Origin of the sequence: Porphyromonas cangingivalis (assembly GCF_900638305.1) — a bacterium.
GTDB classification, from domain to species: Bacteria; Bacteroidota; Bacteroidia; order Bacteroidales; family Porphyromonadaceae; genus Porphyromonas_A; species Porphyromonas_A cangingivalis.
The window spans coordinates 2305542-2363212 of the sequence record NZ_LR134506.1 but is presented as its reverse complement, the minus strand read 5'-3'; the positions used below and the strand labels follow the sequence as shown (position 1 = coordinate 2363212).

General features: G+C 49.3%; 45 protein-coding genes, 2 tRNA genes and 1 pseudogene (1 of these 48 only partly in view). 5 read left to right on the top strand and 43 right to left on the bottom strand.

What is annotated here, in order from left to right:
* Positions 1–678 carry the 3' portion of a DNA polymerase III subunit delta gene (gene holA, locus EL262_RS09835; RefSeq protein WP_078735927.1) on the top strand. The gene continues 345 nt to the left of window position 1, outside the view, so only the last 678 of its 1023 coding nucleotides appear in the window; its start codon lies beyond the left edge, outside the window; its stop codon occupies positions 676–678.
* A gap of 26 nt (positions 679–704) precedes the next feature.
* Positions 705–1277, top strand: coding sequence for an NUDIX hydrolase (locus tag EL262_RS09830; protein WP_025839079.1), 573 nt, complete (start codon positions 705–707; stop codon positions 1275–1277).
* 94 nt (positions 1278–1371) lie between these two features.
* Here the strand turns inward: EL262_RS09830 and EL262_RS09825 are convergent, their stop codons facing one another.
* From EL262_RS09825 to EL262_RS09790, 8 genes are all read right to left on the bottom strand, one after another.
* Complete coding sequence (locus EL262_RS09825; RefSeq protein WP_078735936.1) at positions 1372–4425, bottom strand: serine hydrolase domain-containing protein; 3054 nt, start codon at positions 4423–4425, stop codon at positions 1372–1374.
* Positions 4426–4688: 263 nt separating this feature from the next.
* A complete protein-coding gene (locus EL262_RS09820; RefSeq protein WP_025839081.1) occupies positions 4689–5720 on the bottom strand; it encodes a 2-oxoacid:ferredoxin oxidoreductase subunit beta in 1032 nt (343 codons plus the stop codon).
* Positions 5721–5738: 18 nt separating this feature from the next.
* Positions 5739–7604: a 2-oxoacid:acceptor oxidoreductase subunit alpha gene (locus EL262_RS09815; RefSeq protein WP_025839083.1), complete on the bottom strand. Its 1866-nt coding sequence runs from the start codon at positions 7602–7604 to the stop codon at positions 5739–5741.
* A 604-nt stretch (positions 7605–8208) separates the two neighbouring features.
* The gene (locus tag EL262_RS09810; protein WP_078735929.1) at positions 8209–10194 is read right to left on the bottom strand and encodes a glucosamine-6-phosphate deaminase; all 1986 of its coding nucleotides are present in this window, start codon (positions 10192–10194) and stop codon (positions 8209–8211) included.
* Positions 10195–10281: 87 nt separating this feature from the next.
* On the bottom strand, positions 10282–11160 hold the full coding sequence (locus tag EL262_RS09805; protein WP_025839085.1) for a nucleoside phosphorylase: 879 nt from the start codon (positions 11158–11160) through the stop codon (positions 10282–10284).
* Positions 11160–12146 carry a flotillin-like protein FloA gene (gene floA / locus EL262_RS09800; RefSeq protein WP_420806944.1) on the bottom strand — a complete coding sequence of 329 codons (987 nt, stop codon included), beginning with the start codon at positions 12144–12146 and terminating at the stop codon, positions 11160–11162. The genes EL262_RS09805 and floA overlap by 1 nt, the downstream gene beginning before the upstream one ends.
* 59 nt (positions 12147–12205) lie before the next feature.
* Positions 12206–12679 carry an NfeD family protein gene (locus tag EL262_RS09795; protein ID WP_025839086.1) on the bottom strand — a complete coding sequence of 158 codons (474 nt, stop codon included), beginning with the start codon at positions 12677–12679 and terminating at the stop codon, positions 12206–12208.
* A 29-nt stretch (positions 12680–12708) separates the two neighbouring features.
* On the bottom strand, positions 12709–14097 hold the full coding sequence (locus tag EL262_RS09790; RefSeq protein WP_126464430.1) for a hypothetical protein: 1389 nt from the start codon (positions 14095–14097) through the stop codon (positions 12709–12711).
* A gap of 489 nt (positions 14098–14586) precedes the next feature.
* On the opposite strand from EL262_RS09790, the gene EL262_RS09785 reads away from it, so the two are divergent.
* Positions 14587–14673, top strand: a tRNA-Ser gene (locus EL262_RS09785).
* Between the two features lie 261 nt (positions 14674–14934).
* Here EL262_RS09785 and wecB read toward each other — a convergent pair.
* The 25 genes and pseudogenes from wecB to EL262_RS09670 all read right to left on the bottom strand — a co-directional run bounded on the left by wecB (position 14935) and on the right by EL262_RS09670 (position 45439).
* Positions 14935–16098: a non-hydrolyzing UDP-N-acetylglucosamine 2-epimerase gene (gene wecB, locus EL262_RS09780; protein ID WP_025839093.1), complete on the bottom strand. Its 1164-nt coding sequence runs from the start codon at positions 16096–16098 to the stop codon at positions 14935–14937.
* 5 nt (positions 16099–16103) lie between these two features.
* The gene (locus EL262_RS09775) at positions 16104–16802 is read right to left on the bottom strand and encodes a WecB/TagA/CpsF family glycosyltransferase (RefSeq protein WP_025839094.1); all 699 of its coding nucleotides are present in this window, start codon (positions 16800–16802) and stop codon (positions 16104–16106) included.
* A 5-nt stretch (positions 16803–16807) separates the two neighbouring features.
* Entirely contained in the window at positions 16808–18004 is a 1197-nt protein-coding gene (locus tag EL262_RS09770) for a YyaL domain-containing protein (RefSeq protein ID WP_078735930.1), read from the bottom strand.
* Between the two features lie 152 nt (positions 18005–18156).
* Complete coding sequence (locus tag EL262_RS09765; RefSeq protein WP_025839095.1) at positions 18157–18600, bottom strand: serine O-acetyltransferase; 444 nt, start codon at positions 18598–18600, stop codon at positions 18157–18159.
* Positions 18601–18612: 12 nt separating this feature from the next.
* Positions 18613–19656: a polysaccharide deacetylase family protein gene (locus EL262_RS09760; protein ID WP_078735931.1), complete on the bottom strand. Its 1044-nt coding sequence runs from the start codon at positions 19654–19656 to the stop codon at positions 18613–18615.
* Complete coding sequence (locus EL262_RS09755) at positions 19653–21005, bottom strand: phenylacetate--CoA ligase family protein (protein WP_126464429.1); 1353 nt, start codon at positions 21003–21005, stop codon at positions 19653–19655. Before EL262_RS09755 ends, EL262_RS09760 begins: the two co-directional genes overlap by 4 nt.
* A 9-nt stretch (positions 21006–21014) precedes the next feature.
* Positions 21015–22079 carry a glycosyltransferase family 4 protein gene (locus EL262_RS09750; RefSeq protein ID WP_078735933.1) on the bottom strand — a complete coding sequence of 355 codons (1065 nt, stop codon included), beginning with the start codon at positions 22077–22079 and terminating at the stop codon, positions 21015–21017.
* Positions 22069–23286 (bottom strand): O-antigen ligase family protein, encoded by a 1218-nt coding sequence (locus tag EL262_RS09745; protein WP_234394774.1) that lies wholly within the window; start codon positions 23284–23286, stop codon positions 22069–22071. The genes EL262_RS09750 and EL262_RS09745 overlap by 11 nt, the downstream gene beginning before the upstream one ends.
* Positions 23287–23312: 26 nt before the next feature.
* Complete coding sequence (locus EL262_RS09740; RefSeq protein ID WP_078735934.1) at positions 23313–24566, bottom strand: oligosaccharide flippase family protein; 1254 nt, start codon at positions 24564–24566, stop codon at positions 23313–23315.
* A gap of 210 nt (positions 24567–24776) precedes the next feature.
* A complete protein-coding gene (gene wecC, locus EL262_RS09735) occupies positions 24777–25985 on the bottom strand; it encodes a UDP-N-acetyl-D-mannosamine dehydrogenase (protein ID WP_025839100.1) in 1209 nt (402 codons plus the stop codon).
* A complete protein-coding gene (locus EL262_RS09730; RefSeq protein ID WP_036850152.1) occupies positions 25978–27114 on the bottom strand; it encodes an MraY family glycosyltransferase in 1137 nt (378 codons plus the stop codon). Before EL262_RS09730 ends, wecC begins: the two co-directional genes overlap by 8 nt.
* A 12-nt stretch (positions 27115–27126) precedes the next feature.
* Positions 27127–27843, bottom strand: a complete 717-nt coding sequence (locus EL262_RS09725; RefSeq protein ID WP_025839103.1) for a tyrosine-protein phosphatase — start codon at positions 27841–27843, stop codon at positions 27127–27129.
* Positions 27844–27907: 64 nt separating this feature from the next.
* Positions 27908–30295 carry a GumC family protein gene (locus EL262_RS09720; protein WP_025839105.1) on the bottom strand — a complete coding sequence of 796 codons (2388 nt, stop codon included), beginning with the start codon at positions 30293–30295 and terminating at the stop codon, positions 27908–27910.
* Between the two features lie 13 nt (positions 30296–30308).
* A complete protein-coding gene (locus EL262_RS09715; RefSeq protein WP_036853956.1) occupies positions 30309–31100 on the bottom strand; it encodes a polysaccharide biosynthesis/export family protein in 792 nt (263 codons plus the stop codon).
* Positions 31101–31810: 710 nt separating this feature from the next.
* Positions 31811–32875 carry a winged helix DNA-binding domain-containing protein gene (locus tag EL262_RS09710; RefSeq protein ID WP_036853959.1) on the bottom strand — a complete coding sequence of 355 codons (1065 nt, stop codon included), beginning with the start codon at positions 32873–32875 and terminating at the stop codon, positions 31811–31813.
* A 657-nt stretch (positions 32876–33532) separates the two neighbouring features.
* On the bottom strand, positions 33533–33778 hold the full coding sequence (locus EL262_RS10090) for a TPR end-of-group domain-containing protein (protein ID WP_036853961.1): 246 nt from the start codon (positions 33776–33778) through the stop codon (positions 33533–33535).
* A gap of 27 nt (positions 33779–33805) precedes the next feature.
* A complete protein-coding gene (locus tag EL262_RS09705) occupies positions 33806–36445 on the bottom strand; it encodes a tetratricopeptide repeat protein (protein WP_244919653.1) in 2640 nt (879 codons plus the stop codon).
* A 270-nt stretch (positions 36446–36715) separates the two neighbouring features.
* Positions 36716–37438, bottom strand: a pseudogene (locus EL262_RS10290) (SIR2 family protein); the annotation flags it as partial.
* 229 nt (positions 37439–37667) lie between these two features.
* On the bottom strand, positions 37668–38924 hold the full coding sequence (gene nqrF, locus EL262_RS09700) for an NADH:ubiquinone reductase (Na(+)-transporting) subunit F (RefSeq protein WP_078735937.1): 1257 nt from the start codon (positions 38922–38924) through the stop codon (positions 37668–37670).
* 43 nt (positions 38925–38967) lie between these two features.
* Positions 38968–39585: an NADH:ubiquinone reductase (Na(+)-transporting) subunit E gene (nqrE, locus tag EL262_RS09695; protein WP_025839207.1), complete on the bottom strand. Its 618-nt coding sequence runs from the start codon at positions 39583–39585 to the stop codon at positions 38968–38970.
* Between the two features lie 41 nt (positions 39586–39626).
* On the bottom strand, positions 39627–40259 hold the full coding sequence (locus EL262_RS09690) for an NADH:ubiquinone reductase (Na(+)-transporting) subunit D (RefSeq protein ID WP_025839209.1): 633 nt from the start codon (positions 40257–40259) through the stop codon (positions 39627–39629).
* A gap of 11 nt (positions 40260–40270) precedes the next feature.
* Positions 40271–40975: an NADH:ubiquinone reductase (Na(+)-transporting) subunit C gene (gene nqrC / locus EL262_RS09685; RefSeq protein ID WP_025839212.1), complete on the bottom strand. Its 705-nt coding sequence runs from the start codon at positions 40973–40975 to the stop codon at positions 40271–40273.
* A gap of 24 nt (positions 40976–40999) precedes the next feature.
* Complete coding sequence (locus EL262_RS09680; RefSeq protein WP_078735938.1) at positions 41000–42205, bottom strand: NADH:ubiquinone reductase (Na(+)-transporting) subunit B; 1206 nt, start codon at positions 42203–42205, stop codon at positions 41000–41002.
* A gap of 54 nt (positions 42206–42259) precedes the next feature.
* Positions 42260–43612, bottom strand: a complete 1353-nt coding sequence (locus EL262_RS09675) for a Na(+)-translocating NADH-quinone reductase subunit A (RefSeq protein WP_025839214.1) — start codon at positions 43610–43612, stop codon at positions 42260–42262.
* Between the two features lie 150 nt (positions 43613–43762).
* Positions 43763–45439, bottom strand: a complete 1677-nt coding sequence (locus EL262_RS09670; protein ID WP_078735939.1) for a putative transporter — start codon at positions 45437–45439, stop codon at positions 43763–43765.
* A gap of 461 nt (positions 45440–45900) precedes the next feature.
* On the opposite strand from EL262_RS09670, the gene EL262_RS09665 reads away from it, so the two are divergent.
* Positions 45901–47130: an ROK family protein gene (locus EL262_RS09665; protein WP_025839217.1), complete on the top strand. Its 1230-nt coding sequence runs from the start codon at positions 45901–45903 to the stop codon at positions 47128–47130.
* A gap of 329 nt (positions 47131–47459) precedes the next feature.
* On the opposite strand, the gene EL262_RS09660 is transcribed toward EL262_RS09665, so the two are convergent.
* The 5 genes from EL262_RS09660 to EL262_RS09640 all read right to left on the bottom strand — a co-directional run bounded on the left by EL262_RS09660 (position 47460) and on the right by EL262_RS09640 (position 53685).
* A complete protein-coding gene (locus EL262_RS09660) occupies positions 47460–48245 on the bottom strand; it encodes a formate/nitrite transporter family protein (protein ID WP_025839218.1) in 786 nt (261 codons plus the stop codon).
* A gap of 354 nt (positions 48246–48599) precedes the next feature.
* Positions 48600–50006, bottom strand: coding sequence for an MFS transporter (locus EL262_RS09655; RefSeq protein ID WP_036848546.1), 1407 nt, complete (start codon positions 50004–50006; stop codon positions 48600–48602).
* A 43-nt stretch (positions 50007–50049) separates the two neighbouring features.
* Complete coding sequence (locus EL262_RS09650; protein ID WP_025839219.1) at positions 50050–50730, bottom strand: porin family protein; 681 nt, start codon at positions 50728–50730, stop codon at positions 50050–50052.
* An 8-nt stretch (positions 50731–50738) separates the two neighbouring features.
* Entirely contained in the window at positions 50739–52478 is a 1740-nt protein-coding gene (locus tag EL262_RS09645) for a LysM peptidoglycan-binding domain-containing protein (RefSeq protein WP_078735940.1), read from the bottom strand.
* A 229-nt stretch (positions 52479–52707) separates the two neighbouring features.
* Entirely contained in the window at positions 52708–53685 is a 978-nt protein-coding gene (locus EL262_RS09640; protein ID WP_025839224.1) for a hypothetical protein, read from the bottom strand.
* Between the two features lie 438 nt (positions 53686–54123).
* Between EL262_RS09640 and EL262_RS09635 the strand changes: the two genes are divergently transcribed.
* Entirely contained in the window at positions 54124–54321 is a 198-nt protein-coding gene (locus EL262_RS09635) for a hypothetical protein (RefSeq protein ID WP_126464427.1), read from the top strand.
* Positions 54322–54324: 3 nt separating this feature from the next.
* On the opposite strand, the gene EL262_RS10085 is transcribed toward EL262_RS09635, so the two are convergent.
* The 5 genes from EL262_RS10085 to EL262_RS09615 all read right to left on the bottom strand — a co-directional run bounded on the left by EL262_RS10085 (position 54325) and on the right by EL262_RS09615 (position 57616).
* Complete coding sequence (locus EL262_RS10085; protein WP_156105907.1) at positions 54325–54495, bottom strand: hypothetical protein; 171 nt, start codon at positions 54493–54495, stop codon at positions 54325–54327.
* 158 nt (positions 54496–54653) lie between these two features.
* A tRNA-Arg gene (locus tag EL262_RS09630) sits at positions 54654–54727 on the bottom strand.
* A gap of 35 nt (positions 54728–54762) precedes the next feature.
* Entirely contained in the window at positions 54763–56202 is a 1440-nt protein-coding gene (locus EL262_RS09625) for a CCA tRNA nucleotidyltransferase (RefSeq protein WP_078735941.1), read from the bottom strand.
* Positions 56192–57169, bottom strand: coding sequence for a glycosyltransferase family 2 protein (locus EL262_RS09620; RefSeq protein ID WP_036848535.1), 978 nt, complete (start codon positions 57167–57169; stop codon positions 56192–56194). Before EL262_RS09620 ends, EL262_RS09625 begins: the two co-directional genes overlap by 11 nt.
* Before the next feature lie 27 nt (positions 57170–57196).
* Positions 57197–57616 carry a GtrA family protein gene (locus tag EL262_RS09615; RefSeq protein ID WP_025839226.1) on the bottom strand — a complete coding sequence of 140 codons (420 nt, stop codon included), beginning with the start codon at positions 57614–57616 and terminating at the stop codon, positions 57197–57199.
* Positions 57617–57671: the final 55 nt, after the last annotated feature.

The following is a 57671-nucleotide window of genomic DNA, read 5'->3' as shown; positions in this document are numbered from 1 at the left end:
AAAGGAGCCAAGCCCGACAGCAGACAGAAGGCATTCAAGGCCTTGGAAAAGGCCGGCCTTGCAGTAGAGTCGAAAGAGATACGCGAGTACGAGATGCATAAGTACATCGACAACCTCGCAGACGAACACGGATTGAAACTCGACAGCTCGGCTCTGCAGATGTTGATGGAGCATCTGGGGACGGACATCGTTCAGATAGACAAGGAGCTGGAGAAGCTCGAAGTCATTGCCAAAGAGGGTGGTTCGCCTCTCGTCACGACAGAGATGATCGAGAAGTACACTTCTGTGACCAGACAGGTGAGTGTTTTTGAACTCAAGAGTGCCTTGGCCAACAAGGATCGAGGCAAGGCTACCAAACTTGGTATCATGATGTCCAATGATCCTAAGGGTTCGCCCGTACAAGCAACGGTATCGATGCTGTTCAACTACTTCAGCGACCTGCTGATCGCCTTTTATGCCCCGGACAAGACGGAAGGTGGCGTGATGAGACACTTGGGGCTCGCCAAACCTTTCCAAGTACGAGACTTCATGGCAGGTCTGCGCAACTATTCGGCTCCCAAGGTGATCAACATCATCTCTTACCTCCGTAAGTGTGATGCTCGTAGCAAAGGAATGTATGGAGGGTATACCGACCAAGGTGAGGTCATCATGGACTTGATCTACTTCATACTCCACTGACGGAGCTCCAATCCTGATTTCTTCGTATGAATACCCATCCTCTATCGCAGTTCAAATACTGTCCTCGCTGTGGCAAACACACCTTTGTCGCTCGTAATGTCAAGGCCAATCATTGTGAAGCTTGTGACTTCGTCTATTACTTCAACCCCTCGTCGGCTTGTGCTCTGCTCGTCACAGACAAACAAGATCGACTGCTCGTGGCAATAAGGGCGAACGAGCCTGCACGTGGATCTTATGACCTGCCTGGAGGATTTGTGGATCTGCATGAGACCGTGGAAGAGGCTGCCATCCGTGAGCTCTACGAAGAGACCGGCATCGACCTGAATGCTTCGGAGATCCAAGCACAAATCATCACTCCTCTGCATTATCTTTTCTCAGAACCGAATATCTACCCTTACAGTGGATTTGAGGTACACACAACAGACCTCATCTTCCACGTCAAAATGAAAGATCTGAGCCCATATGTGGGCAAAGGCAGAGACGATGTGAGCGAACTCCTTCTCATCCCGATCGCCGAACTAACCCCCAAGGACTTCGGGCTGGAGTCGATCTCAAAGGTGATTACCAAAGTTACCCGACAGCCGGACTTATTGAAATAAATTTTCTTACACTCTCACATTTTTGTCGCCCGACAGAAGGTGCTCCGGACACTGATTATGTGCGGGTTCTGTTATAGTCTCGAGGATAGAAGTGTTACTCTTCGTATTCGATATTCAAGAAAGGGAGATGTGTGCCACCTTGTCCGGTTTTGGGTAGCCCCGGAAATGGAGTTAGGAGAGCATCATAGATAGCTTCTTGGATACGAGGACGAATGTTGAGTTCGAGCAAGACGGAGTTCCAACGCTTGTAAGCCCCACGGTTGCTGAGAAAAATGAAGATGATCTTATTTTCGGGATCGACCCAGAAGCATGTGCCGGTAAACCCCGTATGCCCGTAGGTACTTATTGGAGCGACATCTGCCACCGGCCCGGATTCACCCTTACCTCGGTGTCTGTCGAAGCCCAAAGCATAAGGCGAAGTACGATGACGTGCCGTGGCGAACTTTCGAACAGTCTCAGGGCGGACGATCTGAGCACCTGCATAAGTTCCCTCATTGAGCAACATCTGCAGAAGCACCGCAAGACTTTCGGCATTGCCATACAGCCCCGCATTTCCCGAAACACCACCCCTCATCGCAGCGGACTCATCATCGACATCCCCCCTTAGTGTGGCATGACGTAAGAAGTTGTCCGTCTGACCTTGCGCTATCTCTCCTTTTCCAAATCTCTTATAAGGCTGATACAACAGACGATGCAGTCCGAGGGGCTGTGCCAACTGTTCGGCAAAGAGGATGTCGATAGGCTTCTGCTGTACTTGTTCCAAAATATCTTGAAGAAGGAGAAAGTCGATATCACTGTATCTGAATCCTTTTCGGGGGACACTGAGCTCGGCATCCCTGATGGCTGCACGGATACTATCCTTAACGCTCACATGGAGATACATCTTGGGCGCAAAGCGTATGGGATAGAGTGCCGAAGAATCTTTCGACACCATGCTGCTCAGATACCTGAACCCTCTGCGAGCAAAACTCTTACGTGCTATCTGTGTGGGGTACCCCTTCTTCTTCCGATGGGTGATCAAAGGCGCAACATAAGACTTCGGATCGATAAGGGTATGATAAAAAAGGATGCTCGCCGGCATCCCTCCTGTATGATGAAGCAGGTCCGAGACCTTGATTCCACCCTTGTTGCTGTATCTCAGATAGTCCAAGTACTTGCCTATGGGTTCGTTGATGGAGAGACGCTGTCGATCCTCGGCAATCATCACGAGAGGGGTAGTGGCAATAGCTTTGGTGACAGAAGCCAGATCGTAAAGGGTCTCCGAGGTGACACTATCCTTGTGCGCTGTATCTTTCGTACCGAAAGATTTGTTGTAGACAATCTTGCCCTCCTTGGCAATCAGGACTTGACAGCCGGGATAGGCTTTCTTACGCAGTCCTTCGAGAGCGATCTCATCGACCTTTTGCAAGCCCAAGGAAGACAAGCCCACGTTCTCAGGCTCTCCCTCTCCGAGGCGTATGACCGTTGTCTTGAATCCTGTACCGACCTTAAAAATAGGAGTAAGATCTACAGGCAACTTACCCTCAAACCCCTTGCCCCCCCAGAGGGCATCACCCATGGAGCGTTGCGCCCCCTCGGTCATCTCATAGCCTATGGCGACGGCTTTGACATGTGGGATCATACGATCAAAAGCCAGAAGCACATAAGGTGAAGTCATAGCCACAAGGATGGTATGAGTAGCCTTGGATAGTGTGATCATGCCGGCATCGGGTCTAATCTTGTCTGAGGTCAAGGCAACGATGACAGTATCGTAATTTTTGAGTTGGGCATAGACATTATTTTTCTCCTGCTGAGAGGCATTGGGGGAGAGAGCAAACGATGCGACTTCGTAGTGCTTCTTCATCGTCCGAAGCAGGGTACCACAAGACTGAGTACCGTACCTGAGCAAGGCGACCCTTGCCCCCTTGGGGAGAGATCGTATGGGGAGGATTTGGTCATCGTTCTTGACCAAAGTCATTGCCTTATCGTTCATCTGTTCGATCAAGGCTTTGTGTGCAACAGGTGCAAGGTCTTCGTAGAGGGCATTCGGAGACAGAGGTTCGGCAAGATGAGCTCCCACGGCCCATTTCATGGCAAGGAGCTCACGACAACGTCGGATGACCTCCTCTTTGGAGATTTCGCCTGATAAGAGTGCTTGGCTGAGAGCTTGCAGATCTTTGGCCGGATCTATGGAAGCCAAGAGGACATGGTTGCCTGCCTTGAAGGCTTCGACAGCGACGGAGAGTGTCTTGTCCGTGAGTACCCCTTCCATACCGAGCCCATCGGTGACTACAAGTCCCCCGAAGCCCATTTCTTGTTTCAACAGCCCTGTAACAACCCCCTTGACAATGGATGTGGGACGTGCACCCGTACCGAGAGCAGGGACTTTGAGATGTCCTACCATGACAGCTCCCAAGCCTTTATCGATGTAGGCTTTGAAGGGAGCAAGCTCGACCGCATCAAGCGTAGTCCTTGTGCCATTGATCGTAGGCAATCCCTTATGCGAGTCGACATCCGTATTACCATGCCCCGGGAAGTGCTTGGCGCAAGAGAGCACACCCTCAGACTCCAAGCCCGAAGAAAACGCCAACCCCAATGCCGACACCCTTGCAGGGATAGAGCCGAAGCTACGTACACCGATGACGGGGTTCTTGGGATTATTGTTGACATCGATCGTGGGAGCAAAGTTAATGTGGATACCCATACGTTTCATCTCATAAGCCACAGCCTTGCCGTACCGGTAGGCCAAGGCTGTATCATCCGCAGCACCCAACATGATATTTTTTGGATAACGCAAGGTGTGTGAAAGTCTCATCGACAGCCCCCACTCGGCATCGGCAGAAACGAGCATGGGGATCTTGGCACGCTTGCGCATGTGGTTGATCATGGCAAGCTGAACCTTGGGATCACCCTTCTGAAAGAGGACTCCCCCATATCGTTTTACCGCCACCATGTCATCCCAGCTCTTGAGAGACTGAGCATCAGACTTGGGCCATACCATAGGCATGATGAACTGTGCCAACATCTCCTTGTCACTCAAGCCCTTCATCACCGAGTCCGCATAGGCATAGGCTTTGGCCTCGCGCCCGGCAAGGATATTTGGCACCCTCTGTGCCATGAGGGATGAAGCAGAAACAAGCAGGGCAATCAATGTATGTATATATCGCATGATGAGAAGTATTCGGTTCGTAATCAGTCTTGCCAAAGATATAAAAAACTCCTTGGATAGTATGCCCATCCGAGGCTCTCCTTTGCTCCTAAGAAAGATACCGACCACGAGGTCTATCAAGCAAGCCTCTCTACCTGAGTCATGACAAAAAAGGTCTGGTGACAAGAAGACCCGAACAAAAAAAAGCAGAGCGCAACGAATGCCGGACTTGACGACATCGTTACGCTCTGCTGTATTTATGTATTATAGCGTAAGCTATCTGCTTACTTCACCTCCCAAGTAGAGATACGGTTGAGGTGCTGTTGGAGTGTTTCCTTACCACTCTTTGCCTGAACCTCTGCGATCTGCTGAGCAACAGCTGTTTCGTACGAAGGAGCTGCGACATCACGGATAACCCCCATAGCAAGAGGCATATCGTCCTGCATCATCGCAAGCATGGTGTGGAGGACGGGTGATGGCTCGTGTGCATCGTGCACCAAGATGTCATCCATGGTATATCCGTCCTGACCGATGGTCACAGCCTTGAGCTCAAGACCTTCGAGGACGATACCCTTATCCTTGTTCTTACCATAAATCATCTTCTCTCCGTGGCGAAGGTAGATCGTACGCTCTTCGCGGATCTCACGATCAGAGTACTCTCTGTGGATGCCGTTGTTGAAGATCACACAGTTGACGAGGACTTCGACGACAGCTGCACCTTGGTGCTTAGCCGCAGAGATCATACAGTCCTGAGTCATCTTCATGTCCACGTCGAGTGAACGTGCGAAGAACTTACCACGTGCACCGAATACGAGTTCGGCAGGGATGAACGGATCTTCGACTGTACCGAAAGGCGAACTCTTTGTCACAAATCCACGAGGAGATGTAGGAGAGTACTGACCCTTAGTAAGACCGTAGATCTTATTGTTCATCAAGACGATATTGAGGTCGATGTTACGTCTTAGGGCGTGGATGAAGTGGTTACCACCGATAGCGAGACAGTCACCGTCACCGGTGATGAGCCATACGCCGAGATCGGGGTTGGCTGTCTTGACGCCGGTAGCGATGGCAGCACCACGACCATGGATAGAGTGGAAGCCGTAAGTGTTCATGTAGTATGGAAGACGTGACGAACAACCGATACCTGATACCACGACGGTATCTTCGGGAGCGACACCAACCTCAGCCATAGCTTTGTGCAAAGAGGCCAAGACAGCGTGGTCACCACAGCCGGGACACCACTTGACGAGCGAATCATTCTTAAAGTTCTTTGCCTCGTACTTTACTCCTTCGAGAGCAGCTTTATCTATTTTCATTTCCATTGTCGATGTCCATTATGCGTTGTTATCCATGATCTTGCCAATCTCTTCAACAAGGCGTGCGACCTTGAATGGCTGTCCCTTCACGCGGTTAAATCTGAGAATATTGAGGTGTGGAAGCTCGCCACCAAGATACTTGGCGAACTGACCCATACTCTGCTCACAGACGATGACGTTCTTGAAGCGTGACAATACCTCTTCGGCATTGAGAGGGAGTGGCTTGATGAACTTGAACTGTGCAAATGCCACCTTGCGGCCCTCTTTGCGTAGCTGAGTCATAGCTGAGTGAAGGTGGCCGTAAGTACTACCCCAACCCACGATGATATTATCTGCATCTTGGTCTCCGAAGACTTCGAGCAATGGGAGATCATGAGCGATGCGACGCACCTTCTCCTCACGAAGGTTGACCATAAGCTGGTGGTTGTCAGGATCGGTAGAGATCACACTTGTGACATTATCCTTTTCAAGACCACCGACTCTGTGAGCAAATCCCTTCATGCCGGGGATACCCCAGTAACGAACCTTTGTCTCTTCGTTGCGGAAGTAAGGCTTCCAAGCCGCTTCGCCTGTATATTGATCTGCATAAGGAGGCTTGATCTCAGGGTAAGAGTCGATCTCAGGGACTCTCCATGCAGTAGCACCGTTTGCGACATAAGCATCCGAAAGCATGATAACAGGTGTCATGTGCTCAAGAGCAATCTTAGCTGCCATGAACGCTGTATCAAAACAGTCAGCAGGGCTGAGTGGAGCGACAACAGGGATAGGAGACTCACCGTTACGACCGTAAAGAGCCTGAAGGAGGTCGGACTGTTCACTCTTGGTAGGAAGACCTGTAGAAGGACCACCACGCATAACGTCTACGATGACGAGAGGGAGCTCGGTCATCATCGCAAGACCGAGGGCTTCGCTCTTGAGTGCAAGACCGGGACCTGAAGTAGTGGTGACAGCGAGGTCACCAGCGTAAGAAGCACCGATAGCGGTACAGATACCCGCGATCTCGTCTTCGGCCTGTACAGTCTTCACACCCATAGCTTTGAACTTTGAGAGCTCGTGCAAGATGTCTGTAGCAGGAGTGATAGGATAACTACCGAGGAAGAGTTCGCGACCTGACTTTTCAGATGCTGCGACAAGACCAAGAGCGGTAGCCTTGTTACCATTGATATCTACGTAGTGACCGGGGAGAGCCTTCTTTTCGTTGGCTTCGATACGGTAAGTCTTAGCCGACAAGTGAGTGTTTGCACCGTAGTTGTAACCATCTACGAGAGCTTTGATATTGGCACGGAGGATGTCCTGCTTCTTGCCGAACTTCTTCGCCAACATATCTTCGGCAGGAGTGATGTCTTTACCGAAGAGCCAGCAGATGAGCCCGAGGGCAAACATATTCTTACATCTCACGATCCCCTTCATGTCAAGACCCGAATCCTTGAGCGAATCCTTGATCATGGTTGTGACAGGGACAGAGAGCACTTCGACACCGTCGAGGCCAAGCTCTACGAACGGATCGCCGGACGTAAACAACGCCTTTTGAAGGTCATTGGCTGCAAACGAGTCTTGGTCAATCAGTACGATAGCGTTCTTCTTGATCTGCAAAGCGTTTACCTTGAGTGCAGCGGGGTTCATAGCGACGAGGACATCGGCATAGTCACCGGGAGTTAGGATACCCGATGTACCGATACGCACCTGGAAGCCTGACACACCTGAGAGCGTACCCTGTGGGGCTCTGATCTCTGCCGGATAGTCGGGGAATGTCGAAATCTCGTTACCTAGGATAGCAGACACATCCGAGAAAAGGCTCCCTGTGAGCTGCATCCCATCACCTGAGTCACCGGAAAATCGAATAACGATCTCCTCACGACTCTCGATCATTGGTTCTTGATTCATTGTCGAAAATATTAGTGTATTGTACTAGATGATTATAGTTATCTTAGCTTTGCTTGTATTCAAAATCGAGTCAAAGTTAGTCATTATAATGATATATAACTATCAATTACTAAGAATTTAATCAATTCGCAAAAAAAAGACTCTCCCACCCTTACTACTTTTACACAAATCACCCGAGAATGATGCAATTCGTCCGTCGTTTTCGTCTCATTTTCGAATACATACCACTTTTCATTGCCTAATCTCCTCCCATCATCAGCCACCTCGAAAGGTCGACCTTGAAAACACCAAGAAGATTAAAGACAAATTTCCGCTATCAGATATTTCGGTCATAGACCAGAGTACATTCTGTCAACGCACAGAAATGTCTCTGGCAAGGGACAGAACACATTCTGTCAACCGTCGGGACACATCCCATGTCCCGTCCTCAAGGCTCATGGCAAGGCTCCTCCGCTCGTTGCGTGGGAAGCTTCGGACAAAGTCCCGGAAGGTGAGAAATCAAATCTTACGACTTGATGACAAAAGTCGTACGACTTGATGATTCAAATCATACGACCTTTTTCGCAGAGACAAAAAATGTCCGCACACATTATTATATATGGGGTCATTCGATGGGGTGATAACGCACAAAGGCCTCAATGGCTTCGTAGGATGCCAGACCGAGATGATCGTAGAGCTGTGCTGTGGCACGGTTGCGGTCCTCGGCACGCTGCCAGAACAGACGTTCGTCAGAGCCCAAGAAAGGTGCACTCTCCATCTGAGACTGATGCTTGAGGATAGAATTGCGTTTGAAACGAAGTTCCTCAGGGCTCATGGGTACAGCCATCTCTATGTGATCGACTTCCCACTCTGCCCATGCTCCTCGATACATCCACACACGGCAGTCGTCGAACCACTCTTCACCCTTGACCACATCAATGGCTGCAAGAGCAGCATCGAGACAGACCTTGTGCGTACCATGAGGATCGGCAAGGTCTCCGGCAACAAAGATCTGATGCGGACGGATCTCACGAAGGATCTCAATGACAATATCAATGTCTCGGTCGGAGAGTTCTCCTTTCTTGATCATACCGGTCTCATAGAAAGGGAGGTCGAGGAAGTGGACATGATCATCCTTCAGCCCCACAAAGCGACAGGCTGTACGAGCTTCTTCTCTACGGATCGTCCCCTTCATAAATCGCACGTCAGGGGACTCTGCCACACCATCCTTCTTCTCATGAAGGAGGTAGTGCTTCATCTCTTGTGCGTGGCGCATCATCGGACTATCTTCCATACCGAGCTCGACACAGACATTGGAAAGGTAAGAGAGGTATCTCACCACTTCTTCGTCACCCACGGCGATATTGCCGGAGGTCTGATAAGCGACATGGACGTCGTGTCCCTGCACGACGAGTCTCCTGAACGTCCCTCCCATGGAGATAACATCATCGTCGGGATGAGGACTGAAGACCAAGATACGCTTGGGATAGGGCTGAGCTCGCTCTGGACGGTGGCTGTCATCGGCATCGGGCTTACCACCGGGCCAGCCGGTGATGGTGTGCTGCATATCATTGAAGACCCGGATATTCACTTCGTAAGCAGAACCATAGAGGGCGAGGAGCTCACCGAGGTGATTGTCCGAATAGTCTTTGTTGGTCAACTTCAAGATAGGCTTCCCCGTACGCATACAGAGCCACACGATGGCACGGCGGATGAGCTTGGAGTCCCACTTGCAATTGGTCACAAGCCAAGGATAGTTGATCCTTGTGAGGAGCGAAGCAGACTGTAGGTCGGCATACACATGGACATTGTCATGATGCTGGAGAAGAGAGGCCGGGAGAGCATCGGTGGCGGGCTCCTCGATGACCCGACGAAGGACATCGGCTTTGTGCTCGCCCCAAGCAAAGAGGATCACCTTGTCGGCAGCCATAACCTCTCGCATACCGATGGTGATGACTGCAGCAGGGACGTCATCGATACTGTTGAAGGTGGTGAGTGCTTCTCGTCGCGAGGCTCTGTCCATGATCATGAGACGGATGCCGGAGTTAGGCATTGTCCCTGGGAGGTTCATCGCTATCGTACCGAGCGTACCGACACCAAGGAGGACAAGGTCAAACCCTCCGAGACTGTCCAACTTCCGCTGATAAGCCAAGCATTCGTCGTGGATGTCCTCCTTACCCACTTGTCCATTGAAGCTGATGACATGCTCCTGTGGCGTATCGACATGACTGACAAACTCACTCTGCATCAAAGAGACACAACCACTGTGATCGCTGTGCAATGGGTAAAACTCGTAAGCGATGAAAAGGTAGACATTGGCAAAAGAGAGTGCTTCTTCGTGGTGCAAACGGATGAGTTCTCTCAGGATGGGAGAGGGGCTGTTGCCTCCGACCACTCCTAAGACAAATGGCTTCCCTTCGGCTTCGTGACACTTGATCTTTTCAGCCACTTCTCGAGCGATCTCGACTGAAGCCTCGGAGACATTCTCACAAATGGTCGTAGGCATCTTCTCCCTGATGGTCAGCATCTGGAGATCGAAGGCATTGTCAGGCTTATAGTAGGCTTCGGGGATGTGTGTGAGTGCTATTTTTGAACTTAAATTGTATCTCATGGATCATAAAAAGCAAAGAGGATGGACCAAAGACTCTTACTGCTCTGATACACCCTCTTTCATTGGTTCAATATCGTAATCGTTTTTTTATATACGTTCGAGGACGAGTTCGATCAGTCCGTCGAGACTGTCCTTATAGTCGGTGTTCATCTTCTTGGCCTTGCGACCGGCAATGATACAACATACAGTGAGGACCTCATGACCGAGGACGGCACCGATACCGGCGAGGGCTGAGGACTCCATCTCAAAGTTGGTGATCTTACGACCGTTATGCTCGAAGCTCTGTATCTTTTGGTTGAGCGTAGGATCGGCAAGATCCCAACGCAAACGACGACCTTGTGGGGCATAGAAGCCGTTACAAGCGATCGTCACACCTCTTAAGACATCGTCCTTACAAATACGATCGACGATACTCTGGGGCGATTTGACAACATAAGGTTTGAGACCATCGATCTTCCAGTCGAGACCCGCGATGAGAGCTTTCTCAAAGTCTCTGTCGGCAACATCCTTACCGGCTCCATAGAAGTGGAGCACACCGTCAAAACCGATGGCGTACTCAGCAGCCACGTATGTACCGATGGGAGATTCGTCCTGAAGGCCTCCCGATGTACCGATACGCACGATGGTAAGCTTCTTAGGGTCAGGCTTGATCATACGTGTCTCAAAGTCGATGTTTGCAAGAGCATCGAGTTCGTTGAGGACAATCTCGATATTGTCACACCCGATACCGTGCGAGACAATCGAAAGTCTCTTACCCTTGTACATCCCCGTGACGGTGTGGAACTCGCGACTTGTCACACTGCACTCATGAGAGTCGAGGTAACTCGCGATCTTGTCCACACGAGCGGGGTCTCCACAGACGATGATCTTATCAGCGAGTTGTTCGGGCTTGATGTGGAGGTGAAATATTGATCCGTCTGAATTGATAATGAGTTCGGATGATGGGATAGGTTCTCTGCTAATCATTACTCTTCCTTTTTAGTTGATTTGTTACTGTCTGTGGCGGGCTTGGCAATAGCCTCTCTCATGGAGGTGTCCGCCTGAATATTCTTTAATTGATAATAGTCCATGACACCGAGATTACCGGTACGGAAGGCTTCGGCAATAGCCTTAGGCACTTCGGCTTCGGCCTCGATCACCTTGGCGCGAGCTTGTTGGGCGAGGGCACGCATCTCTTGTTCGCTTGCCACTGCCATTGCACGACGCTCTTCAGCCTTGGCTTGGGCGATATTTTTGTCCGCTTGAGCCTGATCCATCTGTAGGACAGCACCGATGTTGCGACCTATGTCGATATCGGCAATGTCGATGGACAAGATCTCAAATGCAGTACCGGCATCGAGCCCCTTGCGGAGCACGAGCTTGGAGATGGAGTCGGGATTTTCGAGCACACTCTTGTGACTCTCTGAGGAACCGATAGAGGAGACAATCCCTTCACCGACACGAGCAAGTACGGTCTCTTCGCCCGCACCACCGACGAGTTGTTTGATGCTCGCTCGCACAGTGACACGCGCCTTTGCGATGAGCTGAATACCGTCCTTGGCCACTGCTGTCACGGGAGGTGTATCGATGACCTTGGGGTTGACAGACATCTGCACCGCTTGGAAGACATCACGCCCTGCAAGGTCGATGGCAGTGGCCATATTGAATGGGAGGTCGATATTCGCCTTGGATGCGGAGACAAGGGCATGCACCACCTGCTCGACATGACCGCCTGCGAGATAGTGCGCTTCGAGTTCGTCACGAGTGAGGAGCAGTCCGGCTTTGTGTGCTTCGATCATCGCACGGGTGATCTCTTGTGGAGGCACATTACGTATCCTCATGAGGAACAGCTGTAAGAGAGAGATCTTGACACCTGACACCCTCGCAGATATCCACAGCAAGATCGGGAAGTAACGCAAAAAGAGGGAGAAGAGGATCAAAGCAATGACCACAATCACTCCCACGAAAATCATTTGATCGTTGAACATAGTATTTCTTGTATTTTGAGACTATTATGTATGTTTTATATCAATTATCGGCTCTGCACAAATACCTTATCTCGCTCAATGCGAGTGACGACGATAGGTGTCTTCTCATCGATGAGCCCACTCTCGGAAGTCGCCTCGAAGATATCATTGCCGACACGCACCCTACCGGAGAGTGCGAGACGAGACTCTGCCCTGCCTTCTGCGCCGACGACAAGGCCATTAGGGAGATCCACCGCCTTGTCCTCGATCCTCTTTGAGAGCGACATCTTGTCGACCCACTTCGACTTGGAGAGGAAGAAGAACCCCAAAGCAAATGCCACTATCGACAGAATGACGAAGAGCAAAAGCGCGCCCCACTGCCCCAACGACCACAAGTAGATGATAGTCGCTACATAAACCGCAGCACTCAGTATACCGAGCAACCCTGTCCCGGGTATGAAAAACACCTCGATAAGCCCCATCAGCACGACAGCCAATGCGACAAAGGTAAAGATGAGATAAAGCGTTGTAAGTTCCATAAACCTATGAATATTTATATATATCAGACCTACTTCTGTTGCCAACCCTCACTGAGGATCAGTTCATTCGTGATGCTTCGGAGCTGGATACGCTTCTCCTCCAGCATCCTTTCGGTAGCAAGGATGTCGCTTCCGATACGATCACGTACCGCACCATCGCGAGCTTCTGCCCATCTCTGACGAAGGGTACGAAGACGCTCGGTGTCACGCTCCATCGTCTTGACGACTTCAAGGAAAGAAGCCAACAAAGCCTTTGATGCAGATTTCTTCAGATCTCCCTCATCATAGACCTTGTGTCCACCGACGACGAGATGGGGTGTCCGATCCACGTGGGCTGCCTCCCCTTGTGTCTTGGGAGCTCTGCGCAAACTTTCCATCGGCCTGAGCGTATCCTCCGACTGATGAGACAAGTTGGCCAAGGCAAGCATCTTTGTGGGCTCTTCGCTCTCGAATGTCCCGCCATCCTCCTTTGCTATGGCAAAAAGAACCAACCCCTCCGCCCCTCTATCGGTCAAGAGATAAATGACCTCCTGCTCCTCATCCAAGACATACATCCTGTCATCCGCAAGGCTGTTGAACGGCATCGGCAACTGCTGAGGCACGAGAAGTTCCTTTTTGTTGCGATCATAACGAGACACATACACATCCCATCCCCCAAGGGTCTCCGGCCCTCTGTATGAAAAATACAATGTGCTTCCGTCTGCCAAGAGATAAGGATAAGCGACCTCACCCTTCGGATCGAGCCCTTTGACCTTGACCTGCACCCCCTTTTCCCACGAGCCATCGCCCAGTCTGTGTCCCACGGCAAAGCCTGTACCCCCACCTTCGGTCGGCACCACCTGCCATCTCTGACGGCCGTCACGAGTGATGTAGCTCCTTTCGGAGACTTCACCGAGATACGCCAACCGGTCTGTGATCTCCTTCTCAGACATCATCGCAGAAAGGGAGGTCTTCGCCACGATCCGTACCGAACGCATCCCTTGAGACATACGGTCAAGGGTTGCAAATAGTTTTTTGGAACGTGCGATGTCTGCAACGAATGTGGTGTCCTTGCTGATCCTCACCTTGGCGAGCTTCGCAAAGGCCTCATCTGCGACGTCAAAGTCGAAACGCACAGTCGAAGACAGACCCTTCACGAGCAAAGCCTCAGGGCGAGTCTGTTCGTTACGCTTGAGAGCCGCCATGAGTGAGTCCGCCCTATGGGTCTTACCTTCGGCGAGATCCAGTCTGGCGTGATAGTACAAAGTCGTCCGAGTGTTCAGCATCTTGCTCAAGGTATCCCTCAGCATCTCCACCTCACCACGCACCAGCATCCTATCAAGTGCCGCTACACGAGAAATCCCTTGAGCGTTAGCCCCAAAGACCGCGAGTAGAGACACCATCACACCGACACCAATACATCCAATTATCTTGTTCATATACCTAAGTCAAAAGTTCGAAGAGGAGACCCGGAAGATTCGACCCAAATCTCCTTAATTCCAAAGATACGGATATTAAAGGAATTAAAGAACGTTAGCAAATAGTTTTTAGCCCCACATCACTCAAGGTAAACAACTATCACGACTTCACTTCCACTAAACAAGAACCTCACTCCCTGTAAAAATGAACGCACATCATGAAACAGCCTCATCCCGAAGCCCTCCGACAGAATGAATTCTGCCAAAGCACAGAATCTTTTCCGACACGGGACAGAACGTGTTCTGTCCTACTCCGGAATATACCGCTCTCGGACAAAATACCCCTCACAACTGCTACATATCAGTGAGATTGTGACAAATATCCTCTACCACTCCAAGCATTCTCAAGCGTTTAGATTTTATTCCTCTCAAAAGCCTTGCACATCTCAAAATAAGTAATTAAATTTGCACCTGTAATTCTGACAAGAAGTTAGAAAAACCACATATTAAGGAAGTGTGGGTGAGTGGCTGAAACCACCAGTTTGCTAAACTGACGTACGGGTAACCGTACCGGGGGTTCGAATCCCCCCGCTTCCGCACAACAAGGCAAAGAGGTAGATCCTGCCAAAACACAAAGCACTGTGAAGCAAAAGTTTCACAGTGCTTTTCATTTATATCACTTTCAATATTTGAGTTGGCCTCCCCACTTATTAACAAGTCTAATTTAGCTACCATCTTCCTTACGATACGGTCAAGAATTTTATAACTGAAGTAATTAAAGAGCATGACAGAATAGCAATTACCTTTATCATGCACAAGAGAAGAAGCTAAGTAATAGATATTAAAAAACTTAAACCCTCACAAATTAATATTTCCGAGGACTTCGATGATCCGTTGGCAGGCTTTACCGTCACCATAGGGGTTGTTGGCGTGACTCATCTTGGTATGCGCTTCAGTGTCGGTGAGTAGTTCGGAGACATTGTGGACGATTTTGTCATAGTCTGTGCCTACGAGCTTGACCGTACCGGCATCGACAGCCTCCGGGCGTTCGGTGGTGTCACGCATGACGAGGACGGGCTTGCCGAGACCGGGAGCTTCTTCTTGGATGCCTCCGCTGTCCGTAAGGACGATGTGTGCCAACTTCATCAAGTAGGTGAAAGAGAGGTACTCTTGAGGCTCGATGAAGAAGAGGTTGTCCGAAGGGTTGGCACTTTCGCCCAAGATCTTACGTATCGGCTCACGCACGTTGGGGTTGAGGTGCATGGGATAGACGAAGTCTACATCAGGGAAGGTCTCGCTGAGTGTCTTTATGGCACGACAGATGTTGAGAAATCCTTCGCCGAAGTTTTCTCTACGGTGTCCTGTGATGAGCACCAGCCGTTTATCGTGGGAGAGTCGAGAGACATCGTACCCTTGTTCGAGTAGCTTAAGCTCCACCCCTTGGCGTATCTCTTCGTCTGCATCGAGTCTGGCAACCACTCTGTGGAGGGCATCAATGACCGTATTGCCCGTGATGAAGATGTGTTCGGGCTTGATCCCCTCGCGAACGAGGTTGTTGTATCCCAAGCCCGTAGGGGCGAAGTGATAAGTCGCTATACGTGCTGTGAGCTGTCGATTCATCTCCTCGGGAAAAGGGCTGTATATGTCGTGTGTGCGCAGACCGGCCTCGATGTGCCCCACAGGTATCTGTCGGTAAAAGGCTGCCAATGCAGCAACGGTACTCGTCGCGGTATCACCGTGAACGAGGACGATGTCCGGCTTCACCTCGCGTAGGACCTCCCGCATCCCGAGCAACACACGACTCGTGATGTCGTAGAGGTCTTGTCCCTGCTTCATGATGGCAAGGTCGTAGTCCGGCACGATCTCGAAGAGTGCCAATACCTGCTCCAGCATCTCCTTGTGCTGTCCTGTCACGCAGACGATGGTCTCAAAGTCGTCGGGATGCGCTTTGAGCTCAAGCACAAGAGGTGCCATCTTAATGGCTTCGGGGCGTGTCCCGAAGACGAGCATAACTTTCTTCATAAGGCTTATATCTTATTGGTTATTACTTTGAACATAAAACGTACCAGATGGATCTGCCGAGTGATACGCTTCGGCTCGCGGATGAGTCGGTATGCAAACTCAAGGTTATGACGGATCCACCACTCGGGAGCCCTCTTCACCCGCCCCGTGTAGACATCGAAGCTACCGCCCAGCCCCTGATATATCGCATCGGGATGCACTTTCTGCATCCGCTCCATAAGTAACTCTTGCTTAGGTGATCCCATGGCGACAAAGACGACATCCGGCTTCTTCTCCCCAATGTCACGGATCAAAGCGTCATCCTCTCCGGGCTTGAGGTAACCATCCCGATAGCCTACGATATTGATGCCTGCAAACTCGTCTCGGAGCCTGCAGACGGTCTCCTCAATGACTTCGGGCTTACCTCCCACGAGATAAAAGCTCTTATCGTGTCCGAGCCTCTCTATGATCTTGAGCCAAAGCTCACACCCTGCGATCTTGCAAGCATCGGCATAGCCCTTCTTCTTGAGCACAAAGACCGCACCGATACCATCGGCATAACCGAGATTGCGGTTGTAGATGGCTTTGAGTTCGTCTGTGGCGTGGAGTATCTTTTCAGAGTTGATCGCCACCAATATGGCAGGATGCGCCGTCACGTGATCGACGAGTTCGCTTGCCGAAGCAAAAGGGTACACTCCCACCCCTCCCAACAGTATCTGTTGTATATCTTTCATTGTCTTTTTCTGTGTAGCATATAATACGACATGGCATAGAACATAAAGGCGTTGCTCCACCTCATGTAAGAGATCTTGGAGCTCAGTCCGGGCTTCATCTGATAGTAGAAGTACCCCTTCTTGTCCTGCATATCACTGATCGTCCGCCCCATGACTTTGTCTGCAAGGGTCTCATACACATCGTACTTACCCAGCCTTGCCAGGGTGACCAACAACTGTCCGGGACAATGGATATCAATGGGATAGGTACGATCGTGATAGTATTTCGGCGTGCCATCCTCCTCGAAGAAGTTGGCAATGTAGTAGTCAAATCCTCGCTCTATATTTTCGGCAAAAGAGGTATCGCCCGTGAATGTCTGATAGGCAATGAGGGCATCCAGATTGTATCCCGTATGAAAACTATCCTTCCATCCCTGCACAGGCAGGAGCCCATACACCCATGATCCATCCGACTCTTGTCCCTGACAACAGGCCTGCACGGTCTGACGAGCCAAATCCCGATACTCTGCCTTTCCGGTATATCGATAGGCATGACTCAGGAGAGCAGCTCCCAACAAAGAGGCATTGAAGACGGTATCGTTGCCGTGCAATGGACTGTAAGAGAATAGGAATCCGTCTTTGTAGGGGGTACGATGCAGATCCTTGGCGACAAAGTCCGCCGATGACAGAGCCACATCGAGATACCGCTGTTCCTTGGTGATCTCATAGGCCTCCATGAGTGCCGTCGCACAGAAGTAGGTCGCCACGACCGTGGGAGTGTATCTGGGGAAGAGGAAGAGACGGCGAGCCTGCCAGTCGAAGTTGTATCCCCAGCATGCCCCACTGTACTCGCCTTGCGAACGAAGTGTCAGAAGCAAGTCCGCCAGATGTCTGATCCGAATAGCCAACACCCCCTCGCTACCGAAGTGTGTCGCCAAGTGGGGTCCGACCTTCACAAGTTTGTACAAGTTGCAATAGCCTTGGAGGAAGAGCCCTATCCCCTTTGCATTGTGCTCTTTGGGGACAAGGGCCAAGGGTCTGAGATTGATGGGACAACGCTTGAACCCCTGAATGACGACAAGGCGACACAGTGCCGAGTGCTTCAAAAACGGCAAAGCCTGAAAGATCTTCGAATTCAGGCCATCATACGGATCCCAGCCTTTGAAGTCCTCTCGCTCACAGTATTGCTTCAGTTTTAGGAATGCTTGCAACATCTTTCACCTCCTTATCTTTATATCGAAGTCGAATGAGTCTGAGGGTCGAGAACAAGCCTTATGGCTTTTGTCATCAACTTAGATAACCCTCATCATCAAGTTATACAACCGTTTTCATTGCGTTCTGCTACCTTTTTTCATCAAGTCATGAGTTACCCATCAGAGGGCGTTTGCCTTATACGCACGATCCGTCCGGGATTTCCCACAACGACGGCGTTGTCGGGACAGGGGAAGTTGACGACGGCATTTGCTCCTATGACGACATTGTTTCCGATGGTGATGCCTCCGAAGACAATACTGCCTCTATTGATCGTGACATTGTCACCGATCACGGGACAACCGGGGTACTTCGAGTTGCCCCCACCGATGGTCACCACATGACCGATGTAGCAGTTCTGACCTATGACAGCATCCTGATGGATCACAACACCTATCCCCCCGTAGTCGAACATCGAACCCTTGCCGATCTTCGCTTGAGCAGGGATCTTGCTATTGTAGATCAAGAAGATAAGCAAGGTGATCAGCTTCGGAAGTATCGGGATATGATACCGATACAACCAATGAGAGAGCCTGTATAGATAGATCGCGTTGAACATGATTTCTCGGGATTATTTATGATTTTCATACCATTCGGAGACCGTCACAGCCCTATATCCGTGGGGGAGTAGCCTCAGCAGGGTCTCAAAGTTCTCACCCAAGACAAAACTCTTGGGATGCCCTATAAGGACAAGGGTATCACGCTCTTGCTCTTCGATGCCCTGCAAGAAGCGACGATGCAGCCTCTTCGAAAAGAGACAGAAGTCCCACGTCTGCCACTCTTGCTCGAAGAAGTATCTGAGCTTGCCCGACAGACTTTTTTTGTGGCTCGTTTTGGAGAAGTAGGTATCGGATGCGGACTTTTTGTTTTTGAGCAGAGCTCTCATCCGATCTGTCGAGAGGTATTTCTCGAATCTGTGTATCGGAAGAGCCACGATAGGGAGTTCGATGAGGTCAGTCGCTCCGTCGACAGGACGCTCCAGACAGTCCGAGACATACCACCATCCCAATCGGGGATCGACACCGGTATAGTCATAGTTGCATCGAGGACCGGCCTCAAGCCCCCCGGGGAAGATAGAAGAGTCTATCACCAAGCCCACTTCACGCATCGCTTCGATGATCCTCTGTGAGGGCTGGGCATTGTACCCCCCGGCACGAAGGGCAATACAAGAGTAGTCGGGGGCTATCGGGCGGATGATCCCTTCGAGGGTATCCTTACCTCGTTTCAGCAGATTGAGCAGAGAGTGCTCCCCCTCGCGCTCGTACCGACCCAAGCACCATTCGGACATATTGAGTTGCCACCGCCCACCATGCCAGACAGCATCGACCCACTGAGGGTGAAGATGCAACTGTATGTCGTGCCCTTCGAGGTAAGCTCTACGGAGCTGATCCTCCATCGCAGTGATTGGATCATGGACATACCCCATGTCATTGCCGAGCTCCCATTGAGCTTTGAGGTGCCAGTACTCGATCACTTCAAAGAATATCGTGTACTTTATCCCATACTCTCGGGCGATCTCAAACAATCGCTCGGTAGGCTCGACGATGTGCTTGAAGATGTCTCCCGTACCATCCCCATACAGTTCGTAATCAAAGGTAAACAGTATACTTCTCATGACTTATCCTCCCTTCTGTCTTGGTGATTGATGGACTGTACAAAGTATCTGAATTTGCCTGCGGAGGTGCGTTCGATCTTATCCACGAACTTTATTTCGACCTCGCAATCCCCGAAAAACTTCTCCGACTCGCTCCGTATGTGTTCAGCCAGATCGGGATCAAACGACGGAGTGGTCTCGAGCAACAGTGTGAGCTTGCCGGCCTCATACTGTCGATACTGATAGGCAGAGATCCCCTCCAGCTCCCAAAATATATCGTCCGAGCAAGTGAACGTGCGCCTATTCCACAGTCTGTCATAGACAAAATCCTGAGCCCTGCCGATGATGTGATGGGCGACATGGGTAAAGCCACACGGAGGGTCGTCATCCACCTGTACATAGTCAGAAGTCTTGTAGCGGATGAATGGCATATAATCGTTTTGGAAGCCTGTCGTCACGATCTGAGCCATGGCTCCTGCCGTCGTAACGCTATCGAGGTCTTCGTCGAGAAACTCTGTATAACCATAAGCCGGATCGAACAGCATACGGTGCTCCGCATCGGGAATCGCAGAGACCGTCTTCTCGCTGTGACCGTAGAAGGAGTAAATCTCCACGCCAAGGACTTCACGCACCAGCGTTCGCTGTCGGTCATAGACGGTCTCGGATGAACAAACAGTACCTCTCAAGCCGTCAAAGGGAGCTTCTCGGTGCTTCTTCATCAACGAGCAAAGCAAGGTGAGCGAACTCGGATAGGCGACTATGAACTTCGGTGCTTCTCGTCGGATCTGTGCGATGTAGTACGGATAAGTCTGCTCGGTCAAATGAAAAGACGACATCAGCAGTCCACGTCCCAAAGAACCGAGATACCTTCTCCCATAGGCTCCTCGCTCCAGCAACTTGTCATCCAACCTGAGTCCGCGCAGTATGACGATGTTGTCGAGCCATCGACGATAGCCACAAACAAACTGCCTTGCCACATGGACGAGCTCCCGGCCATTAGTCTTTGCACGATTGGTATAGAAGGTCAGAGGCATACCGGTCGTTCCGCCTGTGGTGATCTTGACGAGTCGCTTTCGGTCGTAACTCTCAGGGACCATATCCTCGCAGTTGGCTCTGACGATCTCTTTGTCTATACATGGGATGAGGGACATATCTCGGAGCTGTCGGAACTTACTCGGATCGAAGCCATGAGCCTCCCAGTATTTGCGATAGAAAGGGATCTCTTCCCACGCAAATCGGATCAGCCTCCTCAGTTGTTCAAACTGGAATGCCTCTATCTCTGCGACCGTCTTCCCTCTGACACGACGCAGAGCACAGAAGTATTGCCACGCACCTGCTAAGTTGTCGGTGACTCGTTGTATCCACTGCATGCCCATTGTCTAATCCTCCATCAAAACTTTTTGATACACACCATTGAGCACCTCTCTGACCGCATCGGTCGAGTAAGCCACACCGGCTCGTCGAGAACCCTTCTTCAAGGCATTTAGGATATCGGGGTTGTCACAGAGGGTCTTAAGTCGTTCTGCCAAAGCATCTTTATCTCCGGGACGGATCAAGAATCCACTGCTCTCATCCACCACCTCGGGGATACCACCGACAGGGGTGGACAGTATGGCCAGCCCGTGTCCCATGGCTTCGAGAATCGCCATCGGTAGACCCTCGACATAGGAGGGCAGTACAAAGACATCCGAGTCGAGCAAGAGTTGTTTTTTCTTCTCTCCGGAGACCCATCCATGGAAGGTGACGAGATCGGAGAGACCTTTTTCCATGACCCGGCGTTCGAACACCGAGGTATCACCATTGCCACCCACGTTCAGGACGACTCTTCCCCTGAAGCATGATTTTTCCCGCTCCAGCACATCCAGCAGGTCGTAGATACCCTTTTGGCTGTCCAGGAGTCCCAAGAACAGCAACCGAAGGAGGGGGCTTTGCTCTCTCCTCTGCAACTCTTCCTCGCTCGGTAAGACGACGGGATTGGGCACGACCTCGATCAGCTTCCGCTTTACCACCCCACTGAAGAAGTCCTGCCAAGAGCGAGACAGCACGACGATACAGTGAGCACGGCGGAGGATCCGACAGATGAGAGAGGGGTTGGAGTGATAAAACTCTTTGAAGCCTCCGCCATGAATGTGCAGGATGACCTTCTTACCCGACATCCGCCCAAGGAGCAGAAATATCGCAGAGCGGTAGAAGCTGTTGTACGAAGCTGTGTGGATGTGCACGATCTCTATCTCTTTATTTGAGAGGAGTCTATGCACAAAATCAAATATAGCAGACAACAGCACAAGCCAGTTGTGAAGACCTTTCTTACCCGAGTTGACAACGATCTCAAACTCCTCGAAGATATACTGCTCGTATATCTCCAAGACCTGTCCTATCCCCCCCTTGACGGGCTTGTATGCACATCCGACGGTGAGTATCTTTTTGTCCATATTATCCTGCATATTGATTGTTTTTTAGGGGTTGGGAATCCGACAGCACCAGCAAGGCCAGACTCAGGGAGAACATGACCATGTAGTCGAAATACATTTCATTCTGAAAGAAAGCAAAGATCACCGCACTGAAGAAGAGAGCCATATTCAGTCGGTAATACTCCGAATGCCGATGCCTGCGGATGAACACATAGAGACACACGAAGAAGCCTACCAAGAAAAACAACCCGAAGACCCCATGCTCGGCCAAGGAGTCGACAAACTGGTTGTGAGAAAAGACCCTCAGCCCTGTCTTTTCGAGATTTCGCTCCACAACCTTTGTGTATCCTTGCCCGAAAAAGAGTTCGTACATACTCCCTTCGCTCCATCCTTCGATACCATTCAGCCAAAAAGATGTGCGCCCCGACCCTGCCACGTCGATGCTTTCGGACGATGCCTCGGTATAAACATTGCGACCAAGGATGCGAGCCTTGAACTGCTCATTGGTCTCGTAGAAGTACACCAACCCTCCGATGAGGACGAGAGACAGTGCCCCGAACTTGATCACACGGTGCAAGGTCACTCGCTTCGGGAGGAGCATCACGACCACACCCAAAAGAAGCATCAGCCACCCCGTACGCACATAGGCCTGAAAGACAGACACGAGACCGACCAAGATAAGCCCGAAGTTGAACCACCTCTCGAGCCTCCTCCCAAACCTCTTTCGGACAAATCCGTCCAGCAGTATCAGGATGGCAGCCACGAAGTAAGACGAAGCTGCGTGCGGAGACCCCAAGATACCTGAGTAATAAATGGCACTATCGATTCCGAAGGAGTCTGCGGAGATGAAGCCCCCGATGGGAGATACCAGCCCTATAAGCACCACCAGCGACGAGAGTAAGACAAACTGAGCCAGACTATACATGATCCGCTCCAGTCGGGCAACTCGCCCGTCGAACTTATGTATCCAAAAACGAAAGAAAAGTACGAGAGGCAGTTGCTTCATCGCATGAGCGAGAGAGTAGAGGGGATTGGAGAGCGATTCCACATTGAGCGTACTGATGATGGAGAAGCCGTAGATGCTCTTCTCGAAGGCGAACTTCCGCTTTCGGCTGCGGATCGTCAGCAGAAGGAGGTATGCCAGCAAAGGCAACTTCCACAGCTGAGCCACAGGCAGACCGCCCATCGGTGGATAGCCCTCGATGTAGTGTAGCCCGCAGTAGAGCAAAAACCAAGCCATATATCTGATACAACCACTCATGACATTCAATGCGAAACAGTACTCTGATACTTACGTATATACCATCCTCGACCGGATAGGGATATGGCACTCACAAGGATCAAGACGATGATCAGACTGACGATAGAGACCCGATCTGTCAGGATCAGTCCTCCGACGAGTAGCAGGTAGGCGACCGAAGCCCATATCGTCGTCCTATTGACCTTGCCCACGTGGCCCATGACCCCGAGATAGGGGAAGCCCAAGAGGTCGTTGGGGATACTGATGACGAGGAGCAAGAGGAAGATGTTGAAGTAGCTCAGTATCTCATCCCCTCCCGACTTGATGATGTAAGGGATGAGGTACGGAGCAAGCAGATACATACAGACCAGGGAGACAAGATTGACGAGGAGCACCACCACCACGATACGATTGATCTTGATCCAAGATTTCACACGAGTGAAGTACGGATAGAGGACATGAGCCAGCAGTGGGGAGATGAACGAAGCGTAAGCGTTGTGCAGTTTCTCCGCCGCCGTGTACACCCCTACGTAGTAGTCTCCGCTGACCAATCCCAAGATGACGGGATTGGTCGTCTGATAGATCTTCGTAAGGAGTGTCGTGGTGAAGAAAGGCCAGCTGTGCCGCAACATGGCCTCTGAGTCCCTCAGGCTCGGACACACCCACGACAGCCCATACCTCCTGAAGGCATAGACGATCGACACGCCCCCCGAGATCACGCACTCCAGCATGAAGATCACAAGTACCCAGACATAGTCCTCTTCGCCCTTGACGAGGAAGAAGATGGGAAGGGTGGTGATGGTCTTGATCGGAAGGCTGATCCGTGTGATGTACTTCATGTCCTCCATCGAGCGGAAGAGCCATGTCAGCCCGAGCCCTACCCCAGCTATACGCAGATATGCGAGGATATAGAGGACATAATGTGCTCTGAACTGAGGGACAATGGCAACGATCCCCCCAAGCACAAGCCCCGAGACGATGAGCAACAAAAACTTCGTCTGCAATATCCCCGACACGATCCGGCTCACGGCATTGCGGTCGTCCCGTACAGGCACGATGAGTCCGACATTCGACAGGTCGAACCCAAACTCTATGAACACTTGGAAGTAAAACGACACAGCCAAGACGAAGTTGACCAACCCATACTTCTCCAGCCCTATCCTATTGATCAGAAACGGGATCAACAAGATGGGCACGATATAGCTGAACCCCGTCAAGATAAACTGGTTCAGTATGTTGTGAAACAATCGTGCATCTCCTATGGGCTTGAGACCTTTCATGTCAAGATAAACTGTGTTAGGAAACTCGAAATCAAATCTTACGACTTTCGAAATCAAATCTTACGACTTTCGAAATCAAATCTTACGACCTTCGTCATCAAGTCTTACGACTTTTTTGTCGCGGTCTGCTTCTTTTTTTTCTGAGCATCGGACAAGCATCGGTGCCGAAGCATCTATATTTTTTTTGCCGAACCGTGATACACTGCCCGATCACCTCCTGAATATCCCACAGAAGTCGAGGATGACCTTATCCGAGCGGTATCCGAGCGACTTGAACGGTGTATGAGCTGTCAGGAAGGCCACGATATCCGCCTCCTCGTAGGCTCTGCGATAGTCCGTGAGAGGGATGTCGTCGTGCTCGGAGATGTTGGGCTCGGAGACAAGCACCTCGGCATCATGCACGTCCTGCAAGACATGGTTCGCAATGTACCCTGCCGGAGACTCTCTGAGATCGTCTATATCCGGCTTGAAGGCAAGCCCCATCATCGCCAGCACAGGGCCACGACCGTGCTTGTCCTTGAAGTCCCGGACAGCACTCAGCACCTTCTCCACACACCAAAACGCCTTGTAGTTGTTGATCTCACGAGCAGACGATATGAGCTTGCTCTCAAGAGGGAAGGCGGAGTAGATGAAGTAGGGATCGACCGCAATACAGTGCCCCCCGACACCGCTACCGGGCTGAAGGATATTGACACGTGGGTGCTTGTTGGCCAGCTCTATGAGCTCCCAGACATTGACCCCCGACTTGTCGCAGATGAGGGAGAGCTCATTGGCAAAGGCGATCTGCACATCACGGCTGGCATTTTCGGTCAGCTTACAAAGTTCGGCAGTACGGGCATTGGTACCATGCAGAGCCCCTTTGACGAAGTGGGCATAGAAGGCCTTGGCTCTCTCTGTCGCCTCCGGAGTGATCCCTCCGATGACACGGTCGTTATGCTCCAGCTCGTAGAGGACATTGCCGGGCAGGATGCGCTCAGGACAGTAAGCGATGTGGAGCTTGCCGGAGAGCTCAGGTCTCTTGTGGTAGATAAGCTCTGCGATCTTCTCGGTCGTACCGATGGGGGAGGTAGACTCGATGATGAAGAGGTCACCTTCTTTGAGAAATGGGATGATCGATCTCGTCGCCGCCTGGACATAAGAGACGTCAGGCTCGTGATTGCCCTTGAAAGGTGTAGGCACGACGATGAGATAAGCATCGCTCTCCTCTATGTCCTGAGAGGCACGGAAGGCTCCCGAAGCCAAGACCTCTCTCAGAAGTCCTTCCATACCATCTTCGATGAAGTGCAGTTGTCCTGCGTTTGTCTTTGTGACGATGGAGGGATCGATGTCCACACCTAAGACACTGAGCCCACTTTTGGCAGTCACAATGGCGGTGGGGAGGCCGATATAGCCGAGCCCCATGAAGCATACCTTATTCATAAATTTCTTTCGACTCTATGGTGCTTTTTTTATTTGAGTTGATCAGATAGTTGATATAGACATGGATGAGAGCCCATACGGTGAGGTTGGTCACGAAGATCCCCGTAACCCCGGCAAGGTCAAGCAAGAAGTAATTGCCGACGATGAACCCTATCGAAAAGAGGAGGATCACGGGCATCACGAACTGTGGCTTGACACCGGCATCGATGAGTCTGTGGTGGAAGTGATTTTTGTCCGCATGGAAGGGGTTCTGCCTGTTTTTCAACCTGAAGAGGATCACCCTCAGTTCGTCAAAGACAGGGACGACAAGTGACGAGAACGCCATGACGATATGAGACATCTCGACCTTGATGTTGCCCTCGGCATAGATCACGCTGATGTGGATGAATAGAAGGCTGAGCAGATAGCCGAGTGTCAGACTGCCGGTATCGCCCATGAAGATCTTCTTTTTCTTCTCCGCTTCGCCGAAAAAGTTGTACCACCAAAAAGGAAGCAAGATACCGAGCATACAGATCGATAGCAAAGCATAGACATAGACTTCGCCGATGACGAAGATGGTCCCCATGACGACAAGGCTCAAGAGGGTAAGCCCCGAAGCAAGGCCATCGACACCATCGATGAGGTTGATGGCATTGATGATGAACACAGCAAGCAGGATGGTGAAGACGATACTCATCCAGAATGGTAGCTCATAAATCTCAAACAATCCGGCAAAGGAGCTGATCCTATTGCCCGAAAGTGGGATGATACCAGCAGCGATAAACTGCACGGCAAACTTCTTGCGGTAGCCAACCCCTTCGATATCGTCGACGATCCCAAGGAGGTAGAGCAACATAAATCCGGCACTCAAGAAAAGTGCTTCGGTGAGTGCTTCGGTCGTGAGTCGTAAGTCATCGGCATCACTGATGTCGAGGTAAAAGGCAAACCCCAGTGCAAGAGTCATGGAGACAAGCACGACGGGAAAGAATGAAAATCCACCCAAGCGGGGTATAGGTATATGATGTATCTTCCGTTCGCAGGGCATATCATAAAGCCCTTTGTTGTGAGCGATCACAAGGATTTTAGGGATGACAAGCAAGCCCAGTGCGAAGGATAAACAAAATCCGAATAGTAGAAGAATAGTAGTCATAGTACGAAAAATTTACTTCAGGTGATTTTTTCGCAGCAAGATCCGAAGTCTATCGATAACGGAAGAGCTCAGTCGACTGCCCAAGAGATGGAGCAGAAATCTCTTGGAGTGAATGTCCATGCCACACAAGTCATACAGCCCCTTCTTGAGGAGCACCTCTGACTTCTTCTGTGACAAGGCTCCATACACTCCGGTGAGAGCACCGAGATTGAGCTGGAGCAAGATATTATCGTCTTTGAGTCTATAATAGTCTGCCATATCCATATATCGATAACGCTCAGGATGTGCCAATATTGCATCATACCCCCCTCGCCGGATCGCCCTTAGACGATCACCCATGGCGTATGGGGGAGCGATGTACGAGGTTTCTATCAGTAGCGCATCTGTATCCAAGGGTAAGAGATCTCCGGCCTTGAAGCGTCCTTCAAAGAGGTTGTCAAGCATATACTCAGCCGACAGTCCCAGAGATATCCTGCCTCGATAAGCGCATCGAAACTCTGAAAATTTCTTTTTTAGATAATCTGTTGTATTCGGGATCTCTCCCATTATATGTGGGGTACACCACACAGAAGATACCCCGTGACACTCCAGGAGATCGAGTATCTCTATACTCTCTTGGAGCGTCCGGACACCGTCATCCACACCCGGAAGCAGATGACTATGCCGGTCCGTAAATCCCTCAAGCAGACAACTGTCTGCAATGCTTTCTTTTTTGGAGAAGAACCACATTCCCCCTATTATTTTTCGAGTTTTTTAATCAAGTAGAGTTTTTTAGTTGCAAGTTGAGTTTTTTTTAATCGGATATATACTGTTTGTAGTCGTACCCATACCCATGGTTGCCATGCATGGACGACGTGCCATTAAGGATGAGAGACATATTGTTGAGTTTTTTATTGTTGTAAAAGGCATCCACCACCGACAACATCTCCCTGTCGGTCAGCCCTGCCCGTATCACGAAGATGACCTTGTCCACCAGCTTTTCGATGATGTAGGCATCTGCGACGATCTCGACAGGCGGACAGTCGATGAAGATATAGTCGTACTCCTGTCTGAGTGCCTCCAAGAGCTGTGAGAGACGGCTGCTGTATAAGAGTTCGGTGGGATTGGGCGGTATCTTACCCACAGGCAAGACATGAAGATCGGGCAGATCGTCCGAAGGTACGATGATGGATCGCCAGTCCTCAAGCTGACCACTGAAGAGGGCAGACAGCCCTACTTCCGGAGAGTCGACATAAGTACTGAGCATCCCCCTGCGCATATCGAGGTCGATGACGACAACCCTTTTATTGTTGATGGCGAAAGAGGCCGCCAGATTCATCGTCACGAAGGTCTTTCCGCTACCACCATTGAGGGAGGTGAGCATCATCACCTTCTGATGCCCATCCACACCGAGCATAAACTCCAAGTTGGCTCGCGTGACTCTGAACGCCTCATTGATGGCATTACGGTTCTGAGCTTGGACGACGATCTCGTATCGCTCATGCTTCCGTCTCCTCTTGATGGCACGAAGACCTTTCGAGTCTCCGCTTTGAGGGATCTCACCGAGGAAAGGAGTCGTCATCCCCTCAAGATCCTTGCGCCCTCTGACCTTGGTGTCCGTAACCGCGCCTACATAAATGAAGGCGACAGGCACCAAAAGTCCCAGAAGGAACGCACCCAAGAGGATATTCCTCTTCCTCGGAAAGATCGGCGTGAGTTCGCCCATAGGTGGGGTGATGACCCGTGTATTGTAGGCTGTGAAAGCCTGAGAAAGCTCGTTCTCCTCCCTCTTCTGCAACAAGAACAGATAGAGAGCCTCCTTGATCTTCTGCTGACGTTCGACCGAAAGGAGGTATTGCGCTTGTGTGGGACTGCTTGCGATTCGAGAAGTACTTTTACTTTCCTGCGCACGTAGTGTCTTTATCTGATTGCTGAGGCTGTTGATCTCGTTGTCTATGGAGAGCAATATACTCCTACGCATAGCCGTGAGTGTCCTATCCATGTCGATGACGAGGGGGTTCTTCTCACTGCTGTTGGAGAGCAGCCTGTTGAGCTGCAGCAAAGTCTCGTTGTACTCAGAGATCTCTCGTTCTATGACAGGGCTGTTGATGCCCGAATTGACGGGCAAGAGTTCTCTCCCCTGCCCTCCTGTTATGTGACCACGGATGTAACGAGCCATGTAGAGCTGATTGTTCAGTGCCAATATCTGTGTACCGGCCTCACCGGCTTGTGTCATATACATCTCGGATGCCGTACGCACATCGGGGATGAGGTTCTTGCTCTTGAACGAAGAGATGTCGCTATCGACAGCCCCCAGCTCTTGCTCTATCACACTCAGACGCTCGTTGATGAACTGCGAAGTGCTCACAGCGATCTTATTCTTGTCCTTCACCCAGTTCTCATTGTAGACGGAGATCAGGGTATCCAAGAAGTCCTCAGCCCTCTCAATGGAGACATCTGTATATGAGAGCTCCAGGATGCTTGTCTTGTCATTGATCAGCCCCACCTGAAGCCTCTTTTGACACTCGGCCATCGTTGTCGACAGATTGGATCGGGACACATGGATCGTCATTGGAGTCTGGATGCTCATCTCGTCGCTATAAGCGGAGTTCAATCCCACCCTGACGATCCCCATCGGAGTGGGTATACTGTCCACCAGCTCCCCTAAGAAGATTTGTCCTTCACCCATGGGCTCACCGTCCAAAATCATATCCGACACTTCGACCATACCATCTCCCCTCACCGTCAGCGACAGAGACCATTCCAACGCCCCATAAAACCTATCGATGGAGACCATGATCGGTAGTTCGCTTCCATACAACGTAGACCTATGAAACCTCCCATCGACCTTGTAGTCAATGTCAAGATTGAGTCTCTTGATCACCTCCAAGAGTGTTGCAGGAGATCTCAGAGAGACGAGTTCGTTGTGTACATTGGTGCTCTTGCTGAATAGCCCCATATCCGCAAATCCCCCTATATCCTGAGCCAATGAAGCCCCCGGCTTATCGCTCTCCTTGATCAGTATGGATGCCGAGCGTTTGTATTCCACCGGTGTGATCATTAAGTATGCGGTAGCCGCCCCCACTGTGATCAGTAGAGAAAGGAGGATCCACTTCCATCTGATCAAGCACAGACGAAATATCTCCTTCAGGCTGAAGTACTCTTCGACATTACGCTTGTATGTGGTTACCTTCTCATCCATATCTAATATGTATTTACTTGGTGAAAATAACGGCCAAAGAAGCTATTAGTGATGCAAGGGAGATCCAGAATGATGTAGACAGTATACTATTTCCGTTGACAGTCGACTGGCGTGCCCGCACGGCATTGGGCTCTACATAGACGACATCCCCCTGCTGAAGGTAGAAGGTCTGTGTCCTGAAAAGCGACCGGCTCGATGTCAGATCTATACGATGAAAGATGTATCTCCCACCCTCGTAATGCACCAAGAGGATATTGTCCCGCCTACCATATATGGTGAGGTCTCCGGCCAACCCCAAAGCATCCAACAGGGACACTCTGTCCTGCTCGATGACATAGCGTCCGGGCTTGTTGACCTCACCCAGCACAGAGATATGGAGATTGGCATACTCGACCGTGACCGTAGGATCGTTGATCAGGTTGCGCCTCACCAGCTCGGCCTTGACCAACTCCGCGACCTCGAGACGGGTCTTATCCTCTATATGTATCTTACCGACGAATGGGAAGTCTATCTCTCCTGCATTGTCCACGGTATAGAGCGACACCTCTTGATTGCTGTTGAGCGAAGAGGACTCATCACTTCCGACCCTGTGTGCCACTATGGGGAGATTGAAGAGATCTGCGAGTCGGGCATCCTTACTCTTTATGATGATGGAAAGTTTATCCCCCCTCTTGATCTTTATCTCCTTCAGATCGAGAGCGATAATCTCAGAATCCCTTTCGATGTCCTGAAGGTAGTTTATGCTCTTGGATGCGGAACATCCGCAAAGCATCAAAACCATTATAAATGGAATAAAATGCTTCATATGTCGAGTTTTTACTAAATTTTACAAACCAACCCCCTCTTTTTATCAGAGGTCGTGTTCTTTTATGCGTAATATACAAAAAATGCCTAACGAAAAAAGCCCCATGACCTTCGAATATTCGAAAAAATAAATCCTGAGAGGAAAAGCATTTGGCTTTGATTTTGAAGAAATGGGGAGTTTTCGCCTCAAAAAGGTGACTTATTTTTCCGAATACACCGAGTCATCTGATGATCCAAAAATGCAAAATTGGTCATCCAAAAACGGTCATGAGAAAAAAGTCGCAAAAAGCAAAAAAGAGTGCTCCAGAGCTCTAAATAAACAAAGATTAGAGTTTATTATCAACCGATTAGAGCCGGACCCAAAATAACCAAAGACGAAATTGCAAAGAAAAAAATAAAGAAATAAGGGTCTGATCTATCGGAAAAATCATCGGCGCAAGTCACCGACCACAGATGTGGATAAAACGAGCATAAATTATGTCCCTATTTTTTTTCTTAATATCACTCAGGTCTAAAAAATAAATCTTGTGTTTTTTATGAATAGGAGGTAAGTTTTTGACCCAAAAGTGTACTCTGATCGCCAAAAACGAAATTCAGGTCCTCGAAAAGACATTAACATACATTTCACATAAGTGTTAATAAATTAACTTACATTAAACTAAAGTAAAATAATACGTTAACAGAAGACACTTTTAGAAACAAAGACAACTATCACTCTTCCGTAAAAGCCTTGTAACGCTCGAAAGCTGCCTGTACATCATCGGACAGAGAAGTGAGTCCGGGTTCGAAGTAAGCCACTGACATGGGGTTCGACTTCTTCTTTTTGTCATACTTCCACAGCCCCACGACATGGCCATGATCGGCTATGAGGGGATAGAATGTACCATTCTTGGAGCACTTGTCCAAGCCCATTGCATGGATGATCTCCCCCCTATCCTTATAGGCTATCGTGTATTCATCGTATGCGGGCAATAGGTGCACCGACGGCTCTGTAAATGCGACAACAGAAGACCCCTCTTCATGCACATAATAAGTCTTGTCTCCGATGGAGAGTTCGTGAAGAAACCCTTTCACCGCCTCCACGCCTGCCCTTGCCTCACGGACACCCAAGCCCGACCACCACACAAAGTCGGCAAGAGTTGCAGGCGAATGGCTACGGAAATACCTCTCAGCAAGACGAACGATACTCTCCTCTCTCGACAACTCAGACACGGCAGGTACACGCTCATCCAACAACGCATAGGTCGGCTTACCGCCCTTATCCACCCCACTGCATACCAGCCCGACGGTCTCTGCAAACATCAACAGTCTGTACATCGTGCCTGTCACACAAGTGACACCCTCGGCGACAAAGAGGTCTTCGAGTTCGTCCTTTGTCAGACCCGAAGAACCAACCAAGTGCTTCTCGAAGAGTTTGCAAGCCTTCGCAAAGAGGTCTTCACTCAGTGCCAAGGCCTCCATACGTTTCCGATCCTTGATGACAGACTGTATGCTCGAAGCGGACAATGCGCACATCCAGCGAATATCTTCAGCGGAGATGATGTGCCATGTCGGACGCATCACATGAGTTCGGAGGATCTTCCCCTCATCGAAAGCCTTCTGCACAATCGAAAGTCGCGACTCACCTTTGAGACGCATCCCCACAGCCCACTTCACCGCATTGTAATCCTGCCCCTGCATGGCTCCAAACCACGCCACCACATCCTCCGCCGTCTCAAAACGTGGAGTCACCAACTGTTGCGCACTTAACCTCAAAGCCCTGAATTCCGTCATCATATCCTCTCTTTTTACTTACAAACTATTTTCACGAGAACAAATATACCCATAATTCAAAGACCAATCACGCCTCACACCCCGCCCCACTACCCTCACCCCAAAGTCCCCTGCCCTCACACTCGTTCCCCCAAAAAGCCCACTACCCCAAACACCCAAGAAAACAAAATCCGAAGCACAACAGAACACATTCTGTCACCCTCCGGAATACTTTCTGCCCCGCACCGGAACATATTCTGTCCCCGAACCCGAGCACATCCCTGCCCCACACCAAAACACAAACACCCCACAAATGAAAAAACACGTCCCCTCACCCCTTTTTGCATCAACTCCCAACTCCCCCACCCAAACGTCCCCACCTCCACATCAAGAAGTAGAACCGTCCAAATTAAGTTGCCTAACTTGATGACGAAAGTCGTCTAACTCACAGCAGCACCTTAGACAACCTTTTTCAAGCCCAACACCCACCATTAATATACACCGAAGCAAACATATCCCCCCTACAAGAAAAAAGAAAGTCAATTCTTTTCCTTACCCTCACCTCAAAATCCTTCAAAAATACAATCACCTTACTGCAACCCACAAAAATAGAATAGCCAAACTTGCAAGCAAGTTTGGCTATTCATTTTTCACAAGGTTAGTTTAATCTTCAGCACGGACTCACCTCACATCCATATCATTATATTTAGCAATTAATTGCTTGAAGTCCGGATCTTCAGAAAGACCTCTCCAATCTTTATCTTGCTCGACAAACTCCACAGTAACCTCACGTCCTGAGAGGCTTCTATCCAAATACTTCAATGACTCTCCCTTTTCATTCCTTATCGCATGGAGGCAAGCTAAATTATATGAGCATCCTCCATATTCTATGGTTTTATGGAATTTATCTATCGCTTCTCGAAACACAACTTCAGCCTTCTCTCTAGAAGACCTCTACGCTAATTCACATAAAGCAGAACCCCAATTGTTATATGCCTCATGATCATCGGGCTTATACTTTGTTGCCAACTCATATTTCCCAAAGGCCTGCGCATAAAGATCTTCGGATTCTTCCCCTGACTTCTTCGAAGCCAAACTTTCTAAAGCATTACCCCAATTGTAATATGCCTGATGATAATCGGGCTTATACTTTGTGGCCAACCCATATTTCTCAAAGGCCTGCGCATAAAGATCTTCGGATTCTTCCCCTGACTTCTTCGAAGCCAAACTTTCTAAAGCATTACCCCAATTGTTATATGCCTTGTGATAATCGGGCTTATACTTTGTGGCCAACCCATATTTCTCAAAGGCCTGCGCATAAAGATCTTCGGATTCTTCCCCTGACTTCTTCGAAGCCAAACTTTCTAAAGCATTACCCCAATTGTTATATGCCTTGTGATAATCGGGCTTATACTTTGTGGCCAACCCATATTTCTCAAAGGCTTGCACATAAAGATCTTCGGATTCTTCCCCTGACTTCTTCGAAGCCAAACTTTCTAAAGCATTACCCCAATTGTTATATGCCTGATGATAATCGGGCTTATACTTTGTGGCCAACCCATATTTCTCAAAGGCTTGCACATAAAGATCTTCGGATTCTTCCCCTGACTTCTTCGAAGCCAAACTTTCTAAAGCATTACCCCAATTGTTATATGCCTGATGATAATCGGGCTTATACTTTGTGGTCAACCCATATTTCTCAAAGGCTTGCACATAAAGATCTTCGGATTCTTCCCCTGACTTCTTCGAAGCCAAACTTTCTAAAGCATTACCCCAATTGTAATATGCCTGATGATAATCAGACTTATGCTTTATGGCCAACCCATATTTCTCAAAGGCCTGCGCATAAAGATCTTCGGATTCTTCCCCTGACTTCTTCGAAGCCAAACTTTCTAAAGCATTACCCCAATTGTTATATGCCTTGTGATAATCGGGCTTATACTTTGTGGCCAACCCATATTTCTCAAAGGCTTGCACATAAAGATCTTCGGATTCTTCCCCTGACTTCTTCGAAGCCAAACTTTCTAAAGCATTACCCCAATTGTTATATGCCTGATGATAATCAGACTTATACTTTGTGGCCAACCCATATTTCTCAAAGGCTTGCACATAAAGATCTTCGGATTCTTCCCCTGACTTCTTCGAAGCCAAACTTGCTAAAGCATTACCCCAATTGTAATATGCCTCATAATAATCAGACTTATGCTTTATGGCCAACCCATATTTCTCAAAGGCCTGCGCATAAAGATCTTCGGATTCTTCCCCTGACTTCTTCGAAGCCAAACCTTTTAAAGCGACACCCCAATTGTTATATGCCTGATGATAATCGGGCTTATACTTTGTGGCCAACCCATATTTCTCAAAGGCCTGCGCATAAAGATCTTCGGATTCTTCCCCTGACTTCTTCGAAGCCAAACTTTCTAAAGCATTACCCCAATTGTTATATGCCTGATGATAATCGGGCTTATACTTTGTGGCCAACCCATATTTCTCAAAGGCTTGCACATAAAGATCTTCGGATTCTTCCCCTGACTTCTTCGAAGCCAAACTTTCTAAAGCATTACCCCAATTGTAATATGCCTCATAATAATCAGACTTATGCTTTATGGCCAACTCATATTTCTCAAAGGCCTGCGCATAAAGATCTTCGGATTCTTCCCCTGACTTCTTCGAAGCCAAACTTTCTAAAGCATTACCCCAATTGTTATATGCCTTGTGATAATCGGGCTTATACTTTGTGGCCAACCCATATTTCTCAAAGGCTTGCACATAAAGATCTTCGGATTCTTCCCCTGACTTCTTCGAAGCCAAACTTTCTAAAGCATTACCCCAATTGTTATATGCCTGATGATAATCAGACTTATACTTTGTGGCCAACCCATATTTCTCAAAGGCTTGCACATAAAGATCTTCGGATTCTTCCCCTGACTTCTTCGAAGCCAAACTTGCTAAAGCATTACCCCAATTGTAATATGCCTCATAATAATCAGACTTATGCTTTATGGCCAACCCATATTTCTCAAAGGCCTGCGCATAAAGATCTTCGGATTCTTCCCCTGACTTCTTCGAAGCCAAACCTTTTAAAGCGACACCCCAATTGTTATATGCCTGATGATAATCGGGCTTATACTTTGTGGCCAACCCATATTTCTCAAAGGCCTGCGCATAAAGATCTTCGGATTCTTCCCCTGACTTCTTCGAAGCCAAACTTTCTAAAGCATTACCCCAATTGTTATATGCCTGATGATAATCGGGCTTATACTTTGTGGCCAACCCATATTTCTCAAAGGCTTGCACATAAAGATCTTCGGATTCTTCCCCTGACTTCTTCGAAGCCAAACTTGCTAAAGCATTACCCCAATTGTAATATGCCTCATAATAATCAGACTTATGCTTTATGGCCAACTCATATTTCTCAAAGGCCTGCGCATAAAGATCTTCGGATTCTTCCCCTGACTTCTTCGAAGCCAAACTTTCTAAAGCATTACCCCAATTGTTATATGCCTGATGAAAGTTTGACTTTATCTCTGTCGCAGCCTTATATTCTCCTGAAGCCTCTAAGTACTCCTCCACCAAACTATGTTTTACACCCATTGCGAAGCGATTAATAGCTTCTCGATTCAGGAGTATTTTTAGCATGTTGCTCTCACTCTGCTCACGTTTGAGCTGCTCTTCAAGGCTCTTAGTTTTTTCCCCAAGTTCCTCAAGTTGCCTCCTATAGATTTGATCTTGAGCATTCTTTTCATTTTCCGCACTCCTTTTAATGTCCAGAAGCTGACCTATAACTTGCGACACCCTGTCGTAGGAACTAATGGTTATAGGGCTAAGAAAATTTTCGAGGGTGCTATCAAGTCTATTTTGTGTTGTAATAATGAAATGCTTTTGGTTGTGTTTTCCCAACAACCTTCCTATTCTCTTGAATATATTATTGATTTGATAATCCCCTAAACCTGTTCCGAGAAATAGAATAGTTTTGTTGTAAATAATATTTCCCAATACCCATAAAACATGTTCTGCATCTATCGAATCATTATCGTATAGCTCTCTATATCCTGAAGGAAACAAGACCATGGAATCGGCATCCTCCACACACCCATGTAGTTTGAATAACATCGGAGCATCGTCTTTCCTATATCGAGCTAATTCATGATTTTTCCCCTTATACGCCTTATTATCTCTGAGTTCGTCTACAGCTGTTTCAAAAGCGCAATCATAATTTGTTGTGACAATTATGCGAGATAACCCATACAGATCCCGATGAAGATCGTAATTGTTATCCTCATGCAACTTAAAGAAACTCTTCACAAAGTCACTAATATCATCTAAAGGCGATTGTTTATGACTTTCTATTAGATCAAGAATCGTTATGGGATCATATTTCCCCACCAATTGTTTCAGAGGCTCCGCCACATCATCATGACCTAACTCTATAAGATGATCAAGGATAGCAGTAACCAAGTCATTCCAACCACCTAATTTGGCACCGGAAGAATTCTTTAGATTATACGACAAACCCGCACCCACAAACAAGACAAGATTTCCTGTCTCAACGGCCTTCTTTAATCCCGGTGGTATAGATATACTCATTTGATATTTAGTATTAGAGAAAACACATTCTTTCTTGAGCTCCCCAACTTACTTTGGATTGTGGATACACAAACAAAGACGGCATTGGGAACTTTCACGAACATAAATGTACAAAAATAAGAGCAAATAGCAGAGAAAGTTACTCCTTTAATGGGGATAAAAACACAGCACCCCGATACTTGCGAATGCAGTATCGGGGTGCTGTATATTATAGGAATGACGACGGGGATTAACCGAAGTCGTCGAAGTATAGCTGTTCGCGTGGAACTCCGAGATTGTCGAGCATGATCTTGACGGCGTTGGCCATAGGACCGGGACCGCACATATAGTATTCGATATCTTCGGGTGCTTCGTGTGCTGCGAGGTAGTTGTCGCGTATGACTTCGTGGATAAAGCCGGTGAAGCCAGTCCAGTTGTCCTCAGGACGTGGTTCGGAGAGGGCGATGTGGAACTTGAAGTTAGGGAACTTCTCTTCGAGCTCACGGAAGTCTTCTTCGTAGAAGATTTCGTTCTTCGAACGTGCACCGTACCAATATGACACCTTACGGCCTGTCTCGAGGGTACGGAAGAGGTGAAGGATCTGTGCGCGGAGGGGTGCCATACCTGCACCACCACCGATGTACAACATCTCGGCATCTGTGTCTTGGATGTGGAAGTCTCCGTAAGGTCCTGACATCGTCACCTTGTCACCCGGCTTGAGGCTGAAGATGTATGATGATGAGATACCGGGGCTGATGCCTGCCTGCCATGTACCGGTCGAGCGATCGAACGGAGGTGTGGCGATACGTACGTTGAGGGTGATGATATTGCCCTCGGCAGGGTAGTTCGCCATAGAGTAAGCACGCACGGTCTCTTCGGTGTTCTTACAGGTCAGAGGCCATAGCTTAAATTTGTCCCACTCGGGCTTAAACCTATCCTCGATTTCCATGTCTGAGAACTTGATGTCGTACTTAGGAATGGAGATCTGTGCGTAGCTACCAGCCTTGAAGTCGAGGACTTCGCCTTCGGGGAGCTTGACGACAAATTCCTTGATGAATGAAGCGACGTTCTTGTTCGACACGACAGTACATTCCCACTCCTTGACTCCGAAGACTTCTTCGGGAACAATGATCTCCATGTCATTTTTAACCTTGGTCTGACATGATAGTCTCCAGTCTGCCTTGATCTCCTTGCGAGAGAAAAATGGCTTTTCGGTAGGGAGGATCTCGCCACCACCTTCGGTCACACGACAGCGACACTGACCGCATGAGCCTGAACCACCACAAGCGGAGGAGAGGAAGATGCCTTGGCTCTGAAGGGTGTTGAGGAGCGTACCACCCATAGGGGCTTCGTACTCTTTCTCACCATTGATCTTCAATGTGACATTTCCGGATGGCACGAGTTTTGACTTAGCAAATAACAGCGCAAGGACCAATATGAGCGTAATCACAAGGAAGACGACCACGCTCGCCACAATAGTAGTGGTTGATATTGCTTGAAAAATCATTATGATGTATTATTTATCAGTTAGTGAAAAATGGTCGCTTGGCTTAGATCGTGAGACCTGAGAAGCACATGAAGGCTATACCTGCCAGACCGGTGATGATAAAGGTAATACCAAGACCTTTGAGTGGCTTGGGGACATCGGAGTAAGCGAGCTTCTCACGGATGGCCGCCATACCGATGATCGCCAACAACCAGCCAATGCCCGAACCGAGACCATAGGTCGCAGCCATACCGACATTGTCGAAGTTGCGCTGTTGCATGAAGAGTGATCCACCGAGGATGGCACAGTTCACCGCAATAAGAGGTAAGAAGATACCCAAAGAGGCGTACAGCGATGGGCTGAAACGCTCCACGATCATCTCGACCAACTGAACGAAGGAAGCGATGACAGCGATAAAGATGATGAGTCCGAGGAAGCTGAGATTGACATCTGCATACTCTTCGCCCAACCATGCGAGTGCGCCCTCCTTGAGGACATAGTTCTCAAGAAGATAGTTGATGGGCACCGTACATACAAGGACAAAAGTAACCGCTATACCGAGACCGAGAGAGGTCTTGACATTCTTCGAAACAGCAAGGTACGAACACATACCGAGATAGTATGCGAAGACCATGTTGTCTACAAAGATGGACTTGACAAATAAGCTGAGATATTCTTGCATCTTTATATCTTGTTTAATTCATTTTACGATAGAGTAGTTACTTAGGCGTTCTCTTGGAGATCCTTGTCGTACGAACGGTGTACCCAGATGATCACCGCAACGATGATGAGTGCCATCGGAGGAAGGATCATCAAACCGTTGTTGGCATAACCCATATCGTAAAACGACTGTGGGATGACCTGATAACCGAGGAGTGAGCCGGAGCCGAAGAGTTCACGGAAAAAGCCGACGATAACGAGGATGATACCGTAACCAAGACCGTTGCCGATACCGTCGAGGAGCGATGGCCAAGGGCCATTGCCAAGAGCGAAGGCTTCGAGACGTCCCATGAGAATACAGTTGGTGATGATGAGCCCGATGAAGACGGACAACTCCTTGCTGACATCATAAGCATAAGCCTTGAGGACTTCGCTGACGATGGTCACAAGTGCAGCACAGACAACCAACTGAACGATGATACGGATACGGCTGGGGATCGTATTACGGAGCAACGAGATGATGACGTTAGCAAAGGCAATGACGATCGTCACGGAGACGGCCATAACAATAGAGGGCTTGAGACTTGCTGTGACGGCGAGGGCGGAGCATATCCCGAGCATCTGTACGACAACGGGATTGTTCTTAGCCAATGGGCCGAGAAGGGTCTCTCTGTTCTTCTTATCAAATAGTGCCATATCTTATTATCTTACTTAGTCAAAAATTGTTCGTACTTCTTGATGCTGTCAAAAAGCATATTGTGTACCCCCTTAGAGGTAAGTGTACTGCCTGAGATACCATCGACATAATCCTGACCTGCAGGGACATGAGAGCCTGGCTTGATGACTGCCACGCTGGTATATGTACCTTGATCATTGAAGATCTTCTTCTCAGGGAATTGTCCTCTGAAGGCTTCTTCTGTGATCTTGGCACCGAGGCCGGGAGTTTCGCTGGCATGGCTGAAGTCGACGCCGTGGACAGTGGTCTTATCTTCGTCAAGAGAAACATACCCCCATACAGGTCCCCATAGACCTTGACCATAAAGACCGAGTACATACTTGGTAACACCTTGTACATTCGCAACAAAGACAGGCATCTTACCGTCCTTACCGATAGACTTGAGATCCATGGTGAAGGCCGGAGACTTCTCATCGATACCGTTCGAACCTTCGACTACATTACCGGATTCGTCTACCAAGAAAGCATCTGTAATGACTTCGTTGTAGGTCGCGATAGCAGTTGCCTTGCTGTCATCGACCCTGAGGGCACGAAGGATCTGTTGCATCTTGTCCACATTTTCGTTCTTACGCTGATCCTCTCTGAGTACTTGTGAAGTAAACGCAAGACCTATCGCTACAAGGATAACCATCACTGCAGCATAAGTGATCGTATATAGATTACTATTCTTATTCATAATAATTTGTTCTGCTTAGTGAGATTAGACAGACTTGACGGTCTTTGCTGCACGCTTCGAACGCATACGGACGTTTGCATCGACGACATAGAAGTCGATGAGCGGAGCAAAGAAGTTCATCAATAGGATCGCAAGCATCATACCTTCGGGATAACCGGGGTTGAGGGTACGGATAAGGATTGCAAAGACTCCGATGAAAAAGCCGTAGATATACTTACCCGTCTCTGTACGTGCGGCTGTCACAGGATCGGTAGCCATGAATACTGCACCGAACGCAAAACCACCGAGCAGGATGTGATCCACTGCCGAAAGAAGCATTGGACCATTTGCACCGATCGCATTGAAACCAAGAGCTGTGAGGAACCCTCCGACAAAGACTGAGAGCATGATCTTCCAGCTCGCGATACCGGTGATGAGTAGCATCACAGCACCGATGAGGATCGCCAAGACTGAGGTCTCACCGATAGATCCGGGGATAAGCCCGATGAAGTAATCCATCGTGGTGAGTGGTTGTCCGATGATGTTGTGTATCTGAGGCACACCTTCAGCCAAAGCTGCCTGACCAAGAGGAGTTGCGCCCGAGAAGCCATCGACCACACTACCTGCGCCCATACCGAAAGTAGTACCGGTACGGACAAACACCTCATCTCCTGACATAGCCAAAGGATAACCGAAGAAGAGGATCGCACGTGTGACAAGGGCTACGTTGAAGATATTGTATCCTGTACCACCGAACACTTCCTTAGCAAATATGACAGAGATGACTGCTGCCACAGCGATCATCCAAAGTGGTGTATCCACAGGGACGATGAGTGGGATGAGCATCCCTGTGACAAGAGCACCTTCTGCCACTTCGTGCTTCTTGATCTGCGCAATGGCGAACTCTACTCCCAAGACTGAGAGATAAGAGACAATGATCTTTGGGACCATGGTCAAAAGCCCAAAGGCAAACATCGTCCAGAATGATAAGCTCTGACCGATGGCGAGGTAGTGCTGATACCCGATGTTGTACATCCCGAAGAACAGCGCAGGCATCAAGGCAAGCACGACGACCGTCATCGTGCGCTTCGAGTCCGTGGAGTCGTGGATATGTACACCGCGCTTGGAGGTCTTGGCAGGGACAAAGAGGAATGTCTCTAAGCCATCGAAGACCGAATGGAGACTGGCCAACTTACCTCCTTCGGAGAATGTCGGCTTGATCTTATCTATGTATTTTCTTAACGCTTTCAATGTTGTATCTTTTTATATATGTGGATTTCTAACCTTAAATACATTCGGATGAGATCAATTCATTTCCTTGAACAACTCATCCAACCCCTTGCGTACGATGTACTGTATCTCAAGCTTAGAGGTATCGACGAACTCACATAGAGCGAAGTCTTCGGGAGCGACTTCGTAGATACCGAGGCTCTCCATCTTGTCAATGTCGAATGTGATGATGGACTTGAGCAGGTATTCGGGATAGATATCCATAGGGAATACCTTGTCGTACTCGTTGGAGACGATGATCGCACGCTGTCCGCCACGGATACGTGCATCGATGTCGTACTCTTTGTTCTTACCCATAAGGAAGGCCGGAAAGCTACGACTCATACTGAACTTGCCGAAGCCCGGCATAGCCCAGCCAAACATCTCGTGCGTATCTGCACCTTCGTTGATCGCAGTCACGAGGTTGCTGTATGGGCTGAGGTACTTGTAGTCACCGATCACCTGCACACCTGTAAGGACATCGCCATCGATGATGCGAAGATCGTCAGTATTGTTGCCGAGCTTATCTGCCACAAGTGTGTGAATATCAGCTCCGGGAAGGACATTTGCGTATCCCCTCTTTTCCATACGAGCACCGACGAAAGCAATCTTCTTAGTCATATCCACCTTGCCTGTGGCAAGGAAACGACCGATGATGACGAGTTCGGTAGCCGAAAGCGTCCACACCGTCTCACCCTTGTTGACAGGCGCAGTGTGATTGATGAGCACACCCACATTACCTGCAGGATGTGGTCCCACGACTTCGTAAGTCTTGCAGTTGGACAATCTGAGTGCGCTCCCCTGCTTTGTACCCACATAAACAGAGCCCGATGTCAGCTTGGCCAAAGCATCGATCCCCTTTTGGAGATAGGCCTCTTGTCCCTTGATCACAAACTCGGTGTCAGGGGTGAGTGGTGCCGTCATCTGTGCAGTCACGAAGATATCTCTTGGTGTCACATCGGGATTGACGACATAGTCATAAGGACGTTGGCGCACGAGAGCGAGCATCCCCGATTTTAGGAGCAACGCCTTGAGGTCGTCAACTCCCATCGAAGCGACATTCGCCACATCGAAGTGTTCGTACTCCTGTGTCGCATCAGCCTTGATGTTGATGCTAAGTATCTTACGCTTTTCACCTCTGTGGATCTCGACCACTTCACCACTCACAGGAGCAGTCACGACGAGCTGAGGGAACAATTTATGATAAAGGACGGGCGTACCGGCTTTGACACGGTCACCCACTTTGATCGATAGTTTGGGGACAAATCCGGGATAATGATCCGGCACGACACCGAAGATCTCACCCATAGATACAGGGATATCGACCTCAGATGCTTTGCCCACGAGATTGATATCCAATCCTTTCTTGATTTTAATCACATTTGCCATATAATATAGATGTGTGGGTAAAATATTTTCTCAAAGTTACACTAATAATACCTAATTCAAAGGCAAAATGGCAACAAATCGAACACTTACCCCTAAAAATTCATGTATATCATCACCAAAAATAGTGATGCCTGATGCTCTCCTGCTCGACTAAATGAAAAGCAATATCATCAACTGAGCCACCAAGACCCTGAGGAACATCGTCAGAGGATACACCGTCGCATAGCCGATAGCCGAAGCATCTGTGTCTGAGAGGGTATTGGCATAAGCAAGTGCAGGAGGGTCGGTATTGCTACCTGCGATAAGCCCTGCAAGGGTGAAGTAGTTGATCTTGAATGCCAGACGAGCCACCGTACCCATAAGCAGGATAGGAATGATCGTGATAAGGACGCCATAAAGCACCCACATGTGTCCCCCTTTATTGACGACAGTATCCAAGAATCCTTCACCTGCACCGAGTCCCACACATGCCAAGAAGGCGGTGATACCTATCTCTCTCATGAGGAGATTGGCACTCGTGGTTGTATAAGTGACGATCTTGTACTTGTGCCCGAAGCTCGCAAGAAGGATAGCCACGAGAAGAGGGCCACCCGCAAGACCGATCTTCACCGGCTGAGGGATACCGGGTATCATCATCGGGATAGAGCCCAAGATGACACCGAGGGCGATGCCCAAGAATATAGAGATGAGGTTAGGCTCATGGAGGTGCTTGACCGAGTTGCCGAGGATCTTTTCGACACTGGAGAGAGCCGCATCACTACCCACGATGGTCAACTTGTCTCCATACTGAAGACGAAAGTCACTCGACGCCACCATCTCAAATCCTGACCTGTTGACACGAGTGATGTTGACCCCATAGAGAGCTCTGAGGTTGAGTGCACCGATACTCTTGCCACTGATCTCACTCTTGGTGATCACCACACGACGACTGACGAAGTGCGCATTCGAAGGTACCCATTGCTTACGGTCCATCTTGATCTCCTTACCCACCATCATCGTGATAGGATCGACATCCTCCTTACGAGTGATGACAAAGATCTTGTCTCCCTCTTCGAGGATGGTGTCAGGCCCTGCGATATCGATACTCTGAGTCGAACGCTTGTAGACTCGTGAGACAACAAAGTGTCTGTTGCTCAAGCTCTCTGAAAGCGACGAAACGGTCTTGCCGAAAATGGCCACATTCTGCACTTCGAGCGAAAGAGGCTCCAACGCTTCATCCGAACCACCTCTGGCCCTGCGGAGTGCCTCCTCTTCGTTCTTAAAACTGATCTTGAAGATCACCCTGAGAGCGATGATGGACATGATGATCCCCACGACACCAAGAGGATAAGCCACCGCATACCCCATCGGGATGGTAGGATCCTCAATACCTGTCGCATCAAGATAAGCCTGCTGAGCGGCACCGAGCCCGGGGGTATTGGTGATCGCACCCGACATGATACCCACCATGGTCGTGATCGGAAGTTTTGTGATGAAGTGGATAATGATCGTCACGATGGCACCGGTGAAGACGATCCCGGCAGCGATAAGGTTCATGGTACCACCACCTTTTTTGAAGTTGGAGAAGAAGCTGGGGCCCACCTGAAGACCGATGGAGAAGACGAAGAGGATGAGACCGAACTCCTTGAAGAAGTGCAGGACTTCATGATTGACCCTCAAACCCAGCTCACCGAAAAGAATCCCCACAAAGAGGATGAAAGTAACACCGAGAGAAATACCAAAGATCTTAATTTTTCCCAAGGCCATACCGAGGGCGATGGTCATTGCGATCAAAAGGATTGAATGCGCGACGCCTTGCCCCATGAATAAGTTATTGATCCATTCCATGAATTATAATAATAGAATACTGTGTTGTATAAGATTCGCCTGCAAAGATACTGCATTATTATCAATTCACTCCCTTACCGTCACACTCTTTTTGCCACTCCGAGTGAGAGCCCTTTACCCTTACAGACTTCCGTCATGCTTCGATCTTATGCTCATACCATGTACTTACTCCCCCTTCTTGCTTCTGCTCCACGACAGAAAGTATTCTATCGTGGAGCAGAAGCCCCTCTGTCCCTCGACAGACGACAACCCGTCAAGATCGAAATAGAGAACAGAAATCGAGAAAGTCCCTCATCAAGCCAATCCATCTGAAACAAAAACAGTTAGAACTTATCATCGAGACAATCCACTAAGGAAGCCAAAAAAATCTCACCTCGAACCCTTCACTTTTCTAAACGGATTGACTTGACATTTCAGAAATAATAAATATCTTTCCGATGTTGAAAAAGAGAAGCACAATGATGAATAAGAATTTTAAGAATAGATTTGACACGAATAATAAAAACCTACAATACAAGAAGCAAATTGTAGATTATTACATTCACAACGGCCCTGACACCCTCACCGTCCTATCTAAAGTCTTGGACATCAGCGTACCCACAGCGAGCAAGTTTGTCTCCGAACTGTGTGACACCAAGATACTCACCAACTACGGCAAGCTCGAGACTGCGGGAGGCAGACATCCGTATCTCTATGGGCTGGATCCCACCGAATGCTTCTTCGTGGGTGTGGACTTCACTCCCGGCAAGATGCACTGCGCTGTGATGAACCTCCGAGGCGAACGTGTCTACGAACAAATGAACATCCCATTCGACTTTGCCAACACTCAAGCTTGTTTGGATCAGATCGGCAAGGAGGTAAGCAGATTTGTCGACAACTGTCCACAAGGAAGACAAGGCATCGTCAGTATAGGCATCAACATCTTCGGACGCCTCAACCCCGCGACAGGATACAGTTACACGTACTTCAACTTCAGCGAAATCCCATTGGGCAAGACCCTCAGCCAAGAGATCGGCATCCCCACCTATATCGACAACGACTCCAGGGCTTGTGCCTATGGAGAGTACATGACCCACTTCCTGCACCATGGCAAGAATATGTTGTTTGTCAATGTCGCTTGGGGGCTTGGTCTCGGGATCATCCTTGACGGACACCCATACAATGGGAAGTCGGGGTTTTCGGGAGAGTTCGGGCACATACACATCTACGACAACGAAGTCCTCTGCCACTGTGGCAAGAAGGGGTGTATACAGACCGAAGCTTCAGGGCTCGCACTCCATCGTAAGTTCATCGAAAAAATCAATAAGGGTGGTAACTCCACACTACTGGAGAAGTACGACTTGTCCAAAGGCCCTCTCGAAGAACAAATCACCCTCGATGATCTCATAGAAGCGACTCAGCAGGAGGACATCCTCTGCATAGAGATCCTCGAAGATGTGGGCGAACAGCTTGGAAAACAGATTGCAGGGCTCATCAACCTCTTCAACCCCGATATCGTCGTCGTCGGCGGTGCTCTCTCCAAGACGGGGGATCATCTCATGCACCCACTTCGCAGCTCGATCCGTAAGTACTCACTGAATATGGTGAATCAGGATACCGCCCTCAAGATATCATACCTTCAAAGCTATGCCGGTGTGATGGGGGCTTGTATGCTTGCACGGAAAAAAGCCATCGAAGACCTTACGGCATAGGCTCGAGATCAAGGAAGAAAGAGCCCGGAGCAACTCATGTGTGTTCCCAAAAGGGACGGCTCTCGGGACAAGCATTCCCTAAGGCAGTACTTGCAACGAGAATAAGAAGGGAGCAGTGACAACAATGAAAACTTTGTCACTGCTCCCTTTACAATATGATATGCACTAGTTGATCCTAAAGCCTTAAAACCACACAACAAAAAGGACTCGATGCATCAAAAGATACATCGAGTGCAGATACAATGTGTATCTATGAGTGCCGAACGTCTTTAGATAGAAGCCCCCCCAGACTGAAGGGGCATTGGCATATAAGACAGACACAAGCCTATTCAGCGAACGGTCTTAACTCCGTACAAATAAGTGTACAGACAGCCTACGAAGAGAGCTCCACCGATGATATTACCGATGGTTGAGGGGATGAGATTGTCCCATACAAAACTCCACCAACTGACGTCTGCACCATACAAGATACCTGTGGGGATATAAAACATATTCGCAATAGAGTGCTCAAATCCGATGGCCACAAACGCCATCACCGGCCACCAAATGCCGACAAGTCGACCGAGCATACTCTTGGACGAGAAGCCAAGCCATACAGCGAGACAGACCATCCAGTTGGCCCCCACCCCTCTGAACATCACCTCCATCCAGTCGAGGGAGGTCTTGTACTCAGCCACCTTGGTGATGTAGGCGGTGTAAGCTTCCGGCTTCATGATACCTGCCTGATACACCAAGAAATAGTCAAACAGGAAAGCACCGACAAAGTTGGCGATGAAGACCACGCCCCAGTTCTTCACAAAGTAGGAGAGCGGTATCTGCCTCTTGATTGTGGCAGGCATAAGGTAAGCCGTATTGCCTGTAAAGAGTTCGGCACCAACAAGGACAACAAGCATCAAGCCCACAGGAAAGGCAGCCCCTGCGAGCAACTTCGGTAGGGAGGGATTTCCCACAGACCATTCACCAAAGCCCGCAGCAAAGAGCGAAGAGAGCAAGCCCCCCATGCTGATATATACCCCTGCAAGGCAACCGAGGACAAAGATCTTTGTCCAAGGAGTTTTGTACTTCTTTTGTCCAAGAAGAATGACATTATCTATAGTTTCGTTGGGCGTATTCATATCGGATGATTTATCACATTAACACTTTCGAGCGACAAAAGTAATGAGAATAAATCTAACAAGCACACGATATAAAATAAATATCCCTAAAAAGTAAGCATTCCCGACTCAAGTACTCCAAAATCAAGTCCTACGGACACGTAAAACGACAGTCCCAAACACCACATAAACATTCACTCTCTCACCCTAACGCCGATCCTCACGACACATCCTAAAAGTCTAAACCAAAAAGGAATAATACCATCACCAAGGCAAGAGAGACGATACTACGAAAAGGCTCATGCGCCCTTCAAGCAGCTTGCTTGAAGGGCGCATGAGCCGTATATATCGAGTATGAGATAAGTCTATGACTTCTTACTGCACATCTCTCTTGTGCACCCTGCTACCGAAGAGGGCGTAGTAGAGGAGATAGAGTTCACCGACAGCAACGATGAGCCAGGTGTACTCCCAGCTACCGAATGAGTCTGCAAGTGCACCTTGTACCAATGGCAGGACAGCACCACCGAAGACACCCATCATGAGCAGGCCTGTGCCCTTTGAGGTATAGCGTCCGAGTCCTTCGATGGCAAGAGAGAAGATCGCAGGCCACATGATCGAGTGGAAGAGACCGACTCCGACGAGGAACCAGGGGTTGCTCGTCCCTACTGCAATAAGGACAAGGATCGCAGCTCCGGCAGAAGCAACCGTAAGCTGAACCTGGCCACTGATCTTGCTGAAGATACTTCCGAAGACACGACCGATGAGGAGACCAAGCCAGTAGAGCATGGTCATATTGGCAGCCTTATCGAAGAGGATACCGTTGTCCATGGCAAAGAGATTGAGGTTGGCTCCGATACAGACCTCTACACCGACATAAGTGAAGATCGCCACGACGCCGAGGACAAGGTGGCGGAAACTGAAGATGCTGTCCGGAAGGACTTCTCCGACCTTTTTCTCCGTACTTGCAATGCTTGGGAGGTTGGTTCCTTTCAAGAAGAAGACGATCAAAAGGACAAGGATCATCAAACAGAGTATGGGGATATAGAGCGAACTGATATTGATGTCAAGACCACTCTTACCGGAGAAGATGACATAAGCCACAAAGAGGGGTGCGAGGGTATTCATCAATGAGTTCCCTGCCCCTGCAATGCTTTGACGCTGCACGCCGGATGTCCCCTTGACGTCACAAGCGACAAGGTAAGGATTGACGACCACTTGGAGATAAGTGAGTGCAGTACCTGCCACAAATGCAGCAAGGAGGAAGACCCAATAAGCGTAAGGGATCACGATCTCGGGAAGATACTTCAGAGAAGAGTATTCGCCGGTCTTGGTGAACATGACCTCAAAGTTGCCGGTCTCTGCGGCTTTGGCGATCATCGCTTGTAGCGACTCACCCCTAAGAGCCAAGATCCCCTTTGCCTCGTCGATATGCGCCTCAAACTTCGGATAGTCAAACGTATCGAAGACATACGCAGACAGTTGATAGAGACCGAACGATACGATCAAGATGATGAGACCGAAGATGAGAGACTTCTTGTACCCATTACGCTCGACATAGCGTGAGGTGAGAGGCCCCATGACAAGATAAGCGGAGAAGAACGAGAAGGTCAGCAGTGTCGTCAACGTATTGGTATACTGCCCACCGAGGAGGAGATACGCCGCCTGCATGGGCACCTGAAACTGTTGGTTGAGACTGGTGATGAGCCCGATCAAGGACATGAGGACCACCATGATGATGAATGGTCCGAGATAAGATTGTTGTTGGTGTTGATTAACAGACATTGTTTGATATATGTATTAAACTTATTGATCTTGGACTAATGGGTCAGAAGACGAAGAGGACATAAGCCTTGCCCGAGAATATCTGCTCGGCGGACTTACCGAAGGTCTCGGAGCGTGCGTTGTTGAAGAAGTCGCCCAGACCTTGATAATACGTCACCTTGGCACCGAAGACCATCTTGCGCCATTCGTACTCCGCACCGAGACCACCCCCGAGTCCCCAAGCAAACTTTTGTTCGACTTCCTTATTGTGATGGATGATGATCAAACCCTCGGCATTACCGGCATCGATATTTGTGATCTTCTTATCTCCCATGAAGTACCCGAACTGAGGTCCGACACCGACCGTGAACCTAAATGGCCCGGCATCGGTCGAATAGTGGGTAAGCACAGGCACTTGTATATAGTTCATTTCGCGTTCGTAATAGACATCGGGCTTATCGTCGATACGATCCTTCCACCCTCTGCGAGAATAGTCCACCTCGACCCAAATACCCCAGATACCGAAGTAATCGTCAAGGTCTGCCCTGAAGACCAAACCGGAGTCAAAGCCGCGCTTCATGGTTTGTGGGATGGAGGGCACAAAGATAACGTTCGAGAGGTTGATCCCTCCGATGGCACCCAGCATGACTTTCGGCTTGAAGCGTTGCACCTGAGCATGAGCGACAGGGACACTCAGAAACAGCCCCAACAGGGCAAGAAGCACTTTGGTATAAAGCCTATTCATAGGACAGATCACCTCCCTTCTACCGTGCCGTCGGAGTTGTACTGCACGAAGATCACACCGTGGTTGTTGAACCTTCGAGTATTCTTCTCATCCGCCATGAAGTCGAACTGCGACTGTAATCCGCTCTCCTGAGCAGTGCCATGAGCTTCCTCGGGTCTCTTGAAGAGGAAGTACCTGCCGGTATCATACCCCAAGACACTATACTTCGGATAGGTATTGCCTATGCTGTGACTGAACCACGTGACAAACTCACGCTGAAATGCCTTGTAGGCCGAGGCCTTGGTATCGGCATAGAACGGAGTGTAGAACGTAGCACCGACCTTGGACAACTGTGGCACGATGGCATAATAGGTCTGCCATTCGGGGTATCCGAATGCCGTCACATTATTGACTGCCAAGCTGTCCATGGCATGAGTGATCGGAGCCAACACCCCTGTGGCTGCGACGAGAGAACCCGATGTGGGGATCATCACGGTGCGAGAGTAGTTCTGCGAAAGGCGTTGGACATCGCTCTTTGTGAGCATCATCGCCCCGATGTTGAGCTCTTCATAGGAGATCCCCCCACGATTCATGTGCGACTTGAGCGTAGAGATGAATGCCCCTTTGTGATTGGTCATCTCATCGCTTCTGACGATACAGACATGATCGCCCTGATGCTCCCTCACAAACCGTGCCGCTGCCACCTCATGCATGACATCATGAGGTGTGTTGACCTGAAAGACATTGACATTCTTGACATCGACGAGGGGATAGTTTTTCGAAGTGAAAGGGATGATATATGCAGCACCCTTGAGCTCTGCTGCTGAGGCAAGGAGCTTGATCGACTCGTCGGATACCCCTCCGATGATGTAATCCACAGAAGTGAGTTTGTCGATCTCGTTCATAGTAGTGCGCATATTGGCAGGTGAGCAGTCGTAGACATACAGATCGACACTATTGCCGGCCTCCTGAGTCTCCTTGAGAGCCAAGAGGAAGCCCTCATAATAGTCGGAGAAGCGGTTGCCACTATCGGTGCTGAACGGTAGGGCAAGGACGATCTTCAATGCAGGCATCGTGGGTACGACGGGCGTAAAGATCCCTCTGAAAGGGTCTTTACCCTTGTCCGGCGTGGGCAGATGAGGGGCGATGCTATCCACTTGGATCTCCTGAGGGATGAGGATCGTCATCCCGGCACGGAGCCCGTGCTTGACCTGCGGGTTGTAATACAACAACTGCTCTTCGCTCCACCCCGTGATCTTACAGAGGTTATAGATGGTCTGCCCCGAAGGCACCACATACGGCTTGAGCCCCTTTGTGGGCACCGGAAGGGTAGACTCGGGCACAGAGTGTGCGATGCGCTCGCTCCTTACCGGCTCGACAGGCTTTTGAGGTCGACTCTCCTCAGCCTTGATGGCCCTCTTCTCTTCCTTAACGGGTTGTTCCCTCTGTGTTTCCTGCTTGGTCTTGTTTACCTTCGTCCCTTTCTCAGGGATGAGGATGATCATCCCGGGAGAGATTTTGTCTCTGGAGAGGTTCGAATTGACCGACAATATATCATCCAAGGAGACATTGTACTTCCTCGCAATCGACGAAAGGGTCTCACCCCTCTCCACTGCATGATAAAGGACTCGTCCGTCCTGTGCCATAGTCCTGACAACGGAGGTCAAGGATGATGATGGACATGCCATGCCACGAGCCTTACCGAATGAGCCCAAAGGGAGCACCGGCACAAGCATCATGAGCGTCAAAATATGTGCTAATCTATTCATATCAAAATCCTAATCTATCTGGCAAAAATACAGATAATCTACGAAAGAGACACATCTCTAACACTTCAATATCCAAGGACAGGAGATTTAACAGAGCAAAAACAGTCCCTATGCTCCGCCACGGGGGAACTTCAAGGACAGCAAAAAGCAATCATCACACATGCCATAACACGCTGATCCCGCTCCATCCATGAGACATAGAGCCGGACAGCAAGATCCGAAAAGAGCGTTACTGCAATCCTTGGATGACCTGCTCGATCAAATAGATGAGCCCATTGACAATGTTGAGCGAATATACAGGCTCCATACGCTTGGTGAGAGGGTTGTAGACATAGTCGACACCGACACTGACGGGGCCATAGCCGGGGATGTTGTAGCCGATCCCTCCACCGACACCCATGCTCCAAAAGCCGGGCTGAGGAGTCCACCCGAAGTAAGGGGCATTGGATTGGCTTGTAAATCCCTTGCCATAAACAAAAACACCTTGATCGGCAGTGTACTTGAAGGTCATCCCGCTATACAGCGACTGATAACCATAACCACGTGTGGGAGGCAAATGAATAAGATTGACACCCCCATACAGCCCAAACTCCCAATTGTCGCTCGGATTGTAGCCGGCATAGACACGGGGATTAAGGTAGCGAGTGCCCATAAATCCACCCACCGAGACCCCAGCCCCGAGGCTCAAGGACTTATTGGCATCGTACCTCAAGCCTCCATAAAGGTCATATTGCTTGTGTGCATGAAATGTAGAGGGAAGACTTGTATAACCAATCATACCGGAAAGCTCAAGCGACAACTTTTTATCCAACTTGTAATCTGCTTGAAGCCCTCGTTGTATCGAATACAACATACCATTGTACCACTGAGACTGACTGTTCATGCCCTCATAGGAACTTCCGGACAAGGTGAGTCGTCGCCGTGGGGCATCCACCCTCATGGCGCCCTTGGACAACCCGATGGCATCTGCACCCATGGGAGAGTTTGAATCGAAGCCATTACGAGACAACTCAAACTTATGAAGAGACATCCCCTTGGGAAGATCCAAAGATGAAGGGCGAGCCATCTCGGGCACAAGCACCGGTCTATGCTTCGAAAGGCTGTCGATCCTCAACTCCGGCAAGACCTCCTGCGCCAAGACCCCTCCACCCCAAGGAAAAGTCACCAACACGAGGAGAGCAACAAAAAGTCTCAAAAGTATCTGCATAACTATAGAATGTATAACAAAGCTCAGCGCAAAGATAAAAAATAATATCTCTCGTCCCTCTTCTCCCCATGGCACGAAAAAAGGTTGTACGATTCGATGCAACAAGTCAAACGACTTTTTTCATCAAGTCATAGAACTTGATTTGAAGGTTCGGACGTCTTTGCCCGATGAGTCCCAAAAGCCCGAAGCACACCAAAGTATAGAGTTCGCCTTGCGATTGCCCGACGACCACTCTCTTTCGGCCAACTGAGTATCTTATATCCCGAGGCAAAAAGCATGCTACCCTTGATAAAAACACCCACAAATACCGACCATCATACCTACCGGCAAGAAGAGCTGACAGAAAGGCACGACACATCACACCATACCATATAACACTCTCACCCAAATGCAAAATAAAAAACCTCTACTTGTTCCCTGTGAGAACAAGTAGAGGTTATGACAACAAATTGGCACTCGACCAACGCACGATGTCACGGCACTCAGGATCAGTACCGGCACGTCACCCAAAATCCCATCGACATGATCCATGGCGACTTGTGGCAAAGGCCGAGCAACCTTCGTGGCTTTTTAGCTCTTGACAAGAGAAGATCCGCAATCATCTTGAGCACCGGGGTACCCAATAACGGCGGATAGAGATCAAGCGTCTCTGTTGGAACGCTTGTTGATGAGGATGTGTGCCACAAAGCCAAGGACGACAAGGAGTAGCCCGACACCCACCATGACGTTGGACTGCGCAGTACCGATGATACCTCTATATATCAAGATGGCTGCTCCGATCAAAAGTGTAATGATACCGATGTGTTTCATACTATATCTTTATTGTATTGTTTAGTTATTCCTTCTCTTGACAGGGAATGAATCATCACATCCCTTAACAATTATACAAATAAACTAATTATAATCGAGAAGTAAAAGGGAATCCGTGTCGATTTACCATTCTTCTGTCATAAAAGTTTATCCATCAGTGACTCGGCTGGGACTCAAACCCAGGACCTTCGGAACCGGAATCCGATGCTCTATTCGACTAAGCTACCGAGCCGTAAACCTCTCAGGCTGGGCAAAGATAACAATTTTTCAAGACAAAATCCGATGCTCTTCGACGTATCGGTGCATAAAGTCGAGGGCTGCTTCGCGCTCATTGGGGATGACACCGTCGAGGATGGCATTCTTGATCGCCTCTTTGATGTCTCCCACCACACGAGATGGGGGGAGGTTGTAGGTCGCCATGATCTCTTCGCCGGAGACGGGAGGCTGGAAGTTGCGGATCCTGTCCTTCTCTTCGATCTCCACAAGCTTCTCACGCACGATCTTGAAGTTGGCGATACACTTGGCGATCTTGACAGGGTTTTTGCTTGTCATATCAGCCTCGCAGAGGAGCATGAGGTCGTCGATGTCTTCCCCGGCCTCAAAGAGGAGTCGTCTCACGGCAGAATCGGTCACCCCTTCCTCGGAGAGTTGTGCAGGGCGCATATGGAGATTGACGAGCTTCTGGACATACTTGAGACGATCGTCAAGGGGCAACTTGAGACGCTTAAATATCTTCGGCAACATCTTACCACCCACATAGTTATGATTGTAGAATGTCCAGCCTATACCCTTTTCGTACCTCTTGGTGACGGGCTTGGCAATGTCGTGAAAGAGTGCAGCGAGACGGAGGTAGAGATTGTCAGAGCGTTCGGAGAGTTGGTCGACGACGATGAGAGTGTGGTGAAAGTTGTCTTTGTGGCCAATACCTTCTCGTGTCTCTGCCCCTTTGAGGGCGACGATCTCAGGACATATCTCTTCCATGAGACCGCATTCGTCCATCAGCTGAAGACCGATCGATGGCCTGGGACTCTCCATGATCTTGACAAACTCGACCATGATCCTCTCGCGACTGACGATGGAGATGCGAGATGCGTTGAGGCGGATGGATTCCTTGATATACTGAGGGATGGTGAAGTCGAGCTGAGAAGCGAACCTTACGGCTCTCATCATACGCAAAGGGTCATCCGAGAAGGTCGTATCGGGATCCAATGGTGTCTGGATCACACGGTTCTCGATATCTCTGATGCCGTCGAATGGGTCTATGACACGTCCGAGATCATTCTTATTGATGGAGATGGAGAGTGCGTTGATGGTGAAGTCTCTGCGCCTCTGGTCGTCTTCGAATGTCCCATCTTCGACGATGGGCTTACGACTGTCGGCTCGATAGCTTTCTTTGCGTGCGCCGACAAACTCAAGCTCTAAGTCTCTGAACTTGACTTGTGCCGTGCCAAAGCTCTTGAACACGGAGAGGTGAGCCTCTCGCCTGCCGAGACGGTTGGCGACCTCCGTGGCAAGAGCTATGCCACTCTTGTCTGTGACTATATCCAGATCACAAGAGGGGCGTTGCATGATGATGTCTCTCACAAATCCCCCTATGACATACACCTCTTGACCGAGAGCCTCTGCACTCTCAGCGAGCAGGTCGAGCAGCTCTTTGCCCAGGCGGTGGATAAGTTCTTTGAGTATTTCGTCCTTACTATTTATCATCTTTATTTTTCTTGGACTCTGAAGGGGCTTTTACGTTGATTTTCTGTGCCACAATATACTCAGGTCTTCTCTTGACTTCGTCAAATATCACACCTATGTATCTGCTGACAAGTCCGATCGTGATCAGCTGAACCCCTCCAAAGAATATAACTATCGTAACTATCGATGTCCAACCGGTCTCGGGATGTGTAAAGCCCAAAAACTTCCCAAACACGATCCACAAGCCCAACAAAAGCCCGATGATGACCGAAGCAAAACCGAGTCCGCTGGCGACCTTGAGAGGCCTGTATGAAAAGTAAAGGATGGCATCGAAGGCGAGCTTGAGCATCTTGCGCAAGCCGTACTTGGTCTTCCCTGCGGCTCTCTCATGCCTGTGATAGTAGTATGGGACCTGATTGTATCCCATCCAACTGATGAGCCCTCGGATGTACTTATTGTGTTCGGGCAGGGCATTGAACTCCTCGATGACCTTGCGATCCATGATCCTGAAGTCTCCCGTATCGACCGGGAAAGGTGTTTCGCTGAGATAGTTGAGCAGACGGTAAAATATCTTTGCGGTACACTTCTTGAACCAAGTCTCGTCCCTTCGCTCTTGTCGTACACCGTAAACGACATTGGCATTCTGATCCTTGAGATAATGCCACATCTCCGGTATGGCTTCGGGAGGATCCTGAAGGTCGGCATCGATGACGACGACATAATCACTGACGGCATGATTGATCCCGGCTGTCACTGCGGACTGATGTCCGAAGTTGCGTGAGAAGTGGATCACCTGCACACGCTCCTGCTCTCGGGCAAAGCGATTGAGGATCATAGCTGTACCGTCCTTGCTACCGTCGTTGACAAAGAGAAATGACACTTCGAGCTCGGGGATCATCGGTAAGATGCCCAAAAGACGTTGGAAAGTGGTCTCCAACACATCTTCCTCGTTGTAGCAAGGGATTATGATGGTGAGGCTCTCTTTCATCTTTATTTTTCGGTTCTGAGGGAAGAGTTACTTACGCTTGAACGTGATAAACTTGTTCATCACGAAGTTGGCGATGTTGAAGATGACCATCGCTATGATCTGCTGTGCATAACCATCGATATCGGAGTTGTTTTTGAGCCACAACAGGAAGCCAAACTGTATGGCATAGCAGAAGAGGAAGACGGCGACAAAAGTTGCAAACTTTCGCCAATTGTACGCGCTCTTGAAAGTGTACTTGCTATTCCACACGAAGCTGTTGACGACTCCGGCAGCATAGCCAAGCACGTTGGATAGCTCGGGGGACATCCCGGCCATCTTCAAGCATACCCATATCACCACAGCGGTAATCAAAGTATTCGAAACCCCGACTATGCCATAACTGGCGAGCTGTCGAAAGAGTTCATACTTCGATCCCGAAGTCTGCGTATTTCCCTTTGTTCGATCCATCTTTATATCTCTGCTCAGGCGAAGGTCTGTTGAATGCTCCGCCCAACTACGCAAA

Excerpts from the sequence above, each read along its gene's own strand:
- EL262_RS09830 (WP_025839079.1), top strand. The coding sequence starts at position 705 with ATGAATACCCATCCTCTATCGCAGTTCAAATACTGTCCTCGCTGTGGC.
- EL262_RS09825 (WP_078735936.1), bottom strand. The coding sequence starts at position 4,425 with ATGCGATATATACATACATTGATTGCCCTGCTTGTTTCTGCTTCATCC.
- EL262_RS09820 (WP_025839081.1), bottom strand. The coding sequence starts at position 5,720 with ATGAAAATAGATAAAGCTGCTCTCGAAGGAGTAAAGTACGAGGCAAAG.
- EL262_RS09815 (WP_025839083.1), bottom strand. The coding sequence starts at position 7,604 with ATGAATCAAGAACCAATGATCGAGAGTCGTGAGGAGATCGTTATTCGA.
- EL262_RS09810 (WP_078735929.1), bottom strand. The coding sequence starts at position 10,194 with ATGAGATACAATTTAAGTTCAAAAATAGCACTCACACACATCCCCGAA.
- EL262_RS09805 (WP_025839085.1), bottom strand. The coding sequence starts at position 11,160 with ATGATTAGCAGAGAACCTATCCCATCATCCGAACTCATTATCAATTCA.
- floA (WP_420806944.1), bottom strand. The coding sequence starts at position 12,146 with ATGATTTTCGTGGGAGTGATTGTGGTCATTGCTTTGATCCTCTTCTCC.
- EL262_RS09795 (WP_025839086.1), bottom strand. The coding sequence starts at position 12,679 with ATGGAACTTACAACGCTTTATCTCATCTTTACCTTTGTCGCATTGGCT.
- EL262_RS09790 (WP_126464430.1), bottom strand. The coding sequence starts at position 14,097 with ATGAACAAGATAATTGGATGTATTGGTGTCGGTGTGATGGTGTCTCTA.
- wecB (WP_025839093.1), bottom strand. The coding sequence starts at position 16,098 with ATGAAGAAAGTTATGCTCGTCTTCGGGACACGCCCCGAAGCCATTAAG.
- EL262_RS09770 (WP_078735930.1), bottom strand. The coding sequence starts at position 18,004 with ATGTTGCAAGCATTCCTAAAACTGAAGCAATACTGTGAGCGAGAGGAC.
- EL262_RS09765 (WP_025839095.1), bottom strand. The coding sequence starts at position 18,600 with ATGTTCAACGCGATCTATCTATACAGGCTCTCTCATTGGTTGTATCGG.
- EL262_RS09760 (WP_078735931.1), bottom strand. The coding sequence starts at position 19,656 with ATGAGAAGTATACTGTTTACCTTTGATTACGAACTGTATGGGGATGGT.
- EL262_RS09755 (WP_126464429.1), bottom strand. The coding sequence starts at position 21,005 with ATGCAGTGGATACAACGAGTCACCGACAACTTAGCAGGTGCGTGGCAA.
- EL262_RS09750 (WP_078735933.1), bottom strand. The coding sequence starts at position 22,079 with ATGCAGGATAATATGGACAAAAAGATACTCACCGTCGGATGTGCATAC.
- EL262_RS09745 (WP_234394774.1), bottom strand. The coding sequence starts at position 23,286 with ATGGCTTGGTTTTTGCTCTACTGCGGGCTACACTACATCGAGGGCTAT.
- EL262_RS09740 (WP_078735934.1), bottom strand. The coding sequence starts at position 24,566 with ATGAAAGGTCTCAAGCCCATAGGAGATGCACGATTGTTTCACAACATA.
- wecC (WP_025839100.1), bottom strand. The coding sequence starts at position 25,985 with ATGAATAAGGTATGCTTCATGGGGCTCGGCTATATCGGCCTCCCCACC.
- EL262_RS09730 (WP_036850152.1), bottom strand. The coding sequence starts at position 27,114 with ATGACTACTATTCTTCTACTATTCGGATTTTGTTTATCCTTCGCACTG.
- EL262_RS09725 (WP_025839103.1), bottom strand. The coding sequence starts at position 27,843 with ATGTGGTTCTTCTCCAAAAAAGAAAGCATTGCAGACAGTTGTCTGCTT.
- EL262_RS09720 (WP_025839105.1), bottom strand. The coding sequence starts at position 30,295 with ATGGATGAGAAGGTAACCACATACAAGCGTAATGTCGAAGAGTACTTC.
- EL262_RS09715 (WP_036853956.1), bottom strand. The coding sequence starts at position 31,100 with ATGAAGCATTTTATTCCATTTATAATGGTTTTGATGCTTTGCGGATGT.
- EL262_RS09710 (WP_036853959.1), bottom strand. The coding sequence starts at position 32,875 with ATGATGACGGAATTCAGGGCTTTGAGGTTAAGTGCGCAACAGTTGGTG.
- EL262_RS09705 (WP_244919653.1), bottom strand. The coding sequence starts at position 36,445 with ATGGGTGTAAAACATAGTTTGGTGGAGGAGTACTTAGAGGCTTCAGGA.
- nqrF (WP_078735937.1), bottom strand. The coding sequence starts at position 38,924 with ATGATTTTTCAAGCAATATCAACCACTACTATTGTGGCGAGCGTGGTC.
- nqrE (WP_025839207.1), bottom strand. The coding sequence starts at position 39,585 with ATGCAAGAATATCTCAGCTTATTTGTCAAGTCCATCTTTGTAGACAAC.
- EL262_RS09690 (WP_025839209.1), bottom strand. The coding sequence starts at position 40,259 with ATGGCACTATTTGATAAGAAGAACAGAGAGACCCTTCTCGGCCCATTG.
- nqrC (WP_025839212.1), bottom strand. The coding sequence starts at position 40,975 with ATGAATAAGAATAGTAATCTATATACGATCACTTATGCTGCAGTGATG.
- EL262_RS09675 (WP_025839214.1), bottom strand. The coding sequence starts at position 43,612 with ATGGCAAATGTGATTAAAATCAAGAAAGGATTGGATATCAATCTCGTG.
- EL262_RS09670 (WP_078735939.1), bottom strand. The coding sequence starts at position 45,439 with ATGGAATGGATCAATAACTTATTCATGGGGCAAGGCGTCGCGCATTCA.
- EL262_RS09665 (WP_025839217.1), top strand. The coding sequence starts at position 45,901 with ATGAATAAGAATTTTAAGAATAGATTTGACACGAATAATAAAAACCTA.
- EL262_RS09660 (WP_025839218.1), bottom strand. The coding sequence starts at position 48,245 with ATGAATACGCCCAACGAAACTATAGATAATGTCATTCTTCTTGGACAA.
- EL262_RS09655 (WP_036848546.1), bottom strand. The coding sequence starts at position 50,006 with ATGTCTGTTAATCAACACCAACAACAATCTTATCTCGGACCATTCATC.
- EL262_RS09650 (WP_025839219.1), bottom strand. The coding sequence starts at position 50,730 with ATGAATAGGCTTTATACCAAAGTGCTTCTTGCCCTGTTGGGGCTGTTT.
- EL262_RS09645 (WP_078735940.1), bottom strand. The coding sequence starts at position 52,478 with ATGAATAGATTAGCACATATTTTGACGCTCATGATGCTTGTGCCGGTG.
- EL262_RS09640 (WP_025839224.1), bottom strand. The coding sequence starts at position 53,685 with ATGCAGATACTTTTGAGACTTTTTGTTGCTCTCCTCGTGTTGGTGACT.
- EL262_RS09635 (WP_126464427.1), top strand. The coding sequence starts at position 54,124 with ATGACAACAAATTGGCACTCGACCAACGCACGATGTCACGGCACTCAG.
- EL262_RS10085 (WP_156105907.1), bottom strand. The coding sequence starts at position 54,495 with ATGAAACACATCGGTATCATTACACTTTTGATCGGAGCAGCCATCTTG.
- EL262_RS09625 (WP_078735941.1), bottom strand. The coding sequence starts at position 56,202 with ATGATAAATAGTAAGGACGAAATACTCAAAGAACTTATCCACCGCCTG.
- EL262_RS09620 (WP_036848535.1), bottom strand. The coding sequence starts at position 57,169 with ATGAAAGAGAGCCTCACCATCATAATCCCTTGCTACAACGAGGAAGAT.
- EL262_RS09615 (WP_025839226.1), bottom strand. The coding sequence starts at position 57,616 with ATGGATCGAACAAAGGGAAATACGCAGACTTCGGGATCGAAGTATGAA.